Consider the following 56,039-nt stretch of genomic DNA (forward strand, 5'->3'; position numbering starts at 1 on the left):
TAGTGCACGCTGTTGAGTTCTCAAGAATCGGACACATCCCGCCTCCACACCACAAAAGGTGCTTCACAACGGAAGTGATCGAAGAAGTTATACCGAGAGCCGGCCTGAATCAGGCGGACCGTTCGATTTGTTCGTGTCGCCGAGACCGGGTAGGCTTATCAGAACCGAAGTCCCGATCGCCTCCGTGGCAACTCGACTAACTTAGCACATCCGCGGGCCGTGTCAAGTCGGCGTCTTCGTGGTGCTCGGCGTCGGATCCGGAGATCGTCTCGCCGTCATCGTGCGCAGCCGAGGCCGTGCACCGAAGCCGAGGACCTGGGTCCCTCGGAGGCTTTGCATCTTACGCTCGCGATCCGCCGCCATCAAGAGACGAATCTCTAACAGGCTTGAGAGCGAGGGGATGGTCATCGCTTGAGGGGGGCCGGCGGGTCACGATGCTCTGCATCCGACTCTCGCTGTCCGCTCCTTTGGGCTGACGAGGAGTTACATTACGTCGAGGTTTCGCGGCCCTGCAAATCGCTCGTCGCCCGGGCGTGTCGCGATCCGGGCTCCTCGCGGGGCGGATCGGGCTCCCGTCAGGAGACGAAGGCGCCGGCGAAGCTCTTCTTGCCGCGGCGCAGCACGGCGATCCCGTCGATCAGCGGGAGGTCGCCGAGCACGGCGGCGTCGTCCGACACTGCGGTGTTGTTCACCGAGAGACCGCCCTGGCCGATCGCCCGGCGGGCCTCGCCGAGACTCGCGACGAGTCCGGCCTCCACGAAGGCCTGCACCACCGGAGTCGACGCGGTCGCCTCGACCGTCGTCACCGCCTGAAGCGCTCCCCGCAGGATCCCCGCGTCGATGCCCTCCAGCGAACCGCGACCGAAGAGCGCCGAGGAGGCCGCGATCACCGAGGCCGTCACCGCCTCCCCGTGCACGAGAGTGGTGACCTCGCTCGCGAGCGCGCGCTGCGCCTCCCGCTTGAACGGTGCTTCCACACTCGCCTGCTCGAGCCGCTCGATCTCGGTGCGCGACAGGTAGGTGAAGGTCTTCAGCCGGGCCGCCACGTCGCGGTCGTCCGTGTTGAGCCAGAACTGGTAGAACGCGTACGGGCTGGTGAGCGACGGGTCGAGCCAGACGGCGTTGCCCTCGCTCTTGCCGAACTTCGTCCCGTCGGAGTTCATCACCAGCGGCGTCCCGATGGCGTGCACCGAGACCCCCTCCGTCCGGTGGATCAGATCGGTCCCGCTGGTGAGGTTGCCCCACTGGTCGCTGCCACCCGTCTGCAGGACGCAGCCGTACTGGCGGTAGAGCTCCAGGTAGTCCAGCCCCTGCAGGATCTGGTAGCTGAACTCGGTGTAGCTGATCCCCGCGTCGGAGTTCAGGCGCGCGCTGACCGCGTCCTTCTTGAGCATCGTGCCCACCCGGAAGTGCTTGCCGATCTCGCGGAGGAAGTCGATCGCCGACAGCGGCGCCGTCCAGTCGAGGTTGTTCACCAGCCGCAGCGGGTTCTCCCCCTCGGTCGAGAGGAATCGCCACACCTGCGCCTGCAGGCGGGACACCCACTCGACCACCGTCTCGCGGGAGTTGAGCGTCCGCTCGGCCGTCGGCCGGGGGTCCCCGATGAGTCCGGTGGATCCGCCGACGAGACCGAGGGGCCGGTGCCCCGCGAGCTGGAGCCGACGGAGCACGATCAACTGCACCAGGTTGCCCAAGTGCAGGCTCGGCGCGGTCGGGTCGAAGCCGCAGTAGTAGGTGATCGGGTCTCCGGCGAGGAGCTCGCGCAGCGCTGCCGCGTCGGTCGACACGTGGATCGCGCCACGCCAGACGAGCTCGTCCCAGACGTTCTCGAACGAGGGATCGAGCGACGGGGTGGTCGCGGATCCGCGGGAGTCCTGATCGGTCACCCGTCCAGGGTAGCGCGAGGCCGGCGGCACGTCCGGCGCGGGATCAAGTCCGGAAGCTTGATCTGGCGGCATCAAGCTCTGATACTTGATCGAGGAGGTCATCGTGTTCGTCATCACCGCCGATCAGCGCGACAGTCGTCACGACGACGACCGGGTCGAGCAGGCGATCGCCGCTCTGCTCGAATCGGAGGCGTCTTCCTTCGTGCTCCCTCCCGAGCGCACCGCGGGCGACGAGTTCCAGTTCGTGCTCGACCGCGCCGAGGCCGTCGTGTCCGTGGTCCTCGCGCTCCACCGCTCCGGGCACTGGAGCATCGGCCTCGGCATCGGCGCGATCGAGCGGCCGCTGCCCCGGACCACCCGTGCCGCCCGCGGCGCGGCGTACTTCGCGGCGCGTCGCGCGGTCGAGGCGGCGAAGGGACGGGCGACCCGCTTCTCCCTCGACCCCGACGCCCCCGGCGCGGGCCACGCCGGCGCGGACTCCCCCGAGGACGCCTTCCCCTCGGTCGGCGACGCCCAGGCTCTGTTCGATCCGCTGCTCCACCTCCGGGACTCGCGGACCCCGGCCGGCTGGGAGATCGTCGACCTCCTGGACGCGGGGCTCTCGCAGAAGGAGGCGGCCGAGCGTCTCGCCGTCTCCCCCCAGGCGGTCAGCCTCCGGGTGCGGACCGCGAGCGCGCGCGCCGACGGACCGGCACGGGACGCCCTCGCCCGGCTGCTGACGGTGGTCGACCGTACGCTCGACCCCGACGGGGCGGCGAGTGCCGACCCGTCGGCGCAGGGCTCCACTGAGACCAGCGCCCCTTCCGCTTCCGCTTCCGAGAGGACACCCCGATGACGGCACTCCGCACCGCACTGCCCGAGACCTTCGCCGTCGCCGCCCAGTCCGCCTCCTGGACCGGCGTGCTCCTGGTGCTCCTGGCCGGAGTCGCGGGCGCCGTCCTCGCGGTGCGCCTGCGCCGCCCTTCGCTCGGCTGGATCAGCATCGGCGCCGCGGCCGCCGCCTTCCTGCTGACCGGCGTGGCCGGTGCCTCCGCTCCCCCGGCGCTCGCTCTCGCCGTCGTGGTGCTCGCCTTCGCGCTCGCGGTCCTCGGCGGCGGGCCGGTCGTGCTGCTCACCCTGGACCTCGCGACCACCGACTCCCGCAGCGGCGCGCACGGCGGCATCATGATCGCCGCCGCTCAGCGTCCCGGGACCCCTGGGGTCGCTCCGTCCGCGATCGGCCAGCCGATCGAGGTGCTGCGCGGCGGCACCACCATCGGTGTGCTCGAGCGGATCGCCACAGCGGGCGCCCTGCTCAGCGGTCTGCCGGAGGGCGTCGCCGTGATCGTCGCCGTCAAGGGCGTCGGCCGCTTCAGCGAGCTGGCGTCCCCGGAGGCACGCGAGCGCTTCATCATCGGCACGCTCGCCAGCCTCGCCTGGTCCGCAGCGCTCGGGATCCTCGCGCGGCTCTACCTGGCGGGCTGACCGCCGCCCGACTCCGGTCGACGACGGACCACTGCACGCCGGTACGGCGAGACGGTCGGGTCGCCGGAGATCGAGAACCGCCAGGGGAACGCGTCGCCCCCGCCCTCGCCGGAGACCCCGGTGCGCACGGACGACTCGATCGGCACCGGCGCCTCGCGCGGCAGCAACTCGAACGCCGCCGACATCGGATCACCCGACTCCGCGAGGGTCACCCCGAGCGCCTTGGCGAGACGCGCCGGACCGCGGGCGAGGTCGCGGGAGCGCACCGGACCTCGGCGCCGCAGGGCCAGCTCCTCCCCCACGACCACCTCGCCGGCGCGCAGCAGCACCGCGGAGGCCGTGCCCGCCGGCGAGCAGACCAGGTTGACGCAGGTGTGCATCCCGTAGCTGAAGAATGCGTAGACCGTCCCCGGCTCCCCGAACATCGGCGCGTTCCGCGGCGACCGGCGCCGGTGCGCGTGCGAACCCGGGTCCTCGCCGAGTCCGAGGTACGCCTCGACCTCGGTGAGCCGGACGCCGACGACGCCCTCCTCGGTGCGGTGCAGCAGCACGGCTCCGAGGAGATCCGGCGCGACCTCGAGAGCCGAGCGCGAGAGGTCCACCGGGCCAGGCATCCCTAGAAGAAGCTCTGCCCCGACACGATCGTCACGATGATCACCGCGACGATCACGACGCCCGCGACGACGACCAGCGTCCGCTGCTGCCACGGCGGCAGCGGCGGACGACTGTCATCGCCGGGCGGACCCTGGAGCGTCACGACGCGTCCCCTCGGAGGGCGGACCGGACGACCCGCACGCGCTCGGTCAGCTGCGCGAGCTGCTCCGCCACGCGGTCGGGTGCGGTGCCACCGACGCCGTCGCGGCTGGCGACCGAGCCCGCGATGCTGAGCACCGAGCGGACGTCGGGCGTCAGCAGCGGCGATACCGAGCGCAGCGCCTCGTCGTCGAGGTCCTCGAGGCCGAGGCCGCGCGTCTCGGCGAGCTTGACCAGCTCTCCGGTGATCTCGTGCGCGTCGCGGAACGGCACGTGCTTCTTCACCAGCCACTCGGCGACGTCCGTCGCCAGCGAGAAGCCCTGCGGGGCGAGCTCCGCCATCCGCTCGGTGTGGAAGGTCAGCGTGGCGATCATCCCGCTGAATGCGGGGAGCAGCACCTCGAGCGTGGTCACCGAGTCGAAGACCGGCTCCTTGTCCTCCTGCAGGTCGCGGTTGTACGCGAGCGGGAGCGCCTTCAGCGTCGCGAGCAGGCCCGTCAGGTTGCCGAGCAGGCGACCCGCCTTGCCGCGCGCGAGCTCGGCGATGTCGGGGTTCTTCTTCTGCGGCATGATCGACGATCCGGTCGAGTAGCCGTCGTCGAGGGTGACGAAGGCGAACTCGCGCGTGTTCCAGAGGATGATCTCCTCCGCGATGCGCGAGACGTCGATGCCGATCATCGCGCTGACGAAGGCGAACTCGGCGACGAGGTCGCGGCTGGCGGTGCCGTCGATCGAGTTGGGCACGCTCGCGGCGAAGCCGAGCTCGCGGGCGACCGCCTCGGCGTCGAGCCCGAGGGTCGAGCCGGCGAGGGCGCCCGAGCCGTACGGCGAGACGTCGGCGCGGACCGCCCAGTCGCGCAGCCGCTCGAGATCGCGCAGCAGCGCCCAGGCGTGCGCGAGCAGGTGGTGCGCGAGCAGCACCGGCTGCGCGTGCTGCAGGTGGGTGCGGCCGGGCATGATCGCCGCCGGGTGCGCCGAGGCCTGCGCCGCGATCGCGTCGATCAGCTGCACCACCAGCTCGGCGATGACGGCGGCGTGGTCGCGGAGGTACATCCGCACGAAGGTCGCGATCTGGTCGTTGCGCGAGCGCCCGGCGCGCAGCTTGCCGCCGAGCTCCGGGCCCGCCTCGAGCATCAGGCCGCGCTCGAGAGCGCCGTGCACGTCCTCGTCGGCGTCGTCCGCGGTGAAGCGGCCCTCGACCACCGCCGAGCGCAGGCGCTCGAGCGCGTCGAGCATCGCGGTCAGCTCGGCGTCGTCGAGGTAGCCCGCGGTCGCGAGGGCACGGGCATGGGCGCGCGAGCCGGCGATGTCGTACTCGGCGAGCTGCCAGTCGAAGTGCGTCGACTTCGAGAGCGCCGCCAGCTCGGGCGACGGGCCGCCGGCGAACCGGCCTCCCCAGAGCGCGCCGGCCTCGCCCGCGCGGGCGGAGGGTCGTTCCGTCATGGTTCTCCTCGGGGTCGGCTGTCGAGTCTACTGAGCGGCGTCGGCGGTGCCGGCGCGCTCGAGGAGCCAGACCAGCAGGGCCTTCTGGGCGTGCAGGCGGTTCTCCGCCTCGTCCCAAATCACGCTCTGCGGACCGTCGATCACGTCGGCGGTCACCTCGTAGCCGCGGTCGGCGGGGAGGCAGTGCAGGAAGAGCGCGTCGGAGGCGGCGGCCGCCATCGTGTCGGAGTCGACCCGGTAGTCGCGGAAGGTGGCGACCCGCGCGGCCTTCTCCTCCTCCTTGCCCATCGACACCCAGGTGTCGGTGATCACGATGTCCGAGCCGGCGGCGCCCTCGGCCGGGTCGGTCGTGGTGGTGGCCGAGCCGCCCGTGGTCGCCGCGATCCGCTGGGCGTCCGCGAGCACGGCCGGAGCGGGGGCGTAGTCCGCGGGTGAGACGATCCGGACGTGCATCCCCGCGGTCGCGCCGGCCAGCAGGTACGAGTGCGCCATGTTGCTCGCGCCGTCGCCGAAGAAGGTCAGCGTGAGGCCGGCGAGGCGACCGCGGTGCTCCCGGATCGTCAGCAGGTCGGCGAGCAGCTGGCACGGGTGGAACTCGTCCGAGAGCGCGTTGACGACAGGGACGCGGGTGCCCGCCGCCATCTGCTCGAGCCCGGACTGCGCGTAGGTGCGCCAGACGATGGCCGCGACCTGGCGCTCGAGGACGCGCGCGGTGTCGGACGCGGTCTCCTTCCCGCCGAGCTGGCTGCTCGCGGTCGAGATGATCAGGGGGCTGCCGCCGAGGTCGGCGATGCCGACGGCGAAGGACACCCGGGTGCGGGTGGAGGACTTGTCGAAGATGACCGCGACGGTCTGCGGGCCGGCGAGCGGAGTGCGCGAGAAGCGGTCGCGCTTGAGCTCGAGGGCGAGGTCGAGGATCTCGGCCTGCTCGGCGGGGGTGATGTCGTCGTCGCGGAGGAAGTGGCGGGTCACGGCTGCGGTTCGCTTTCGATCGGAGGAGGAGGTCGGGTCGTTCAGGCGTCGAGCGCCTGCACCGCGCGGCCGAACCGGGCGACGAACTCGTCGACGTCGGCGGCGGTGATGATGAGGGGCGGCGCGATCCGGATGCTGGACTCGTTCGGCGCGTTGACGATGAGTCCCTCCGCCAGCGCGGCGGCGGCCAGCTCGGCGGCGACGGGCTCGCTCAGCGCGATGCCGAGCAGGAGACCCGCCCCGCGCACGCCGGCGATCAGCGGCGAGCCGAGTCCGAGCACTCCCTCGGTGATCTGCGAGCCGCGCTCCCGGGCGTTCCGGAGCAGGTCGGCGCGCTCGATCTCGCCGATCACCGCTCCGGCGACCGCGGTCGCGAGCGGGTTGCCGCCGAAGGTGCTGCCGTGGTGGCCCTTCTGCAGCAGCTGGGAGGCGGCGCCGAAGGTGACCAGGGCGCCGACGGGGAAGCCGCCGCCGAGACCCTTGGCCAGGGTGATCGCGTCGGGCAGGATCCCGGCGCGCTGGTAGGCGAACCAGCTGCCGGTGCGGCCGATGCCGGTCTGGATCTCGTCGACGATCAGCAGGGCACCGCGCTCGCGGGTGAGCTCGCGGGCCCGCTCGAGGAAGCCGTCCGGCAGCGGGATCACCCCCGCCTCACCCTGGATCGGCTCGACGATCAGCGCGGCGACCGAGGCGTCGAGCGCGGCCTCGAGGGCCTCGATCGTCGCCTCGATGTGCTCGACACCGCCGGGCATCGGCTCGAACGGCGCGCGCATCGCGGCCTTGCCGGTCATCGCGAGGGCGCCCATCGTGCGGCCGTGGAAGGCGTTCTGCAGCGCCAGGATCCGGTGCCGGCCGCCGGCCGCGTGCAGGCGGGCGAGCTTGAAGGCCGCCTCGTTCGCCTCGGTGCCGGAGTTCGCGAAGTAGACGCGGCCCGCCTCGCCCGCGCCGGTGAGCTCGCGGAGCTTCTCGGCCAGCCGGATCTGCGGTGCGGTGGCGAAGTAGTTGGAGACGTGCGCGAGCGCGCCGGCCTGGCGGCTCACGGCCTCGACGAAGACCGGGTGCGCGTGGCCGAGCGAGTTCACCGCGATCCCGCCGAGGAAGTCGAGGTACTCGCGGCCGTCGACGTCCCAGACCCGGCAGCCCTCGCCGCGCTCGAGGACGGCGAGCGGAGCGGCGAAGGTCTGCATCATCGCGGCGGCGTAGCGGTCGCGCGCCTCGGCGGTGCGGTCGGAGGCGGGCACATCGGGCGCGGGGGCGCCGGAAACGGTGTCGGTGGACATGTCGAGCCTTTCGAGCAGAAGCGGTCCGGCCGGGAGGGCCGTCGGTGCGCGCACCCCGTCGGGGCGGCGCTCGGAGCCGGGGCCGCTGGTGGTCAGCGGCCCGACGTTCGCTCCCGGTCGCGGGGGTCGGCCGAGGCGACGACCTCGGTGCCGACGCCCTCGGAGGTGAAGACCTCGAGCAGCATCGAGTGCGGGACGCGGCCGTCGATGATCGCGGCCTTCGGCACTCCCCCGCGGACGGCGTCGAGGCAGGCCGTCATCTTGGGGATCATCCCCGACTCGAGCGAGGGCAGCAGCGCCGCGAGCTCGTCGGAGGCGATGTGCGAGACGAGGGAGTCGCGGTCCGGCCAGTCGGCGTAGAGACCGGGGACGTCGGTCAGGATGACGAGCTTCTCGGCGCCGACGGCGACCGCGAGCGCGGCCGCGGCGGCATCGGCGTTGACGTTCAGCGACCGGGTCGGGTCGTCCGAGTCGGGCGCGATCGAGGAGACCACCGGGATCCGGCCGGCGTCGAGCTGAGCGAGAACGGCCGCGGGATCGACGGAGATGACGTCGCCGACCAGGCCGAGGTCGTGCTCGACCCCGTCGAGGACGACGCCGCGCCGACGTCCGACGAACAGGCCCGCGTCCTCACCGGAGATGCCGGCGGCGAGGGGCCCGTACTCGTTGATCCGCCGGACGATGTCGCGGCTGATGCTGCCGGTGAGCACCATCCGCACGACGTCCATCGCCTCGGGACTGGTCACCCGGTAGCCGCCGCGGAACTCGCTGGCGATGCCGAGCCGGTCGAGCATCGCCGAGATCTGCGGGCCGCCGCCGTGCACGACGACCGGGCGGATGCCCGCGTAGTGGAGGTAGACGATGTCCTGCGCGAAGGCGCGCTGCAGCTCCTCCGACACCATGGCGTTGCCGCCGAACTTGATCACCATCGTCCTGCCGTGGAACCGCTGCAGCCAGGGCAGCGACTCGATCAGGGTGCCTGCCTTGACGGCCACGGCGTCGCGCAGCGCGAGGGTCTCGGCCTCGGTGGGGGTCTCGGCGTCCGCAGCGTTCTCCGCGCCCATGATGGTCTCGGCGTCCATCAGCTGGAGTACGCCGAGTTCTCGTGGACGTAGTCGTGGGTGAGGTCGTTGGTCCAGATCGTCGCGGTGGCGTCGCCGGCGTGCAGGTCGATGTCCACGGAGACCGCACGCGGCGCGAGGTCGACCAGGTCGCGGCTCTCGTCGGGCTCACCGGCCCGGCAGACCTGCACCCCGTTCATCGCCACGTCGATGCCGTAGGGGTCGAACTGCGCATCGGTGGTCCCGACCGCGGCCAGCACCCGGCCCCAGTTCGGATCGTTGCCGAAGATCGCGGCCTTGAAGAGGTTGCTGCGCGAGACCGCCCGGGCGACGACGACGGCCTCGTCCTCGGTCGCCGCGTTCAGCACGCGGATCGCCACGTCGTGCGCAGCGCCCTCGGCGTCGGCCTGGAGCTGGAGGGTGAGGTCGCGGCAGACGTCGGTGAGCGCGGCGGTGAAGTCGGCGTGCTCGGGAGTCACTCCGCTCGCACCGCTGGCGAGCAGCGCGACGGTGTCGTTCGTCGACATGCAGCCGTCGGAGTCGAGGCGGTCGAACGTGACCCTGGTCGCCGCGCGCAGTGCGCTGTCGAGCTCGGCCGAGTCGAGGACCGCGTCGGTCGTGATCACCACGAGCATCGTCGCGAGCCCGGGCGCGAGCATCCCGGCGCCCTTGGCCATGCCGCCGACGGTCCAGCCCTGCTCGGAGCGGACGCTCGCCTGCTTCGGCACGGTGTCGGTCGTCATGATCGCGCGGGCGGCTGCCTCGCCGGCCTCGGGGCCGGTCGCGCCGGGGAGCGCCGCCGACGCCTCGGTGACCCCGGCCGTCAGCTTGCCGAGGTCGAGCTGGTCGCCGATGAGGCCGGTGGAGCAGACCAGCACGTCGCCGGCCGAGACACCGAGGCTCTCGCCGACGGCCTCGGCCGTGCCGTGCGTGACCTGGAAGCCCGCGGCGCCGGTGTAGCAGTTGGCCCCGCCGGAGTTGAGCACGATGGCCGAGACGACGCCGTCGCGCATCACCTGCTCGCTCCAGAGCACGGGGTTCGCTTTGCAGCGGTTGCTGGTGAAGACCGTGGCCGCGTTCTGCAGCGGGCCGAGGTTGTGCACGAGGGCGAGGTCGCGGGCGCCGGTCGACTTGAGGCCGGCGACGACACCGGCCGCGGCGAATCCTGCGGCGGCGGTGATGCTCACGGCGCGACTCCGTTCGTGCTCAGGCCGAGGGTCTCGGGGAGGCCCAGGGCGATGTTGGTCGACTGGATCGCGGCGCCGGCGGTGCCCTTGACCAGGTTGTCGAGGGCGGTGACCACCACGACACGGCCGGCGCGCTCGTCCACGGCGAGGCCGATCAGCGCGGTGTTGGCGCCGACGGTGTCGGCGGTCCGCGGGAAGGTCCCCTCGGGCAGCAGCTGGACGAAGGGCTCGTCGGCGTAGGCCGACTCCCAGGCCTCGCGCACGTCCCGTGCGGAGACGCCCGGCGCGAGGCGCGCGGTGGACGTCGCGAGGATGCCGCGCGACATCGGCACCAGGATCGGGGTGAAGGAGATCGAGACGGGACCGGCGCCGGCAAGCGCGAGGTTCTGCCGGATCTCCGGGTTGTGCCGGTGCCCGCCGCCGATGCCGTAGGCGTGCGCCGAGCCGAGCAGCTCGCTCGCCAGAAGATCGGTGCGCAGGCTCTTGCCGGCGCCGGACGGGCCGACCGCGAGCACCGAGACCAGGTCGGCGGCCTCGATCACTCCCGCGTGCAGACCCGGCGCGAGGCCGAGCGTGATGGCGGTGACGTTGCAGCCGGGCACGGCGATGCGGCGGACTCCCGCCAGCACGTCGCGCTGCCGGCCGGACCCGGGCAGCATCAGCTCGGGCAGGCCGTAGGGCCAGGCGCCGGCGAAGTCGCCGCCGTAGTAGTCGGCCCAGTCCTGCTCGTCGGTCAGCCGGTGGTCGGCGCCGCAGTCGACGACGAGGACGTCGTCGGGGAGCGTCGCGGTGATCTCGCCGGATTTGCCGTGCGGCAGGGCGAGGAAGACGACGTCGTGGCCGGCCAGATTCTCGGTCGTCGTGTCGACGAGCTCGAGGTGGCGCAGCGAGCGCAGGTGCGGCTGCACCGCGGCGAGAGGCTGGCCGGCGTTCGAGTGCGCCGTGACCGTGCGCACCTCGAACTCGGGGTGATCGGCGAGCAGACGCAGGAGCTCGCCGCCCGCGTACCCGCTCGCTCCGGCCACCGCCACGGAAAAAGTCATGCCCGAGAGCCTAGTCGCTGGCGGGACGCGCCCTCGCCCCGCCGAGGCGCACGGCCGCCGACCGGAGCCAGCGGCCGTCCGCTCACTCGCGCGGGGACGCGCCGAAGCGCTCGGCCGCGACCGCGGTGCCGCTCTCCTTCGCCGCGCTGGCCTCGGCGGCGGTCAGGGTGCGGTCAGCGGCGCGGAAGCGCAGCGCGAACGTCAGCGACTTGGATCCCTCGGGGACGCCCGCGCCGCGGTAGTCGTCGACCAGGCGGATCGCCTCGAGCAGCTCGCCGGCGCCCTCGGCGACGGCGGCCTGCAGGACGGCCGCCGGGACGGCCACGGGGACGACCAGCGAGAGGTCCTGGGTCGCCGCGGGGAGCGCTCCGACCGGGCGTGCGACCACCAGGCGACCGGCCCGCGCGATCAGCGGATCGAGGTCGAGCTCGACCACGGCCACGCGGTGCGGCAGGTCGAGGTCGTCGGCGAGCGACGGCAGCAGCTCGCCCGCGAAGCCGACCACGGCGCCGTCGAGCAGCACCTCGGCCGTGCGTCCAGGGTGCAGGGCGGCGTGCGAGCCCTGACGGATCTGCAGCTCCACGCCCGTGGCGGCCGCGACGTCGCGCACGACGTCGAGCGCGTCGCGCCAGTCGAAGTCGCGCGCGGCCACTCCCGGCTGACGCTCGAGCGCCGAGCCCGTCAGCAGCGCGGCCACGTGCAGCGGCTGCCGCGGGATCCCCGCGTTCAGCGCCGCCTCGATCTCCGCGGACGGACGCGCGCCGGCGAGGGGCAGCCCCTCGGAGCCGAACGGAGCGCCGCTCTGCGGCAGGAAGACCGAGCCCATCTCGTAGACGGCCAGGTCGACGAGACCGCGCGAGCGGTTGCGGGCCGTGACCTGCACGAGTCCGGGGAGGAGGGAGAGCCGCAGCTGTCCCGCCGTCGCGTCCAGGGGGTTGGCCAGCGAGACCTGCTGCACCGGCTCGCCGTCGACGGAGCCGAAGCGGTCGTTGATCGAGCGGGAGAGGAACGGGTAGGACAGCACCTCGGTGAGCCCGGCGGCCGCGAGCGACTGCGCGACCGTGCGGCGCAGGCGCTGCCCGGGCGTGAGGCCGCGGCCGGGAGGCGCCACGGGGAGGATCGACGGGATGCGGTCGTAGCCGGTGATCCGGGCGACCTCCTCCGCGAGGGTGGAGCGGTCGGTCAGGTCGGGCCGCCAGCTCGGCGGAGTGACGAGCAGGCCCGCTCCCCCGACCTCGACGCTCGCGCCGATCTCGACCAGGGCGCCGCGGATCTCCTCGGGCGTGTACTCGAGCCCGATCAGGCCGGAGATGTAGCCGTCGGGCAGCTCGATCGCGGTCGCCGCGCCGGAATCGGCGAGCACCGAGCCGAGCTCGTCGGCGGTGCCGCCCGCGAGCTCGACCAGCAGCTGCACCGCGCGCGCGGCGGCGACCGGCGCGACCAGCGGGTCCACGCCGCGCTCGAAGCGGCGCGACGCCTCGCTCGGCAGCTTGTGCCGGCGCGCCGTCCGCGCGATCGAGACCGGGTCGAAGTTCGCGGCCTCGATCAGGACGTCGGCGGTCGTGTCGGTGATCTCGGTGCGGGCGCCGCCCATCACGCCGGCGAGCCCGATCGGCCCGCCGTCGTCCGTGATGAGGAGGTCCTCGTGGTGCAGGCGGCGGGTCTGTCCGTCGAGCGTCTCGAGCGTCTCGCCGGCGCGGGCGCGGCGGACGACGATGCCGCCCTCCAGGCGCTCGAGGTCGTAGCCGTGCAGCGGCTGCCCGAGCTCGAACATGACGTAGTTGGTGATGTCGACGACCAGCGAGATCGAGCGCACGCCGGCCAGTCGCAGTCGCGCGATCATCCACGGCGGAGTCGGCAGCGACGGGTCGATGCCGCGGACCACCCGGGTGACGAACACGGACGAGCCGACGCGGCCGCGGATCGGCGCCTCGTCCTCGACCGCGACGGGGAAGACGGGGGCGGAGTCGAGCCGCTCGGGCGCGCTGATCGCCAGCGCGGGGTCGCGGAACGCGGCGCCGGTCGCGTGGGCGTACTCGCGGGCGATGCCGCGGATCGAGAAGGCGTAGCCGCGATCCGGGGTCACATTGACCTCGACCGCGGCGTCGTCGAGCCCGAGGAGCGCGATCGCGTCGGTGCCGACCTCGGGATCGATGCCGAGGCTCGCCAGCCGGAGGATGCCCTCGTGGTCGTCGCCGAGGCCGAGCTCGCGGGTGGACGCGATCATCCCGTCCGAGACGTGCCCGTAGGTCTTCCTCGCCGAGATCGGGAACGGCCCGGGCAGCACCGCGCCCGGGAGCGAGACCACGACCTTGTCGCCGGCGGCGAAGTTGTGCGCGCCGCAGACGATGCCGCGGACGTCGTCGCCGCCGTCCGCCGCGCGCTCCCCCTCGGGAGCGACGCGGACGGTGCACCAGTTGATGGTCTTGCCGTTCTTCTGCGGCTCGGGGACGAGGTCGAGGACCTCGCCCACGACGACGGGGCCGGACACCTCGAAGCGGTGGACGTCCTCCTCCTCCAGGCCGACCGAGACCAGGGCCGCGTGAACGGCCTCGGTCGTGACGCCCTGCTCGAGGTCGACGTACTCGCCCAGCCAGCTCAGCGGGATGCGCATCAGATCACCATCCCGTACTGCTTGCTGAAGCGGACGTCGCCCTCGACCATGTCGCGCATGTCCTTCACGTCGTTGCGGAACATCAGGGTCCGCTCGATCCCCATCCCGAAGGCGAAGCCGGAGTACTCGTCCGGGTCGATGCCGACCGAGCGCAGGACGTTCGGGTTCACCATCCCGCAGCCGCCCCACTCGATCCAGCGGGCACCGCCGACGAAGGTGGGGTGCCAGATGTCGAGCTCGGCGCTCGGCTCGGTGAAGGGGAAGTAGTTGGGGCGCAGGCGGATCTTCGCCTCGTCGCCGAACAGGAGGCGCGCGACGTGCTCGAGCGTGCCGCGCAGGTGCGCCATCGTCAGGCCGCGGTCGACGGCGAGGCCCTCGAACTGCGTGAAGACGGGGGTGTGCGTGGCGTCGAGCTCGTCGGTCCGGTAGACGCGGCCGGGCGCGATCACGTAGATCGGCGGGGTGCGCTCGAGCATCGAGCGGATCTGCACCGGTGACGTGTGGGTGCGCAGCACGAGGTGCGACTCGACCGGGTCGACGAAGAAGGTGTCCTGCATCGCGCGGGCCGGGTGGTCCTCGTCGAAGTTGAGGGCGTCGAAGTTGAACCACTCGTTCTCGAGCTCCGGCCCCTCCGCGATCTCCCAGCCCATGCCGACGAAGACGTCGGCGATCGACTCCTGCAGGAGCGAGAGGGGGTGGCGGGCGCCCTGGCGCACGAAGCTGGCGCCGGCGGTGACGTCGACGCGCTCGGCGTCGAGCGCCGCGGCCTGCTCGGCCTCGACCAGCTCCGCCTCCCGCTCGGCGTACGCGTCGCCGACCTGCTTGCGGGCGCCGCCCACGAGCTTGCCGGACGCCGCCTTGAACTCCGGGGGCACGGAGCGCATCAGCGCGTTCAGTCGGGCGAGGGCCGAGCCCTCGCCGAGGTGGGCGGTGCGAGCCGCCTTCAGAGCGGCGGAATCGGCGGCCGCGCGGATCGCGGTGAGCGCCTCCGCGGTCGCCGCCGAGACGGCCTCGTCGGTGATCGGGTTGCTGTCAGACACGATCCCCCAGTGTAGGGATGCCTCGCGCGGCCCGCTCGCCCGCGCGGTCGGAGGCGCTCGCCCGCCGGCGCGGCCGATCGCAGATCCGGCCGGCCCCATGCTGATCGAGTAGCCCGCGCAGCGGGCGTATCGAGATCCACCACCGTCGAAACGCGAGTCTGGAGACCCAGCCTGCTGAGGACGGTGGGTCTCTTAGGAGAGATCACCAAATGCGTATGGGTAAAGTCATGCTGATCGAGTAGCCCGTGCAGCGGGCGTATCGAGATCCACCAGCGTCAGAACAGAAGTCTGCAGAACCGCCCTGCTGATGACGGCGGGTCTCGATACGCCCCTGCGGGGCTACTCGACCAGCATGACGCGGCGCAGCCGCGTCCTTTCCCTGACCACCGAGACGCGAAGCGGCTTCGCCGCTCGATACGCCGCTGCGCGGCTACTCGACCAGCAAGGGTCGATGCCCACCGAATCGGACGACCGGCTTATGCATGCTGATCGAGTAGTCCGCGGAGCGGGCGTATCGAGATCCACCAGCGCCAGAATCGACGCCCGCCAGTCCGCCTGCGGAGCGGTGGGTCTCGATACGCCCCTCCGGGGCTACTCGACCAGCATGGAGAGGGACCGCGGAGTCCGGACAGGAAGCCTGCAGATCGACGCCCGCCCGCAAGGCGAACGTGTGAATCGCGTGCCAGCGATTCGCGCTAGCCGCTCGCGGGGCGCTCTGCGGAACGCGACCCGTTCGGAAGCCGACCGCGGTCGGGATCGCCGAAGGCGATCCCGACCAAACGGTTCAGTCCTGGGCGGCGATCAGTGCGGTGTCGGTGGTCGCGCGAGCCGCGGGGTGGCCGGTGCCCTTGCGGCCGCCGGTCTTGGTGCGGATCTCGACCCACTTGGCGATGCCGGAGAGGATCAGGCAGATGCCGATGTAGATGGCGCCGACCACGATGGCGGCGGGGATGATCGGGCTGTCCAGGCTCGGCTGGTTGCCGAGGTAGCGGGCGTAGTAGAGCAGCTCGTTGTAGGTGATGATCGAGCCGAGCGCCGTGTCCTTGAGGGCGACGACGAGCTGGGCGATGATCACGGGCAGCATCGAGCGGATCGCCTGCGGGAAGAGGATCAGGCGCATGACGCCCGCCTTGCGCAGGCCGATCGCGTAGCCCGCCTCCTTCTGGCCGCGCGGCAGCGACTCGATGCCGGCGCGGAAGATCTCCGAGAAGACGGAGCCGTTGTAGAGCGTCAGCGCGATGACCACGGCGAGGTACGGCGTGAGCTTGAGCCCGACGAACGGGAGCCCGTAGTACATCAGCATCATCAGGATGAGGACCGGGATCGCGCGGAACAGCTCGATGAAGAGCGTGACCGGGATGTTGATCCAGCGGCGGTCCGAGAGTCGGCCGATCGCCAGCAGCAGGCCGAGCACGATGCTCGCGACGCCGGCGGTGGCGAAGGCGGCGAGCGTCTGCCCGAGCGCGGCGCCGATGCTCTGCCAGACCAGCGGGTAGCCGAACGCCCGCCACTTGGCCGCGGAGAACTGCCCGGACTCGGCGAAGCGCCAGAGCACGAAAGCCAGCAGCGCCACGAGGACGAGGACGACGACGGCGCCGATGACGCGGTTGCGAGCGACAGCGCGGGGTCCGGGGTTGTCGAAGAGGACGGAGCTCATCGGGCGACCCTCCACTTCTTCTCGAGCTGACGTTGGAGGAGGGAGAGCGCCGTGACGAGGACCACGAAGACCAGGGCGACCCAGAGCACGACGATGAGGCTGTTCTCGCCGCGCTCGTTGAGCACGCGGACGATCGTGCCGGCCTCGGCGACCGAGAAGCCTGCGGCGACGGTGGTGTTCTTGAGGAGGGCGATCAGCACGCTCATCAGCGGCGGGATGACCGAGCGGAATGCCTGCGGCAGCACCACCTGGGTCATCGTGAGGCCGAAGTCGAGGCCGATCGCGCGAGCCGCCTCGGCCTGGCCGATCGGCACGGTGTTGATCCCGGAGCGGAGCACCTCGGCGACGTAGGTCGCGGTGTAGATGCTCAGGGCGGCGATCGCGAGGTTCGTGTACTCGACGTCCGGCAGGTCGAGCTTGGGGTAGCCGAAGGCGAAGAAGAACATCAGCAGCGTCAGCGGCGTGTTCCGGATGGTGTTGACGTAGACGGTGCCGACCGCTCGCGCGATCGGAACGGGCGAGACGCGCATCGCTCCGACCACGGTGCCGAGGAGGAGGGCGAAGACGAGCGACACGACGAACAGCAGCAGGGTGTTGCCGAACGCGGGGACGAACACGTCGAGGTTGTTCAAGAGAACATCCATGCTGCGTGCCCTTTCATCGGGGAGGTGGGAGCGGTCGCCGGTGCGGCGCGGGGCAGAGGAGGCCCCGGGGCGATGCGCGACGCGCCGCCCCGGGACTCCTCAGGGGTGTCGGCCTAGTAGGCGTCGACCGCGGGCTGCTCGACCGTGGTGCCGGACTGGCCGAGGGTCTCGTCGTAGATCGCGCTCCAGGTGTCACCGCCGTCGGTCAGCATCTCGTTGATGAAGCCGCGCAGCGCGGTGTCGTCCTTCGCGAGGCCGATGCCGTAGAGCTCGGTGCTGAAGGGCTCGCCGACGACCTTCAGGTCGTCCGGGCGCTGAGCGGCGTAGCCGATCAGGATCGCGCCGTCGGTGGTGACCGCGTCGACCTGGCCGTCGGCCAGGGCATCGACGCACTGCGAGTAGGTGTCGAACTCCTCGGTCGGGACCTCGGGGTAGTTGGTGCGGATGTTCTGGATCGGGGTGGAGCCGGTCGCGGAGCACACGGTCGTGTCGGCCGAGAGGTCGTCCGGACCCGTGATGGTGTCGTTGTCCGCGGCGACGAGCAGCTGCTGCCCGGTCTCGAAGTACGGTCCGGCGAAGCCGACCTGCTCCTTGCGCTTGTCGGTGATCGAGTAGGTGCCGACGTAGTAGTCGATGTCGCCGTTCACGATCGACGCCTCGCGGTTTGCCGAGGGGATCGGCTGGAACTCGATCTTGTCCTCGGCGAAGCCGAGCGACGCCGCGACCCACTTCGCGATCTCGATGTCGAAGCCGGAGCGCTCCCCGGTCGCGGCGTCGAGGTAGCCCAGACCGGGCTGGTCTTCCTTGACGCCGATGGTGACCGTGCCGGCCTCCGTCATGGCGTCGAATGTCGGGCTGCCCTCGAGGGTGACGTCGGTGGCGACCTCGTAGGCCGCTCCGCTGCCCTCGGAGCCGGATCCGGCGCCGGTCCCGGAGTCACCGGCGCAGCCGGCGAGGGTGAGGGCCGCTGCGGCGAGTCCCGCGGTCATGAACATGAGCTTGGTGCGCATGATCGTCCTTCCTGGGGTGTGGCCCGCTGGAGCGGGCGAGTGCGGTCGCTCCCGGGGTTCGGGCGTCGACCTGTCGAACGGCGGCCGAGGTGGGGTCCACCCGCGGCGCCGGAGAACTAGTGGGTGATCAGCTTCGAGAGGAAGTCCTTGGCGCGGTCCGTCCGCGGGGCGGTGAAGAACGACTCGGGGTCGGTGTCCTCGAGGATCTCGCCGTCGGACATGAAGACGACGCGATGCGCGGCCTTGCGGGCGAAGCCCATCTCATGGGTGACGACGATCATCGTCATCCCCTCCTCGGCGAGGCCGACCATCACGTCGAGGACCTCGTTGATCATCTCGGGGTCGAGCGCCGAGGTCGGCTCGTCGAAGAGCATCACCTTCGGCTTCATCGCGAGCGCGCGAGCGATCGCCACGCGCTGCTGCTGACCGCCGGAGAGCTGGGCGGGCGTCTTGCCGGCCTGGTGGCCGACGCCGACGCGGTCGAGCAGCGCCTGCGCCTCCGCCTCGGCGGCCTTGCGCGAGAGCTTGCGGACCTTGATCGGCCCGAGCGTGACGTTCTCGAGGATCGTCTTGTGCGCGAAGAGGTTGAAGGACTGGAAGACCATGCCGACGTCGGCGCGCAGGGCGGCGAGCCCCTTGCCCTCCTCGGGCAGCGTCTGGCCGTCGATCGAGATCGTGCCGCCGGAGATGGTCTCGAGGCGGTTGATCGTGCGGCACAGCGTCGACTTGCCCGACCCGGACGGACCGAGCACGACGACCACCTCGCCGCGGTTGATCGTGAGGTCGATGTCCTTCAGCGCCTGGAACTCGCCGTAGTGCTTCTGGACCCCGTCGAGGACGACGAGGGGCTCGCGGGCGGCAGCGGACGATCGCCCGGCCTGGGAGGGTGCTTCCATTCCGTCAGAGAATCACACGGGCATGGGCGGGTCAAATCATGAGCGGATTCTTAACCAGAGCGCAACAACCGAGGCTCGCTCCCAGCCTCATACCATGCCGAGGTGGTCTTCTCTCAGTCCTGGCGCGAAACGTCTCAGAACTGCTCGGGAAGCGGCATGTCAGGAGCGGAGGGCGAAGGCGCTCTCGTAGAGGCAGACCGAGGCGGCGGTCGCGAGGTTGAGCGACTCGGCGGCGCCGTAGATCGGCACCGCGACGACGCCGTCCATCAGCTCGAGCGACTCGTCCTCGAGGCCGCGCGCCTCGTTGCCGAACACCCAGACCGTCGGCTGCGCGAGGTCGCCGCGGGCGCGCACGTCGAGCAGGCCCTCGCCCTTGACGTCGGCCGCGACCGCGCGGAGCCCCGCGGCGCGCAGCCGCTGCAGCACGTCGGGCAGCTCGGCGCCGACCGCGACGGGGAGGTGGAACAGCGAGCCCGTCGTCGAGCGGACGACCTTCGGGTTGTAGAGGTCGACGGAGCGGCCGGTCAGCACGACGGCGTCGGCGCCCGCGGCGTCGGCCGCGCGGATGATCGTGCCGAGGTTGCCCGGGTCGCGGACCTCCTCCAGCACGGCGACGAGGCGCGGCTCGGACGCGACGATGTCCTTGAGCGAGGTGGGGAACTGCCGGCAGACCGCGACGAAGCCCTGGGGGGTGACGGTGTCGGCCATCGAGTCGAGGACGTCCTCGGTCACGTACTCGATCTCGACCTCGGCCTCCTCGGCCGCGGCGACGATCTCGGGGTGGCGCTCGAGCGCGGTCGGAGTGGCGAACGACTCCATCAGCAGCTCGGGCCGGTAGCGCAGCGCCTCGGACATCGCCTGCGGGCCCTCGAGGAGGAAGAGCCCCGACTCCTGCCGTGCCGGGCGCCGGGTGAGCTTGGCGACGGAGCGGACACGGGGAGAACGGGGATTGTCGAGCATGCGGCGAGCCTATCGGCGCGCCACCGCGGGGCCCGGTCGACACGTCGCCCGCCGGGAAGGCCGACCCGGGGGAACGAGGTCCTGCGAGAACCGGGTCCTGCGGAAACGACGAAGGGGGCCACGACTCTCGTCGTGACCCCCTCCGGAGACGTGCTGCGGACTACGCGGCCTTCGGGGCCGAGGTGTCAGCGGGCAGGGCGGCCTTCGCGCTCGCCACGAGGGCGGTGAAGGTCGCGGGCTCGGTGATCGCGAGGTCAGCGAGGATGCGGCGGTCGACCTGGATGCCGGCCAGGGCGAGGCCCTGGATGAAGCGGTTGTAGGTCAGACCGTTCGCACGGGACGCGGCGTTGATGCGCTGGATCCAGAGGCGGCGGAACTCGCCCTTCTTGGCGCGGCGGTCGCGGTACGAGTAGACGAGGGAGTGGGTGACCTGCTCCTTGGCCTTGCGGTACAGACGCGAGCGCTGGCCGCGGTAGCCCTTGGCGCGCTCGAGGATGACGCGACGCTTCTTGTGGGCGTTGACCGCCCTCTTGACTCTTGCCATTTCTCTTTCTTCCTTACGATCCGGGTCGGTTGTCGAGGACTACGACGGCAGCGGACTGCCGTGGTGGTCGACTACAGGCCGAGAAGCTTCTTGGCGACCTTGGCGTCCTGCGGGGCGAGGACCTGGTCCTGGTTCAGGCGACGGGTGCGGACGCTGGACTTCGACTCCAGGTTGTGACGCATACCGGCCTGCTGCTTCATGAGCTTGCCGGAGCCCGTGACCTTGAAACGCTTCTTGGCACCCGAGTGGGTCTTCATCTTGGGCATGTTCTCTCCTTGTCGACGTCGCACGCGCACTCGGCGGGCGAAACTGGTGCCCCGCGAGCGGGGCGTCCACCGGCCCCGAGGACGGGGCGGCGAAGTATCAGACGGATTCGGCCTCGGCCGATTCCTCTTCGGGGGTGTTGGCCTCGCGACGAGCGGCGCGGACGGCGTTCGCCTCGGCCTTCGCCTCGGACTTGTTCTTCAGCGGGCCGATGACCATCACCATGTTGCGACCGTCGATGGTCGGGGTGGACTCGACCTGGCCGAACTCGGACACGTCCTCCGCGAAGCGCTGCAGGAGCCGCACGCCCATCTCGGGGCGGGACTGCTCGCGACCGCGGAACAGGATCATGGCCTTGACCTTGTCGCCGGCCTTCAGGAAGCCCTCGGCGCGCTTGCGCTTGGTCTCGTAGTCGTGCTTGTCGATCTTCAGGCGGAAACGGACCTCCTTGAGGATCGTGTTCGCCTGGTTGCGACGGGCTTCCTTGAGCTTCTGGGCCTGCTCGTACTTGAACTTCCCGTAGTCCATGATCTTGGCGACGGGAGGCTTGGAGTTGGGAGCAACCTCGACCAGATCCAGGTCTGCGTCCTGCGCGAGTCGCAGGGCGACCTCGATTTTCACGACGCCGACCTGTTCTCCGGCGGGACCCACGAGGCGGACCTCGGGGACGCGGATTCGGTCGTTGGTACGGGGATCGCTGATTGCGTTTCTCCTCTGATCTCGGTGAGTTGCTGCTCTGCGGCCGGATTCTTCGTCCGGCGCATCCCGAGAGAGGTGATTTCCCTGTGCGAAGCGCGTCTACTGCGCTGCGCTGCACCCTACGACGCGCTCCCCGAGACGTGTCTCGAGGACCGCAGCCCTGCCCCCGTTGCCGGAGGCGGAGTGCTTCTGACCCGGTAACCTAGTGAAGCGGTCAAGCGCGGGTGGGAGAATCTCCACTTTCGAACCGAGGACATGCCTCGGAGCCCGCATCACCATAGCAGACTTCCGGCCGGAAGGGCAGAGGGCGGTGCCCGCCACTCCCCCTCCCCCGTGAGCGCCCACTCGAGCACCGCCTCGGGGCGCTCGCGAGCGCCGGACGCATCGAACGAGGGACCCATGGCTCAGCACGACGACGACTACGCCCGACGCTTCGGCGACGACTCCTCCGATGTGGAGGCGGCCCGCGACATCGCCGAGGTGCCGGCGGTCGAGATCATCACCACCGCGGCGGTGCACCTGATGAGCGCGGCCGCCGTGAAGTGCGGTCTCGCCGACGAGCCGGGCGCCCAGGTCGACCTCGACGAGGCGCGCAAGCTGATCAACGCCCTGGCCGGCCTGGTCACCGCCGGCGCCCCGGACATCAGCGACATGCACGCTCGCAGCCTGCGCGACGGGCTCCGGACGCTGCAGCTCGCCTTCCGCGAGGCCTCGCCGATCGCCGACCCGATCGGCAAGGGCCCGGGCGAGAAGTGGACCGGCCCGGTCACCTGAGCCGCGGCATCCGCGTCAGCTCGGAGGAGCGGACGCCAGCTGGAGGGTCATCGAGTCGACCCGGGCGGCCACGGTCTCGTCGGCGGCCCAGCGCTCGCCCAATCGCGAGACCAGCGCTCCGAGTGCCGCGCGGTCGAGCCCGGGCCGCAGCTCCAGCACGATGACGAGCTCCGGTCCGCTGAGCCGCTGATCGGGGTCACCCGGACGCACGCCCAGCGAAACGACGGCCTCCTCCGCGGCGGCGCTCGCGCGCAGGGCGTCGAGGACCTCCGGGTCGGCCGGGCTCGGCCGCCACGGCGACCCCTCGGCGATCGACCAGAGCGCGGGTCGGCGGACGGCGAACTCGTGCGGCGAGGCGGGGTCGAGGACCATCAGCTCGGTCTCCTCCGCCACCGCGGCCAGCGCCGCGCGCCGGCCGTCGACGGGGACGGGACGCGCGAGCCGGTCCCAGCGGCGCATCGCCTCGACGTCGCTGAAGACCGGGAGCACCGTCCGGCCGTCCGGCCCCGCGACCGTCACGATCGACAGCTCCTGCGACTTGTCGGCGCGGAGGCCGGCAACACCCTCGGCCTCCTCGCCGAGCTTCGCGACCAGGGGGATGAGCAGGCGCGAGTCGCGCAGCGCGTCGACCACCGCCTCCGGACCCGCCGCGCCGGCGCCGAACGCGCGCAGCGCTCGGACGAGGACCTCGGGCGCACTGCCGTCGTCATCGGTCGAGGCGCTCTGCTCGAAGTGCCGGCCGGCCCACGGGGTCCCGGCCGAGTCGGTCAGGTGCGCGGGGAGCGCGCGGCCCTCGCCCGAGGGCGTGCCGGTCACTCGGAGGCGACGTCGAGCGCCTCGGCGAGCGTGAAGGCCCCGGCGTACAGCGCTTTACCGACGATCGCGCCCTCGAGGCCCTGCGGGACGAGGCCGCGGAGCGCCGCGATGTCGTCGAGGTTCGAGATGCCGCCCGAGGCGATGACGGGGCGGTGCGTGCGGGCCATCACCTGCTCGAGCAGCTCGAGATTCGGGCCCTTGAGAGTGCCGTCCTTGGTGACGTCGGTGACGACGTAGCGGGTGCAGCCGGCCTCCTCGAGGCGCTCGAGGACCTGCCAGAGGTCGCCGCCCTCCTTCGTCCAGCCGCGGGCCGCGAGGGTGGTGCCGCGCACATCGAGCCCGACGGCGATCTGGTCGCCGTACTGCGCGATGACGCTGGCGGCCCACTCCGGGTTCTCCAGGGCGGCGGTCCCGAGGTTGATGCGCTTCGCGCCGGCGTTGAGCGCGGACTCGAGGCTGCGGTCGTCGCGGATGCCGCCGGAGAGCTCGACGTTGACGCCCTTCACCTGGCGGATGACCTTCTTCATGATGCCGTGGTTGTCGCCGCGGCCGAAGGCGGCGTCGAGGTCGACGAGGTGGATCCACTCCGCACCCTGGTCAGCCCAGTCGCCGGCCGCGTCGATCGGGTCGCCGTAGTTCGTCTCGGTGCCCGCCTCACCCTGCGTCAGGCGGACGGCCTTGCCGCCGGCCACGTCGATCGCGGGGAGAAGGACCAGGCCCGGGGCCTTGGTGAACTCGCTCATCGTCATCCTCAGTCTCGGAGCTGGTGCGGCCTCGGCGCCTAGGCGCCGCCGACCACCGGCCGATCCTAGTTCGTGCGGAGCCCGCCCAGCCAATTCGAGAGCAGGCGCAGACCCGCGGCGCCGGACTTCTCGGGGTGGAACTGGGTCGCCGAGAGCGGGCCGTTCTCCACCGCGGCGATGAAGGGGCCGCCGTGGTCGGCCCAGGTGACGGCGGGGCGCGGGAACGGCGGCATGACGTCCAGCGTCCACTCCCGGGCGCCGTACGAGTGCACGAAGTAGAAGCGCTCGTCCTCGATGCCGTCGAACAAGCGCGAGCCGGTGGGCACCTCGACGGTGTTCCAGCCCATGTGCGGCACCACCTCGGCGGGCAGCAGGTCGACCGTCCCCGGCCACTCCCCCAGGCCCTCGCTCTCGACGCCGCGCTCGACGCCGCGCTCGAAGAGCACCTGCATCCCCACGCAGATGCCGAGCACCGGGCGACCGCCGGCGAGGCGCTTCTCGATGATCTCGCCGCCGCGCGCCGCCGTCAGCGCCGACATCACCGCGCTGAACGCGCCGACACCCGGGACGAGCAGGCCGTCGGCCTCGAGGGCGCGGGTGCGGTCGGAGGTCAGCTCGACGTCGGCACCGGCGAGCTCGAGCGCCTTGACGGCCGAGTGGACGTTGCCAGACCCGTAGTCGTAGACGACGACGGACGGCCGGGCGCCGCTCACAGCGAGCCCTTCGTCGACGGCACGCCGGCGACGAGCGGGTCGAAGGCCTTGGCCTGGCGGAACGCGCGCGCGAACGCCTTGAACTCGGCCTCCGCGATGTGGTGCGGGTCGCGCCCGCCGAGCACGGTGATGTGCACGGTCAGGCCGGCGTTGAAGGCGATCGCCTCGAAGACGTGGCGGACCATCGATCCGGTGAAGTGGCCGCCGATCAGGTGCAGCGCGAAGCCCTCCGGCTCGCCGGTGTGCACGAGGTAGGGGCGGCCCGAGATGTCGACCACGGCCTGGACGAGCGCCTCGTCGAGCGGCACGAGGGCGTCGCCGAAGCGGGAGATGCCGGCCTTGTCGCCGAGCGCCTGCTTGATCGCGGTGCCGAGGACGATGCCGATGTCCTCGGCGGTGTGGTGGATGTCGATCTCGATGTCGCCGGTGGCGCGGACGGTCAGGTCGGTCAGCGAGTGCTTCGCGAACGCCGTCAGCAGGTGGTCGAAGAAGGGCACGCCGGTGGAGAGGTCCGCGACACCGGTGCCGTCGAGGTCGATCGACAGCTCGATGCTCGACTCGCTGGTGGCACGACGGAGGGTGGCGGTGCGCCCGGGATCGGCGCTCGAGGAGGTCATGCCTCCAGTCTATTCGGGGCGCCGCCGACCCTCCGGGCGGCTACTCGCGGGCGAGCGCGACCGCGGGATCCGCCGCCGGCGCCGGCAGCGCGGCGACCGCCTCGAGGAAGGCGGTGGTCTCGGCCTCGGTGCCCGCGCTCACCCGCAGGTGGTTCGGGATGCCGACGTCGCGGATCAGGATGCCGCGGGCCAGGAGTGCCTCGAACATCGCACCGGGGTCGGCGACACCGCCGAAGAGCACGAAGTTGCTGCCCGTCTCGTGCGGCGTGTAGCCGAGGGCGCGCAGGCCGTCGATCATCCGGTCGCGCTGGACGATGATCTCGCCGACCATCGCGAGCATCTCGTCGGCGTGGGCGAGCGCGGCCGTCGCGGCGGCCTGCGTCAGCGCGGAGAGGTGGTACGGGAGGCGGACCAGGCGGAGGGCGTCCACCACTGCGGGGTCGGCGGCGAGGTAGCCGAGCCGGACGCCCGCGAAGGCGAAGGCCTTGCTCATCGTCCGCGAGACCAGCAGGCGCGGGCGGCCCTCGAGCAGACTGAGAGCGGTGGGCGCGTCCCGGCCGGCGAACTCGGCGTAGGCCTCATCGACGACGACGATGCCGTCGGTCGCGTCGTAGACGGCGGCGATCGTCTCGAGGTCGAGCGGGGTGCCGGTGGGGTTGTTCGGGGCGCAGAGGAAGACGATGTCCGGGCGCTCCCGGCGCACCGCGTCGGCGGCGTACGAGCCGGAAACGCGGAAGTCGGCCTCGCGGTCGACGCCGATGTAGCGGGTGCCGCTGCCGGAGGCGAGGATCGAGTACATCGAGTACGTCGGCGAGAAGCCCAGCAGAGAGCGGCCGGGACCGCCGAAGGCCTGCAAGACGTGCTGGAGAACCTCGTTCGAGCCGTTCGCGGCCCAGATCGAGTCGGCGGTCAGGCCGTGGCCGAGGTAGCCGGCCAAGGAGTCGCGCAGCTCGCGGAACTCGCGGTCGGGGTAGCGGTTCACCGTCCGGAGGGCGACGGACACCCGCTCAACGATGTCGGCGATGACGTCGTCGGGCACGGGGTGGGTGTTCTCGTTGACGTTGAGAGCCACGGGGACGACGGCCTGCGGAGCGCCGTAGGGCTGCTGACCGCGCAGGTCGTCGCGGAGGGGGAGATCGTCGAGAGTCGTCACCCCGGAATGGTACCGGGGCCCCGACGGCTCCGATCAGCCCGCGATGTCGTACTGCGCGGGGATGGCGAGGCGCTGCCCGGGCTCGAGGCCGGCGTTCGCCAGCTGGTTGAGCGACTGGATGTCGTAGACGACGTCGCGCGGGTCGGAGTCCGGTGCGATCTCCTCCGCGAGGGACCAGAGGGACTCGCCCGCGCGGACGGTGACGTACTGGAACTCGACGTCGGCGCTCTCACCCGAGGCGACGGCTCCACCGCCGTTGAGGCCGAAGACGAAGGCTCCGGCGACGAGCGGCAGAGCGCCCAGGGTCGCGAGCACGGCGCGACCACGACGGGTCAGACGCAGGCGGGTGCGCGTAACGGACCCCTCTGCACCGGTTACGTGCTGTGCGGAGGTCTGGTGCTGCGCGAGGGTGGAGAACTGTGCGGTCATGGTGATCGCTCCTTTCAGCAGGGGTTCGGGCCGGGGCCTCGGCCGGGAGGACCCGGTCCGAACCTCTGTTCCGAATATATCTTCGAATACCGCGTCGGGCAAGACCCCGTCGCGTCGCATCCGTTGCTGGATCGCGCGACACACTCGAACGAATGTTTCGAACGCGGACCCCCGCCGGATACAGTTTCGAGAGTCCGCAGTCAGTACAGCAGCGACCACCGACATCGGTGCTCGGCTCGGGCGGAGAGGGCGCGCACGCGGCGTGCGCACCGAGAGAGGGACGATCGTGAGCGACGCGCAGACGGCCGGAGCGAAGCCGGCCAGGACGACGACTCCGGCGCCGAAGGCGAAGGCGGCGGCGAAGCCCGCGGCCGGCCGCCGCCGGAAGAACCTCAGCGCGAAGCAGCTCGCGATCCTCGACGCCATCCAGCGCTCGGTGTCCAGCCGCGGCTATCCGCCGAGCATGCGCGAGATCGGCGACGCCGTCGGCCTCGCCTCGCTCTCCAGCGTCACGCACCAGCTCAACCAGCTCGAGTTGAGCGGCTACCTGCGCCGCGACCCCAACCGCCCCCGCGCGCTCGAGATCCTCATCGACGTGCCGAGCTCCACCGAGGACGACGGCTCGTTCGAGTCGACGGCGACGGTCGCCGACGCGGCGATGGTGCCGCTCGTCGGGCGGATCGCGGCTGGAGTGCCGATCATGGCGGACCAGCAGATCGACGAGGTCTTCCCGCTCCCCCGCCAGCTGGTCGGCAAGGGCGAGCTGTTCATGCTCAAGGTGGTCGGCGAGTCGATGATCGACGCGGCCATCTGCGACGGCGACTGGGTCGTCGTCCGCTCGCAGCGCACCGCGGAGAACGGCGAGATCGTCGCAGCGATGCTCGACGGCGAGGCGACCGTCAAGGTCCTCCGCCAGCGCGACGGCCACACCTGGCTGCTCCCCCGCAACTCCAACTTCGAGCCGATCCTCGGCGATGAGGCCGAGGTGCTGGGCAAGATCGTCGCGGTGCTCCGCTCGGTCTGAGGCGGCGCGCACGCGCAGGAGGGGCGGACGGCATCGAGCCGTCCGCCCCTCCTGCGTTCCACGGATGCCGGCCACCAGCTCGCGCAGCGCCGACGACGAAGCGCCCGCGACCGCGGAGCTGATCCGTGGTCGCGGGCGCTTCGAGTGCGGTCGCCGGCTCCGCCGCTACGCCTCGACGGCGGCGACGGGGGCCGCGAACTCGCCCAGCGAGCCGGCGAGATCCTCGTGCACGAGCGCGTGGACGTGCGTGCCGCCCTCGACGTACTGCGTCGAGAGGATCCGGCCGTTGCGGTGCAGCGAGGAGACCACGTCGCCGCGGTCGTAGGGCACGAGCAGGTCGATCTCGATCTGCGGCTCCGGGAGGATCTCGGCGATCTTCGCCTGGAGCTCGTCCATCCCCTCGCCGGTGCGCGCCGACACGAAGACGGCGCCCGGAGCGAGACCGCGCAGCACGAGCCGCTGCCCCTCGTCGACGAGATCGGACTTGTTGAACGCGATGATCTCGGGGATCCCGCGGGCGCCCACCTCGCCGATGACGTCGCGAACGGTCGCGATCTGCCCCGCGGGGTCCGGGTGCGAGGCGTCGACGACGTGGACGATGATGTCCGAGTCGGCGACCTCCTCCAGCGTCGAGCGGAACGCCTCGACCAGCTGGTGCGGCAGGGCGCGCACGAAGCCGACGGTGTCGGCGAGCGTGTAGCCGCGCCCGTCCGGGGTCTCGGACTTGCGGATCGTCGCGTCGAGGGTCGCGAAGAGCGAGTTCTCGACGAGCACGCCCGCGTGCGTCATCCGGTTGAGCAGGCTGGACTTGCCGGCGTTGGTGTAGCCGGCGATGGCGACCGACGGCACGGCGTTGCGCTTGCGGTTGGCGCGCTTCGCCTCCCGAGCGGGCTTCATCGCGGTGATCTGCTTGCGCAGGCGCGCCATGCGGGTGTGGATGCGGCGGCGGTCGAGCTCGATCTTCGTCTCACCCGGACCACGCGAGCCCATGCCGGCGCCGGCGCCGACCTGGCCACCGGCCTGGCGGGACATCGACTCGCCCCAGCCGCGCAGGCGCGGCAGCAGGTACTCGAGCTGAGCGAGCTCGACCTGCGCCTTACCCTCGCGGCTCGTGGCGTGCTGGCTGAAGATGTCGAGGATGACGGCCGTGCGGTCGATGACCTTGACCTTCACCACGTCCTCCAGCGAGCGGCGCTGGCTCGGAGCGAGCTCGGTGTCGGCCACGACCGTGTCCGCGCCGAGCGCGGCGACCAGGCCGGCCAGCTCCTCGGCCTTGCCCTTGCCCAGGTAGGTGCTCGGGTCGGGGTTCGGGCGGCGCTGCAGCAGGCCGTCGAGCACGGTCGCTCCCGCCGTCTCGGCCAGGGCGGCGAGCTCGTGCAGGGAGTTCTCCGCGTCCTCGATCGAGCCCTGCGAGTACACGCCGATCAGCACCACGTTCTCCAGCCGCAGCTGGCGGTACTCGACCTCCGTGACGTCCTCGAGCTCGGTGGACAGACCGGCCACGCGCCGCAGCGCCTGCCGATCGGCCCGGTCGAACTGGTCGCCGTCGCTGCTCTGCTCGCCGTCGCGCTGGACGTCCTGCCCGTCGCTCTGCAGCGCCTGGGCTCCGCCCGCGACGAACCGCGAATATCCCGACGAGCGCGACTGCGCGTTCGCCAGGACCCGCGAGACGACGTCCACGGCCTCGGTCGTGTCGGTCTCGTTCAGGTCTTCCGTCATCCGGATAACACTAACTCCTCAGCTGTTGATAAGTTCACTTCTCATGGCCGCCGAGCACTACTTCACCAGCACTCCGGACGGCGACCTCCGACCCCGCAGGATCAGCGCGCGGATCGCCGGCCGCGACCTCGAGGTCACGACCGCCGGCGGGGTGTTCAGCCCCGGCCACGTCGATCTCGGCACCCGGGTCCTGCTGGACGCGGTCCCCGACGCCCCCGCGAGCGGGGACCTCCTGGATCTCGGCTGCGGCTGGGGTCCGATCTCGCTCGCCCTGGCGCTCGGCTCCCCCGACGCCCGGGTCTGGGCGGTCGACGTCAACCAGCGGGCGCTCGAGCTCGTCCGCCGCAACTGCGCAGAACTCGGTGTCTCCAATGTCAACGCGGTGCTGCCCGAGGATGTTCCCGACGACGTCCGCTTCGCGGCGGTCTGGTCGAACCCGCCGATCCGGGTCGGCAAGGCCGAGCTGCATGCGCTGCTCGAGCGCTGGCTCCCCCGGCTCGAGCCGGACGCGGAGGCGTGGCTCGTCGTGCAGCGCAACCTCGGTGCCGACTCGCTGCTGACCTGGCTGACCGAGACGTTCGAGGGCCGGCTCGAGGTCGACCGGATCTCCTCGGCCAAGGGCTTCCGGGTGATCCGCACCACGCGGACGGTCTGACCGCCGGAGCGCCGGCGAGCCCGGCCTAGTCGATCCGGATCGTGCCGGTGTAGACGAGGTCGGCCGGGCCGGAGAGGCCGACGTGCTCGCCCTCCTCGGTGGGGAACATTGTCACGCCGAGCGTGCCACCCGGGACCTCGACGCGCCAGGACTGCGGTGCGCGCGCACCCGCCCAGTAGCGGACCGCCAGTGCCGCCGCGGCCGCACCCGTGCCGCAGCTCAGCGTCTCGCCGCTGCCGCGCTCGTGCACGCGCATCCGGATCCGGCCGATGCCGTCGTGCACCAGCGGCTCGCCCGGCACGACGAACTCGACGTTCGCCCCGTCGGCCGGCTCGGGCTCGATCTGCGGGATGTAGCTGAGATCGGCGGCGTCGAGCTCCTCGTCGTTGCTCAGCGCCACCACGATGTGCGGGTTGCCGAGGTCGAGGCCGAGGCCGGGGCGCGGCACCTTGAGCTCCTTGGCACGCACGAGCGGCTCACCCCCCGCGAGCTCCCAGCGGCCGAGGTCGACCTGGAAGCCGGCACCGCTGCGGGTGACGTCGCGGACCCCGGCGCGCGTGCCGATGGGGAGGGTGTCGCCCTGCTCCAGGGTCGCCAGACCGCCGGCGAGCAGGAACGCCGCGTAGACGCGGATGCCGTTGCCGCACATCTCCGCGATCGAGCCGTCGGCGTTGCGGTAGTCCATGAACCACTCCGCCTCCGGCTCCTGCTCGAGGGCGGCCGCGCCGTCGGCGAGGGAGCGGGAGCGGACCGCGCGGATGATGCCGTCCGCGCCGACGCCGAAGTGGCGGTCGCAGATCGTCGCGATCTGCGCGGGCGAGAGGTCGACCTCACCGTCCGGGTCACTGAAGAGCACGAAGTCGTTGCCGGTGCCCTGGCCCTTGGTGAAGTGCAGCTCGATCGTCATGGCGGACAGCCTAGCGAGGCGCTGGAGCGCCGACCTGGGCGAGGCCGAGCGCCTGCTCGAGTAGGTCCGGAGCGTCGAAGGGCAGCCAGTGCGCCGCCTGATAGCGGCGGAACCAGCTGTTCTGCCGCCGTGCGTAGCGTCGGGTGAGCGCCTGGGTGGAGGCGATCGCCTCCTCCTGGGTCAGCTCGCCCGAGCGCTGCGCGAGCGCCTGGGCGTAGCCGATGGCCCGGCTCGCGGTGACGCCCTGCTCGATGCCGAGCGGCACGAGGCGCTCGACCTCGTCGAGCATGCCGCCCGCCCACATCCGCTCGACGCGGCGGTCGAGTCGCCCGACGAGGACGTCGCGCGGCGCGGACAGCGCCAGGACCGTGCTCGGCCGCCACGGGACGGGGGTGTCGGACATCAGCGCGCTGTTCGGCGACCCGGTGAGCTCGGTGATCTCGAGGGCGCGCACGATCCGGCGGACGTTGTGCGGGCCGATCCGCGCGGCCACCTCGGCGTCGACGGCCCGGAGTCGCTCGAAGAGCACCGCGGAGCCCTCGCGCTCGGCCGTCTCCTCCAGGGAGCGGCGGACGGCGGGGTCGGTACCGGCGAAGGAGAACTCGAAGATCACGCTCGAGACGTAGAGACCGGAGCCGCCGACGAGGATCGGGGTCGCACCGCGCGCCAGGACGTCGTCGACCACGGTGCGTGCCTCAACCTGGTACCGGGCGACGGAGGCGTCCTCGGTGACGTCGAGGACGTCGAGCAGGTGGTGGGGTACACCCCGGCGCTCCTCCGGCGGGAGCTTCGCGGTCCCGATGTCCATGCCGCGGTAGAGCTGCATGGCGTCGGCGTTGACGACCTCGGCCGCGCCGCCCGATGCGCGGATCGCGCCGGCGAGAGCGAGCGAGAAGTCCGACTTGCCGGTGCCCGTGGCGCCGACGACGGTGAGGAGGGCGGGCGCCGCCCGCTCAGCGCTCGCCATCGAGGGCGTCGTAGATCGGAGTGGTCAGCGTCGCGGGCGCCGCCGGCGTGAGCGGGCGGAGGCGGAGCGAGGGAAGGCCGAGCGAGACCTTCGGCGCGCCGGTGGCGCCCGGTGCGGCGGGGACACCGCAGGACTCCGTCTGCGCGCGGTCCCAGGCGTCGCCGGCCCGGGTGCGGCGGACCTGCAGCGGAGCACCGTCGATCGAGCCCGCGATCAGGTAGAACGGAGCGGCGCGGGTGACCTCGACGCTGACGACGTCGCCCGGGCGCGGCTGCTCGGAGCCGGCCGGGACGTCGAAGTGCACGAGCCGGCTGTCCTCGGCGCGGCCGCTGAGGCGGTGCGTCTCGCTGTCGCGGCGCCCCTCGCCGGTCGCGACGAGCACCTCGACCCGGCGGCCGACGACGGCGCGGTTCTCGCTCTCGCTGATCGAGTCCTGCAGAGCGGCCAGGCGCTCGAAGCGCTCCTGGACGACGGCCTTCGGGATCTGGTCGGGCAGCGTCGCCGCCGGCGTTCCCGGCCGGATGGAGTACTGGAAGGTGAAGGCGGAGGCGAAGCGGGCGGCCTCGACCACGCGCAGGGTCTCCTGGAAGTCGGCCTCGGTCTCGCCGGGGAAGCCGACGATGATGTCGGTGCTGATCGCGGCGTGCGGGATCCGGTCGCGCACGCGGTCGAGGATGCCGAGGAACCGCTCGGAGCGGTACGAGCGCCGCATCGCCTTGAGGATGCGATCCGAGCCGGACTGCAGCGGCATGTGCAGCTGCGGCATGACCGCCGGAGTCTCGGCCATCGCGTCGATGACGTCGTCGGTGAAGGCCGCCGGGTGCGGGCTGGTGAAGCGGATCCGCTCGAGGCCCTCGATCGTGCCGGCGGCGCGGAGGAGCTTCGAGAAGGCCTGCCGGTCGCCGAACTCGACGCCGTAGGAGTTCACGTTCTGGCCGAGGAGGGTGACCTCGATCGCGCCGTCGTCGACGAGCGTCTGGATCTCGGCGAGCACGTCGCCGGGACGGCGGTCCTTCTCCTTGCCGCGCAGGGCGGGGACGATGCAGAAGGTGCAGGTGTTGTTGCAGCCGACCGAGATCGACACCCAGCCGCTGTAGGTCGAGTCGCGCTTGGTCGGCAACGTGGAGGGGAAGACGTCGAGCGATTCGAGGATCTCGAGCTGCGCCTCGTCGTTGTGCCGGGCCCGCTCGAGCAGGCTCGGCAGCGCGCCCATGTTGTGCGTGCCGAAGACGACGTCGACCCACGGCGCCTTCTCGAGGATGACGTTCTTGTCCTTCTGCGCGAGGCAGCCGCCGACGGCGATCTGCATGCCCTCGTGCCGACGCTTGACCGAGGCGAGGTGGCCGAGATTGCCGTAGAGCTTGTTGTCCGCGTTCTCGCGGACGGCGCAGGTGTTGATGACGACGATGTCGGCCTCGGCACCGTCGGCCGAGACGTAGCCGGCCGCCTCGAGCGAGCCGCTGAGCCGCTCGGAGTCGTGGACGTTCATCTGGCAACCGAAGGTGCGGACCTCGTAGGTCCTCGGCCGCGCGTCGACGAGAGGGGAGGTGACCGGACCGAGCGTGCTCATGGTGTGCGATTCTACGCGCCGCTCCGGTCGCCTCTCGGCGACCGGGCAGCGGGTCGGCTCAGCGGAAGCGGACGCTCGAGCCGGGCTTGCGCACCGTCTCGCGGACGACCCGCTGGACGAGCGCGCCGGCGTAGCCGCGGCGTGCCAGGAAGCCGGTGAGGCGGCGCTCCGCCACCTCGTCGGACAGCGAGCGAAGGCTCGGCAGGCGCTTGCGCGCGAGCTCCATCGCCGTGCGGTACTCGTCGTCGCCGTCGAACTCATCGAGCGCGGTCGCGATCGCGTCGGGGTCGAGCTTGCGAGCGCGCAGCTCCTGCATGATCGACGAGCGCCCGAGCTTCTTGCGCTCGCGCAGCTGGAGGACCAGCGACTCCGCCATCTTGTAGTCGTCGAGATAGCCGAAGCGGGCGAAGCGCTCGAGGATGTCGATCGCGTCCTTCTCGGCGACGCCCTCGGTGTAGAGGCGCGCCTCGACCTCGGCGACCGAGAGGCTCTTGCGCGAGAGCCCGCGGACGATGCGGTCCGCGATCTGCTCCGGGTCGGGCTCCTCGGGCAGGTCCTCCGCGAAGGAGTCCTCCACGGCCGCGTCGTCCTCGACGGAATCGCGCACCGCCGCGGAGTCGACTGACCGCGCCGGAGCCGCCGAGGGCGCGGCGTCCCGGCGCGCGACATGCGCCGACAGCTCGGCGATCGCATCCACGGCTGGCTCGGCCGCCTCGGCGGTCGCCCCGTCGTCCTTCACCCAGGGAAGGAAGGCCACGGGCCGACCCTGTGCCCCCTCCGCAGCCTTCTCCCCCACGGGCTACGCGCCCTTGCGGACGGGCGGCTTGGTCTCGCGGACCGGCTGCTTCGTCTCGATCGCGACCGGAGCGGCCTCGACCACCGCGTTCGGGTCGGCCACGACGCCGAGCTTGATCAGGATGCGCTTCTCGATCTCGGCCGCGATGTCGGGGTTGTCGATGAGGAACTGGCGCGCCTTCTCCTTGCCCTGGCCGAGCTGGTCGCCGTCGTAGGTGTACCAGGCGCCCGACTTGCGGACGATCTCGTGCTCGACACCGAAGTCGATCAGGCTGCCCTCGCGGGAGATGCCGATGCCGTAGAGGATGTCGAACTCGGCCTGCTTGAACGGCGGCGCCATCTTGTTCTTGACGACCTTGACGCGGGTGCGGTTGCCGACCGCGTCGGTGCCGTCCTTCAGGGTCTCGATGCGGCGGATGTCGAGGCGGACCGAGGCGTAGAACTTCAGCGCCTTGCCGCCCGCGGTGGTCTCGGGGCTGCCGAAGAAGACGCCGATCTTCTCGCGGAGCTGGTTGATGAAGATCATCGTGGTGTTCGTGGTGTTGAGCCCACCGGTCAGCTTGCGCAGGGCCTGCGACATCAGGCGGGCCTGGAGGCCGACGTGCGAGTCGCCCATCTCGCCCTCGATCTCGGCGCGGGGCACGAGGGCCGCCACGGAGTCGATGACGATGAGGTCGATGGAGCCGGAGCGCACGAGCATGTCGGCGATCTCGAGCGCCTGCTCACCCGTGTCGGGCTGCGAGACGAGGAGCGAGTCGATGTCGACGCCGAGCTTCTTCGCGTACTCGGGGTCGAGCGCGTGCTCCGCGTCGATGAAGGCCGCGATGCCGCCGTTGCGCTGGGCATTGGCGATGGCGTGCAGGGTGAGCGTCGTCTTTCCCGAGGACTCGGGGCCGTAGATCTCGACGATGCGGCCGCGCGGGAGTCCGCCGATCCCGAGCGCGACGTCGAGCGCGATCGAACCGGTCTGGATCACCTCGACGGGGGCGCGGTCGTCGCTGCCGAGGCGCATGACGGCGCCCTTGCCGAACTGGCGGTCGATCTGGGCGAGTGCGGTCTCGAGGGACTTCTCGCGGTCTGAGGAACTGGGCATGGCCGTCTCGCTCTCGTGTCGTGGTGGTATCGCCTACAGGCTGTCGTGTCGTACCGGGACCGTTCGCGGGCGAGTGCCCTGAATGCGGTCCCGGCCGGTTGCGACAAGGCGGTGAAGCAGTCCGAATGACTGATGTCGACGGTAGGCCCGACCACCGACATCGGTGCCGAGCCGGACCGCTTCTGTGGAGACGGAGGCGATCCTGCTTCTGGTGAGGAGCTTAGACCCGTTCGAACAAGGATTCGAGGGTGGCGCGCCCGGCGTGTCGAACACGACTTCGGGAGCGCGGCGGGCGGACGACCCGCGCCGCGGTCAGCGCCGGCGCTTCGCCGGGTCGACCCCGTGCCAGCGGCCCTCGGGGACGTCGTTCGCGCGGCAGAGTGCGATCCAGACCTCGCGGGGCTCCGCCCCGTCGCGCAGCGCCTTCTGCGCCGTCCGCCCGCCGAGCTCCGTCAGGACGAGGTCGGAGACGAGCACGCGGGCGTAGGCGTCGCCGAACTCGTCGTCGACCAGCTGCTGGAACTCGCTCAGGCGCATACGTCCACGGTAACAACCCGCGCCGGGGTGGGAGCCGAGCGGGCGTGAGCGGGCCGGCGGCGGGAACGACGAAGGGCGCCGGAGCCGGAGCTCGGGCGCCCTTCGCGAGGTGCGGTGCGGTGGGTGGGAAGAGGGACGGGCCCGCTACTGCGAGACGAGGTCCGCGTCGAATCCGGCGACCATGTCGGCCGGGATGGTGTCGGGGATCGTGTCGATCCCCTCGATGACCGCGAGTCGGTCGCCGACCTCGCGCATGATCACCGAGATCGGGGTGTCGAGCGCATCGGCCACCGAGGCGAGGATCTCGGACGACGCCTCCTTCTGACCGCGCTCGACCTCGCTGAGGTAGCCGAGAGCGACACTCGCCTTGCTCGCCACCTGGCGCAGGGTGCGACCTTTCTGCAGGCGAAAGTCCCTGAGGACATCGCCGATCTCCTGACGAACTAGAACCACTGGACCCTCCTTCTCCACGTCAACCGCTTCTCGCGCACCGATTCGAGAGATGCCGGAGCATCGGGTTCGAAGGGGATGTGTACGAGAGAGCCGGATAGCTGTTCACTACCCGGCTCGTGTGAGTCGACTCTAATACCGGATGACTGGACTTTGCGTGTGAGCGACGTCAGATGTAACCCGGCCGAAACTCTGCGCATTCCACGATTCCGCACCGGTTCCTGGGCTTCCGCCGTCAACGGAGCGAGGCGACGAGCTCCTGCGCCAGAGCGAGTGCCGCCGCGACGGACGCGGCGCGGATCTCGGGCCGTCCGCCGTCGAAGCGGTGCTCGCGCACCAGCTCCACGTCGTCGAGGACGGCGGCGACGAAGACGGTGCCGACGGCGGCCCCGCCCTGCGGCTCCGGGCCGGCGACGCCCGTCGTCGCGATCCCGAGCGTCCGCGCACCGGCCTCCCCGAGCCGCTCGGCGACGCCCCGCGCCATCCGGACGGCCACGACGGGGTGCACGGGTCCCTCCCGGTCGAGCAGCTCCGCGTCGACGCCGAGCAGGCGGTGCTTGAGGTCGGTCGCGTAGGAGACCACTCCCCCGCGGTAGACGGCGGAGGCGCCGGGGACCTCGACCAGCGCGGAGCTCAGCGCCCCGCCGGTCAGCGACTCGGCGACCGCCAGCGCGAGCCCGCGCCGCCGGAGCTCCGACAGCAGCTCCTCGGCGCTCATCGGCGCCCGCGGGCCGCGCGACTCTGGCGCGCCGCGTCGGCGAGGTAGTCGATGCCGGTCACGACGGTGAGGACGACCGCGGCCGTCATCGTGATGCCGTTCAGCCAGTGCACCCACTCGCCGAGGAACGTCCAGAGCGGCAGGAGCGCGAGGGAGATCGCGACGGACTGCACGATCGTCTTCAGCTTGCCGCCGCGGGAGGCGGGGATCACGCGGTCGGAGAGGACGGCCATCCGGAAGACGGTGATGCCGATCTCGCGGACCAGGATGACGATCGTCACCCACCAGGGCAGCTCGGCGAGGATCGAGAGGCCGACCAGCGCGGCGCCGGTGAGGACCTTGTCCGCGATCGGGTCGAGCAGCTTGCCGAGGTCCGTGACCAGCCCGCGGCTGCGCGCGATGTGACCGTCGATCCCGTCGGTCGCGATCGCGACGATGAAGAGCAGCGCGGCTGCGATGCGCACGCCGCCGTCCTCGCCATTGTCGGCCAGGAGCAGCCAGAAGAACACCGGGGCGAGCAGGATGCGCACCACGGTGATCGCGTTGGGCAGGTTCCAGTTGCTCGGGGCGGCGTCGGCGTGCGCGGTGGGGCTGGTCATCGGAGTCCGCCGTTCCTCGTGGTCGGTCGATTCGGCGGGACGCGCGTGCTCGGCGAGATCATCGCTCAGTCGCGCCCGGTGAGCGCCCAGGCGTCGTCGCCGGAGCCCTCGTCGTCGTCGTGGTAGTCGGTCGCGACCGGGCCCGAGGGCTCGGCCAGCGGGTCCGCGTAGGCGTCGGGCGCGGCCGGCGACGGCGCCGCGGCGTGCTCGCCGGGCTCCTCGCCGCGCATCCGCGAGAGCACGCCCGGCAGCTGCTCGGCGGTCACCAGCACGTCGCGCGCCTTCGAGCCCTCGGAGGGGCCGACGACCTCGCGCGACTCGAGCAGGTCCATCAGGCGGCCGGCCTTTGCGAAGCCGACGCGGAGCTTGCGCTGCAGCATCGAGGTCGAGCCGAACTGCGTGCTGACCACGAGCTCCGCCGCGGCCATCAGCAGTTCGAGGTCGTCGCCGATGTCGGAGTCGATCTCCTTCCGCTGGGCCTGCACCGTGATGTCCTGGCGGTACTCGGGCTGCGCCTGGCGGGTGACGTGCTCGACGACCCGGGCGATCTCCTCCTCGCGCACCCACGCGCCCTGGACGCGCATCGGCTTGTTCGTGCCCATCGGCAGGAACAGGCCGTCGCCCTGGCCGATGAGCTTGTCGGCGCCCGGCTGGTCGAGGATGACCCGCGAGTCCGTGACGCTCGTCACGGCGAAGGCGAGGCGGCTCGGCACGTTGGCCTTGATCAGGCCGGTGACGACGTCGACGCTCGGCCGCTGGGTGGCGAGCACGAGGTGGATGCCGGAGGCGCGCGCCAGCTGGGTGATGCGGACGATCGAGTCCTCGACGTCGCGCGGGGCGACCATCATCAGGTCCGCGAGCTCGTCGACGACCACCAGGAGGTAGGGGTAGGGCCGGAGGACGCGGTTGCTGCCCGCGGGCAGCTTGATCTCGCCGCTGCGCACCGCCGCGTTGAAGTCGTCGATGTGCCGGTAGCCGAACGACGCGAGGTCGTCGTAGCGCATGTCCATCTCCTTCACGACCCACTGGAGCGCCTCGGCGGCCTTCTTGGGGTTCGTGATGATGGGGGTGATCAGGTGCGGCACGCCGCCGTAGATCGTCAGCTCGACGCGCTTGGGGTCGATCAGGACCATGCGGACGTCCTGCGGGCTGGCGCGCATCAGCAGGCTCGTGATCATCGAGTTCACGAAGCTGGACTTGCCGGAGCCGGTGGAGCCGGCGACGAGGAGGTGCGGCATCTTCGCGAGATTGGCCACCACGTAGCCGCCCTCGACGTCCTTGCCGACGCCGATCGTCATCGGGTGGGTCGACGTCGTCGAGGCGGCGGAGCGCAGGACGTCGCCGAGCGAGACGATCTCGCGGTCGGTGTTGGGGATCTCGACGCCGATCGCGCTCTTGCCCGGGATGGGCGAGAGGATCCGCACCTCGTTGCTGGCGACCGCGTAGGAGAGGTTCTTGCTCAGCGCCGTGACGCGCTCGACCTTGACGCCCGGGCCGAGCTCGATCTCGTAGCGCGTGACCGTCGGACCGCGGGAGAAGCCGGTGACCGTCGCATCGACGTTGAACTGCTGCAGCACCTCGGTCAGCGCGCGGACCATCTCGTCGTTCGCAGCCGAGCGGGCCTTCGACGGCGTGCCGGTGGAGAGCGCGGAGGCGGACGGCAGGCGGTAGGGGGTCTCCTCCTCGAAGGAGGAGTCGAAGCCGGCGGTGGAGTCGGCGACGACCGGGGCGATCGGGCCGGTCTCGATCACGGGCGGCAGCGGGACGGCGGGGGCGACGTCGAGGTCGTCGAGCGCGATGACGCCGGTGGCGTCGTCGTCGACCACGCCCAGCGGGATGCGCGTGGTCGCGGTCTGATCGTGGCGGGCGAGGGCGGCCTCGGCCGACTCGGCCTCGGAGATCACCTCGGTCGCGTAGGAGCGGGTCGGCGGGTCGGCCGGCTCGTCGCGGTCGGCGGACGCCGGCTCCTCGAGCGCGGTGTCGAAGCCCTTCGCACGGCCGCGGCCCTTGCGGCCCTTGGGCGCCTCGTCCTCGTCGCCGAGCGCGTCGATCGGCAGCTCGGCCTGGACGGTCGGCTCGTCCTCGCGGCCGGAGTCGGTGCGGCGCCACCAGGGCAGCTCGCCGCCCTCCTCCTGCTCGTCCTCGGCCTTCTCGCTCTCGGCCTTCGCGGCCGCCTTGCTCGCGGCCCTCTCGGCCTTGAGGCGCGCGCGCTCCTCGTCGTCGAGGACGGGGGCGCCGAAGAGGTAGCCGTAGAGCTCGCGCGAGCGGGCGGCGATCCGGTTCGGCGGGGTCTTGGTGATGATGAAGAGGGAGAGCAGGACGACGAGCGAGAGGAGCACCGTGGCGCCGGGCACGGTCGCGATCGCCACGAGGGGCGCGCCGACGAGCCAGCCGAGGACACCGCCGGCGGCGGCCATCTGCTCGATGCCCGAGCCCGGCTGCGGCGCGCCGAGGTGCGCGTGGCAGAGACCGGCGGAGGAGATCAGCAGGACGGCGAGGCCCACGCCGATCCGGCCGTTGTCGTCGACGGAGCGCGGGTGCCGGAACAGCCAGAGCGAGAAGAGCAGCAGCACCACGGGCAGGACGTAGGCGACGCGGCCGAACAGGCCGCCGAAGCTCCAGGCGTCGAGCACGAGCGCGACCGGATCGGTCGCGAGGAACCACTCCACCACCGCGCCCAGGACCGCGAGCAGCAGGAGCAGGAAGGGGACGCCGTCGCGGCGCTCCTCCTTGGCGAGGCGCTCGGGCCCGAGTGCGCGGGCGGCGCCGCCGGCCAGGTGGGCGAGCGCCATCCAGACCGTGACGAGGGGGTTGGTGCGCGGGGCCGAGCTGAACGCGACCGTGCTCTTCTCGGACGATCCCCGCCCGGAGCCGCGGCCGGAGCGCGGAGTGCTCGAGCGCGCGGGCGCACTCGCCTTCGCGCGGGGGGTCGTCTTCGGAGTCGTCGCCATAGGGCCACCGTACCCGCCGCCTCCGTCATCGCTGCGGACCCGCGCCGGGAGGGCTGCGCCCGCGGCCGCCTCACGCCCGGCCGGTGCCGGCTCCGCTCAGCGCAGGGTCGCGACCATCGTCTCCGCGTCGCCGCGATCGGCCACCGCGCTGAAGCCCTCGCTCCGGTAGAGCCGGCGAGCGAAGTTGTCCGTCGAGACGTTGAGCGAGATCCGGGCGTAGCCGGCGGCGCGCGCCTGGTCCAGGGCGGCGCGGAGCAGCCCGCGGCCGATCCCCTGCGCGCGCCAGACCGGGCGCACCCCGAGGGTCAACTCCGGGACTCCCGGGGCGACGAACCCGCGGCCCGGCGTCGTCGCGCTGAAGAGCCGGAACCAGCAGGCGCCGATCCGCTCGCCGTCGACGGTCTCGGCGACGGAGCCGAGGTCGCCGGGGCGGGGCCAGCCGGCGACGTAGCGCCGGGTCGGCTCCTCCTCGAGGACGTCGATGCGGGTGCGGGCGGTCGTCCAGTTCCAGTTCGCCGCGTCGACGAGCATGTCGGCGAGGAAGGGGGCGTCCTCGCGGCGGGCGGGGCGGATCGAGTGCTCCATGCGCGGTCTCCGTGGGGGATCGGGTCTGGCATGCGGTGCGGACGGGGGCGCCCGCGAGCGGGCGGTGGGGCGGGACCGGAGCGTCGGGGGCGCTCCGCCCGGCGGGTCACGCCTCGATGACGAGGGGCACGATCATCGGGCGCCGGCGGTAGGTGGTGTTGACCCAGCGGCCCACCACCCGGCGGATGCTCTGCGAGAGCGCGTGCTGATCGCTCACTCCGCTCTGCACCGCCTCCTCGAGGGCCTTCGCGATCCGAGGCTTCACGTCGTCGAAGACGCTGTCGTCCTCCGCGAAGCCCTTGGCGTGGATCTCGGGACCGACGACGATCCGGCCGGTGCCCGCCTCCACCACGACGATGATCGAGATGAAGCCCTCCTCGCTGAGGATGCGGCGGTCCTTGAGGTCGGCGTCGGTGATCTCGCCGACGGACGAGCCGTCGACGTAGACGAAGCCGAGGTCGAGCTGGCCGGCCACGGTCACCACGCCGTCGCGGAGGTCGAGGACCGTGCCGTCCTCGGCGATGATCGTGTTCTCCGGCTTGATGCCGGTCGCCTGAGCGAGCTTCGCGTTCGCGACCAGGTGGCGGTACTCGCCGTGCACCGGCAGGACGTTCAGCGGCTTGAGGATGTTGTAGCAGTAGATCAGCTCGCCGGCGGCGGCGTGACCCGAGACGTGCACCTTCGCATTGCCCTTGTGCACGACGGTGGCGCCGAGCTTGGTCAGGCCGTTGATCACGCGGTAGACGGCGTTCTCGTTGCCGGGGATGAGGCTCGACGCGAGGATGACCGTGTCGCCCTCGCCGGGCTGGATCTGGTGATCGAGGTTCGCCATCCGGCTGAGCACCGCCATCGGCTCGCCCTGGGAGCCGGTCGACATGTAGACGATCCTGTCCTCGGGGATGTCGCCGGCCTTCTTGACGTCGATCAGCACGCCCTCCGGCACCTTGAGGTACCCCAGGGTGGCGGCGATGCCCATGTTGCGGACCATCGAGCGGCCGAGCAGCGCCACGCGGCGTCCGTTCGCGTGCGCGGCGTCGAGCACCTGCTGCACGCGGTGCACGTGGCTGGAGAAGCTCGCCACGATGACCCGGCGGGTCGCCTTCGCGATCACGCTCTCGATCACCGGGCCGATGTCGCGCTCGTTCGGCGTGAAGCCGGGCACATCCGCGTTGGTCGAGTCGACCATGAAGAGGTCGATGCCCTCCTCGCCGAGGCGGGCGAAGGCGCGGAGGTCGGTGATGCGGCCGTCGAGCGGGAGCTGGTCCATCTTGAAGTCGCCGGTGTGCAGCACCGAGCCCGCATCCGTGATGATCGCGACGGCGAGGGCGTCCGGGATGGAGTGGTTGACGGCCACGAACTCGAGCTCGAACGGGCCGAGGTTCTCGACGTCGCCCTCCTTCACCGTCAGCGTGTACGGCTTGATCCGGTGCTCCTTCAGCTTCGCCTCGACCAGCGCGAGCGTCAGGGTCGAGCCGATCAGCGGGATGTCCCGCTTGAGCTTCAGGAGGTAGGGGACGGCGCCGATGTGGTCCTCGTGACCGTGGGTCAGCACGACGCCGACGATGTCGTCGAGGCGGTCCTTGATCGGGGTGAAGTCGGGGAGGATCAGGTCGACGCCCGGCTGGTTCTCCTCCGGGAAGAGCACGCCGCAGTCGACCACGAGGATCTTGCCGTCGATCTCGAAGATCGTCATGTTGCGGCCGATCTCGCCGAGGCCGCCGAGCGGGACGATCCTCAGCGTGCCGGCCTCGAGCGCGGCGGGAGTGATCACGGGACTGGGCATGCGCCCTCCTCTTCCTCGGTCGGGAGTCGTCCGTGCCGCTCGTGCGGCGTCAGCGTGTGGTGCCGGCGACCTTCGGCAGCGCGCCGCCCGCGGCCGCGTTGCGGTCGGGCCGGAAGTTGCGGAAGTCGACGCCGGGGATGTCGCGGACGAGGCCGAGCTCGTCCTCGATCAGCGCGGCCTCGGACTCCTCGGGGCCGACCAGCGGCAGGCGCACTCGGGGCGAGGAGATGCGGCCGAGGCCGTGCAGGATGTACTTCGCCGCGACGGTGCCGGGGACGTGGGTCATCACCGCGCGCACGAGCGGCTCGAGCTGCTGGTGCGCGAGGGTGGCGGCCCTGAGGTCGCCGGAGTTCACGGCGTCCACGATGGTGCGGTACGGCGAGGCGGCGATGTTGGCGGTGACGCCGATCAGGCCGGTGGCGCCGATGGCCAGCTCGGGCAGGACGTTGGCGTCGTCGCCGCAGAAGTACATCAGGTCGGTCTGGTTGAGGACGCGGCTGACCTCGGAGAGATCGCCCTTGGCGTCCTTCACGGCGAGGATGTTGGGGTGCTTGGCCGCGCGGAGGATCGTCTCATAGCGGATGGGCACGCCGGTGCGGCCGGGGATGTCGTAGAGGATGACCGGGAGATCGGTCACGTCGGCGATCATCCGGAAGTGCGTGAGGATGCCGGCCTGGGTGGGCTTGTTGTAGTACGGCGTGACGATCATGTTGCCGTCGGCGCCGGCCTTCTCGCTCTGGCGGGCGAGCTGCATCGCGTGCGCGGTCTCGTTCGAGCCGCCGCCGGTGATGATCTTGGCGCGACCCGCGGCGACGGACTTGCCGACCTCGACGAGCCGGATCTTCTCCGGGTCGGTGAGGGTGCTGGTCTCGCCGGTGGTGCCGGTGACGACGATGCCGTCCGCGCCCTTCGCGATGCAGTCGTCGATGTGCTTCTCGACGCCGGGCCAGTCGACCTCGCCGTCGGCGGTGAACGGGGTGACCAGGGCGACCAGGACCTGGCCGAAAGGATTCTCCGGAGTTGACACGAGCCCAGGGTATCGGGTCGGCGGTCGGCGGCTGGAGCGGGCGGCGCACTCCCCGGCTGATCGAGGAGCTCGGAGCCGTCCTGCTGACGACGGCGGGTCTCGATACGCCCCTCCGGGGCTACTCGACCAGCATGAGTCGCCGGCCCCCGGGGCTACTCGACCAGCATGGATCGCCGGCCCGTCGAGGTACTCGACCAGCAGGGAGGGGCGAGTTGAAACTCTCGTCGTTCTTGCTGATCGAGTAGGCCGCGCAGCGGGCGTATCGAGATCCACCTGCGTCCGGACGCGGGTCTGCAGACCCTCCGTGCTGACGACGGTGGGTCTCGATACGCCCCTCCGGGGCTACTCGACCAGCATGAGTCGCCGGCCCTTCGGGGCTAGCCGACCAGCAGGGATCGCCAGCCCCCCGGGGCTACGCGACCAGCGTGGATGCGGGGCTACGGGGCGACGCGGCCGTTCGCGGTGAAGGCGGCGGCGGTGAGGGGCATGAGCTGCTCGAAGTGCTGCTCCATCTGCTCGGCGGCCATCTCGATCTCGCGCTGCGGGAAGGAGGGGAACGTCGAATCCTCGCGCTTGGTGCGCAGGGAGAGGAAGTTCATCAGCGAGCGGGCGTTCAGCGTCACGTACATCGAGGAGTAGATGTTCAGCGGCAGGACGATGCGGGCGACCTCGCGGGCGACGCCCTCGCCGAGCATCCGCTGGTAGGCCTCGAAGGCCTGGGTGCTGGCGCGGCGGGTCTCGGCGACGACGAGCTCGGTCTGCTCGGGGGTGCCGGGCTCGAAGGAGTAGGCGCCGGGCTTGCCGACCTGGACGAGGTTGCGCTGCGGGCCGGGCACGTAGAAGACCGGGCGGAGCTCGCGGTAGCGGCCCGATTCCTCGTTGTAGGAGGCGATGCGGTGCCGCATGAACTCGCGGAAGACGAAGATCGGCGCCTGCACGTAGAAGGTCATCGAGTTGTGCTCGAAGGGCGAGCCGTGGCGGTCGCGCATCAGGTAGTTGATCAGGCCGCGGTCGCGCTTGCCCTGCAGCTCGCTGTCGGCCGACTCCTCGTCGAGGGCGCCGGCGAGGGTCTTCTCGCCCTGCGTCGAGACGCGGGCGGCGAAGAGCACGTCGGAGTCGTGGGCACTGGAGCGGACGAGCTCGACCACGACATCGGAGCGGAAAACGGGGCTGTCGGGTTCGCTCTGCTCGGTCACGGCTTCGACGATAGACCCTGACGCAGTTCGCAATGAACGGGCCGCGACGGCACTCGGCGCCTACCGTGATCGCGTGAACCCTCTCCAGATCGCGGCCGCCCTGCTGGGACTCGTCGCGCTCGGGACCGCTCTCGGGCTGCTGCGCCGGCGCGCTGCCGGGCGTGTCCGCGCGCGGCCCGCCGCCTCCGCCGAGCGGATCGACCCGGCCGCGCTGATCGACGGCGCGGTCCTCGGCCGGCGAGCGACGATCGTCCAGTTCTCCACCGACTACTGCGCGCGCTGCCCGGCGGTGCACCGGATGCTCGCCGACGTCTCCGGCGGTCGCGACGGCGTCGTGCACCTCGACGTCGACCTGACCCGCCGCGCCGACCTGGCCGACCGCTTCCGCATCCTGCAGACCCCGACCCTGCTGGTGCTCGACGCCGACGGCGTGGCTCGCAGCCGCATCGCCGGCGCTCCGGCCCGCGCCGTCGTCCTCGCCGAGCTCGACCGACTGGAGACAGCATGACCACCACCCCGCCCGCCGGCTCCGTCGATCCGCGCGGACCGCGCTTCGCCGCCTCCGTCACCGCCGTGCTGCTGCTCGCGACCGTGGGGCTCGGCCTCGCGGCGCCGGTGCCGGCGGACTCCGCCGCCCGACTCGTCCAGCCCGGATTCCTGCTGCTCGCGCTCCTCACGGCGCTGTTCGCCTGGTCGGCCGCCCGCGGTGTCGGCTCGGGGCCCTGGGCGGTCGTCTTCCGCCGCCTCATCCGGCCCCGCCTCGCGCCGCCGTCGGAGTGGGAGGACGCCCGCCCGCCCCGCTTCGCCCAGCTGATCGGACTGCTCGTCACCGCCGCGGGCGTCGTCCTGCACCTCGCCGGAGTGCCCGGCGCGGTCCCCCTCGCCGCGGCGATCGCCTTCCTCGCCGCCTTCCTCAACGCGGCCTTCGGCCTCTGCCTGGGCTGCGAGCTCTACCTCCTCCTGGTGCGCGCCGGGGTCCTCGGCCGCACGGCCGGCTCCCGGGCCTGAGGCCCTAGGCTGAATCCCGCTTCGCGGGCGGCCCGCGACGGGCCTCGGGAGGCACCATGAGCGATTCGACCGCACGGCACTCGGACCAGGACGGGACCGGCACCGCCGGCGACTCCCCCCGGCGCTCCACCCGCACCGCCGCACCGCGGCCGGCCGTGCTGCCCGACGACGCGTCGAGCCCGGAGACCGCCCCGCGTGAACAGCAGGAGAGCACCCCCGCCGGTCCCCTGCGGGTGCTGATCTCGGGCGCGAGCGGGATGATCGGCTCGGAGCTCGTGCGCCAGCTGCGCGGGGACGGGCACCAGATCTTCCGCCTGGTCCGGCACGCCCCGACCAGCCCGGACGAGTTCCACTGGGCGCCCGCCTCGCACATGCTCGACTTCAGCGTGCTCGACCGCGTCGACGCCGTGATCAACCTCTCGGGCGCCTCGATCAGCCGCCTGCCGTGGACCTCCTCCTACAAGCGGGAGATCCTCGACTCGCGGGTGCAGGCCACCCAGACCATCACCGACGCGATGCGGATGGCCTCCACTCCCCCGTCGATCCTGCTGAACGCCTCGGCGGTCGGCTTCTACGGCGACCGGCCGGGCGAGGAGCTGACCGAGGAGTCCGCGCGCGGCGAGGGGTTCCTCGCCGACGTCGTCGAGCGCTGGGAGCAGGCCGCCCTGCTCGCTCCCGAGACCGCGCGCGTCGTGACGGTGCGCACCGGGCTCGTGCTCGGGAACGGCGGTGCGCTGAAGCCGCTGCTGCCGCTGACGAAGCTGGGACTGAGCGGCCCGCTGGGCGGCGGACAGCAGTACTGGCCGTGGATCAGCCACTACGACGAGGCCGCCGCCATCCGGCACCTGCTGACCTCGTCGCTGTCCGGCCCGGTCAACCTCGCCGGGCCCGAGGCCGCGACGGCGAACGAGGTCATGAGCACCCTGGCCGAGCTGCTGCACCGGCCGTTCAAGCTGCCGGTGCCGGAGAAGATCATCGAGCTCGCACTGCGCGACGCGGGGCACGAGCTGCTGCTCTCGAGCCAGCGGCTGGTGCCGCAGCGGCTGCTCGACGACGGCTTCGTCTTCCGGCACCGCACGGTGGCCGAGGCGCTGCAGGCGGTGCTGGCGGACTGAGCGCCGCCGATCAGGCGGGCTGCTCGTGCTCCAGCGCGATCGAGCGCCGGATCGCCCCGCGGGCGCGCTTGCGGTCGCCGCTGGCGTCGTAGGCGAGGCCGAGCCGGTACCAGGCGCGCCAGCTCTCGGGGTGCTCGTCGACCTCGGCCGCGTAGCGCGGGAAGAGCGCGTCGGCCTCCTCGCGGTCGAGTCGGCCGGTCGCGCTCGACTCGAGGACCTCGGACGGCAGGGCGTCCTCCGACTCGAGGCGGCGGGCCAGCTTCTCGGCGCGCACGCCGAAGGAGACCTCGCGGACGAGTCCCCAGACGCCGACTCCGCCCAGGACGAGCAGACCGACGCCCATGACGATGCCGGGGGCGGTGCCCGCGGCGAAGGCGACGAACGAGTACTGCAGGCAGACGAAGAGGTAGAGGGCGAGGAGGACCGCCATCAGGCCGACGCCGATGCGGGTCCTCACGGGGTGCTCGTCGCGGCCGCGGCCTGGCCCGAGGGGGCGTCGTCGCTGATCGCCGGCTCGTCGCGGACCTGCTCGGCCAGGGGTGCGGCGTCGAAGGCCGCGCGGAGGTCGATCAGCGCGTCGAGGCCGACGACGACTCCGGTGGTGCTGCGGACGGCGTCGAGGGCGCGGAGGATGCCCGCCTCGTAGGAGGCGGACGACGTCGTGTCGTGGCGGATCGTGACCGTCTCGCCCGTGCCGCCGAAGACGACCTCCTGGCGCGCCTCCACGCCGGGCAGCCGCAGGCTGTGCACCGGGATGCTCGCCACCTGCTGACCGCGGGCGCGCTGGTCGGTGTGCGGGGCCTGGACGGGGCCGAGCTCGGCGCGCGCGCGGAGCAGCAGCTCGGCGGTGCGCACGGCGGTGCCGGAGGGCGAGTCGACCTTGCGGGCGCCGTGGGTCTCGACGATCTCGACCGCGTCGAAGAAGCGCGCCGCGACGGTGGACAGCGCGGTGGCGAGGACGGAGCCGAGCGAGAAGTTCGGGATGATCACGACGCCCGCGCCGGGCTGGGCGTCGACGCTGCGGCGGAGCGCCGCGATGCGGTCGCCGGTCCAGCCCGAGGTGCCGACGAGTACCTTCCTGCCGTTGGCGACGGCGAGGTCGACGATCTGCTGGCTGACCGCGGGGAGCGTCATGTCGACGACGACGTCCGCCGCGAGCATCTCGCGCGGGTCGCTGCGCGAGCCGAGCCGGGCGACGAGGTCGAACTCCTCCGAGGCCTCGAGGAGCGAGCAGGTGAGGGAGCCGAGTTTGCCGGTTGCACCGACGACGGCGACGGAGGTGGTCACCGTGCCAGCCTAACGATCGCGGGCGGGGCGGATCTCGATACGCCCGCTGCGCGGGCTACTCGATCAGCATGCAGCGCGGCCCCTGCTGGTCAGGCAGTCCCGGAGGGGCCTCTTTCCCTGCTGGTCGAGCAGCCCCGGAGGGGCGTATCGAGACCCACCGTCGCCGGCACGGCGGGTCTGCAGACTTCTGTTCTGACGCTGGCGGATCTCGATACGCCCGCTGCGCGGGCTACTCGATCAGCATGCAGCGTGACCAATGCAGGTCGGGCAGTCCCGGAGGGGTTTCTTTCCCTGCTGGTCGAGTAGCCCCGGAGGGGCGTATCGAGACCGACCGTCGCCGGCACGGCGGGTCTGCAGACCTCTGTTCCGACGCTGGTGGATCTCGATACGCCCGCTGCGCGGGCTACTCGATCAACATATGGCGCGCAGCTTCCCTGCCGGACGGCGGGGTCAGTAGGACTGGGCCTCGGGGAGGCCGGTGCGCAGCTCGACGGGGAGGTGGGCCAGGTCGTTGTGGACGACGAGGACCGGCGGCTTGCGCGAGCGGACGCGGATGATCGTGAGGCCGCAGTTGGCCTGGTTGACGCCCAGCCAGCGCCAGTCCGGCGCGTCGAAGACGTGGCGGACGAACCAGCCGATGACGAAGTTGTGGGTGATCAGAAGGTCGTGGCGGTCCTCGCGCGAGGGGGCGAGGAACTCGGCCACGGCGTCCTGCATCTGCGCGTGCCCGGCGTCGATCTCGGCCGGGGTGACGCTGCCGAAGAACGGCTCGAAGGCGCGCGGCATGTCGGGCGTCGGCCCGGAGGGGATGCAGTCGAAGAGCAGCGAGGACGGCTCGATCGACAGCCCGGGCAGCACCGCCCGGAACCGCGCGGCGGTCTCCTCCGCTCGGCGCAGCGGCGAGTGCCAGGCCCCGGTGAAGGGGACGCCGCCGAGCCGCTCGGCGATGAGCCGGGCCTGGCGCTCGCCCCGGGCCGAGAGCGGGCCGTCGGGCATGCCGTGCTCGGCATCCTGCTGCTCGCCGTGGCGGACGAGGTAGATGTAGTGGGACACGGAGGTCCTCCCTGGTGCGGCGCGACGGTGCGCGGTCAGCGGGCGTTCGTGGAGCGGATCAGGCCGCGGGAGTGGTCTCGATCTCGGCGATGCCGGCGAAGGTCGACTCCTCGACCGCCCCGACGGCCGAGATCGACGACGGCCCCCTGGCCAAGTCTGCCGCGAGTGCCTGGACGTCCTCCGCGCCGACGAGCGCGAGTCGGCGCAGGCTCTCGTCGAGGTCGACGAACTCGCCGAAGGTCAGCTCGGAGCGGCCGAGGCGGGACATCCGGGTGTCCGAGTCCTCGAGGGCGAGCGCCGCCGCGCCGGAGAGCTGGCCGCGGGCGCGGGCGAGCTCATCGGCGGTGACGCCGTGCTCGGCGAGCCGGGTGAACTCGGTCAGCAGCAGCTCGGCGACGGTGCCTGCCTTCGACGGCGTGCAGGCCGCGTAGAGGCCGAAGAGGCCCGCGTCGGAGTAGGACGGGGCGAAGGAGTAGACGGAGTACGCGAGGCCGCGCTTCTCGCGCACCTCCTGGAAGAGGCGCGAGGACATGCCGCCGCCGAGGATCGAGTTCAGCACGCCCATCGTCATGCGCCGGTCGTCCGCGGCGGCGAGGCCCGGGAAGCCGATCAGCAGGTTGGCCTGCTCGGTCGGGCGGTGCACGATCGAGAGCGGCGTGCCGCGGGTGAACGCGGCCGAACCGCCGACACGGCGCTCGACCGGAGCGGACGGCGTGCTGAGGTCCCAGCCGTCGGCGGCGAGGACGCGCTCGAGCTGGGCGACGAGCACCTCGTGGTCGACCGCTCCCGCGACCGTGACGACGAGGTCGCGCGGGCGGTAGGCGGCGCGGTAGTGCGCCCAGACGGCGTCGCGCGTGGCCTCGCCAATGATCGCGGGGGTGCCGCCGATCGGGCGACCGAGCGGGTGGTCGCCGAAGACGGCCTCGAAGAGCCGCTCGGAGGCGACGTCGGCCGGGTCGTCGTCGGCCATCGCGAGCTCCTCGAGGATGACCCCGCGCTCGGTCTCGAACTCGCCCGGGTCGAGCAGGCTCGAGGTGACCATGTCGCCGATGACCTCGACCGCCATCGGCAGGTCGCGGTCCTGCACCTTGGCGTAGTAGCAGGTGTACTCCTTGGCGGTCAGCGCGTTGTGCTCGCCGCCGACGGAGTCGAACGCGACGGCGATGTCGAGCGCCGACCGGGTGCCCGTGCCCTTGAAGAGCAGGTGCTCGAGGAAGTGCGTGGAGCCGAAGTTCGACGGCACGGCGGGCCGGCCGTCGACCGCGGGCAGGGCCGGCGCCTCGTCGCGCGAGCCGGCCGCGACCCAGAAGCCGATCGTCGCGCTGCGCGCCCCGGGCATCGACTCGCTGAGGATGCGGACACCGCTGGAGAGGACGGTCCGGCGGACCAGCGAGCCGCCGGCGGCTCCGATGGTCGTCTCCGGCTGTTCGAGAGGGAGTGCGACGCCGTGGTTCATCCGGCACAGCCTAGGCCACCCGCACCGGGTGATCCCTGCGCGACCCGTCAGCGGCGGGCCCGCTCCAGGGCGGCCAGGTGGCCGGCGTCGAGCTCGAGCGAGACGGCCCGCACCAGGGCGTCGACCTCGGCCGGCGAGCGCGGGGCGACGGCGGCCGCGGTCACTCCCGGCCGGGAGAGCAGCCAGGCCAGCGCGACGGCGGCCGGGGCGGCCGAGAGCTCGGCGCCGATGGCGTCCAGGGCGACCAGCACGCGTCGTCCGCGCCGCCCCACGTGCGCGGTGGCGAGGGCGCCGTCGGGGAGCCGGCCGAGCTGCCGGCGACCGCGGGCGACGCCGTCGAGGAAGCCGTGCGCGAGCGGTGCCGTGCAGAGCAGCGAGAGGCCCTGGCCGGCCGCGACCAGGCCGAGGTCCCCCTCCGCCCGGGCGTCGTCGAGGAGGCTGTAGGGCAGCTCGACGCCGGCGAACCGCGGGTGGCCGTGACCGGCGAGCACACGCGCCTCGAAGAGCTCCTCGGCGGCGAAGCCCGAGGCGACGGCGGTGCGGACGAGACCGCGCGCGATCAGCACCTCGACCGTGCTGAGCAGCTCGTCGAGGCGGCCGGCGCCGTCGGGGCGGACCGCGAGGACGTCGAGGCGCTCGGCGCCGAGGCGCCGCAGCGACTCCTCGACCCGGGTCATCAGGGCGCGCGGGGTGGCGGCCTCGAAGGGGGAGGCGCCGAAGCGGCCGAGCAGCCGGAACCGGTCGCGGTCGCGGTGGCCGGCCAGCCAGCCGCCGATCCGGTCCTCCGCGGCGGTGGGGACGGCGGTGTCGGCGACGACGACGCCGTCGCCGCCCCAGGCGGCGAAGCGCTCGAGCACCTCCGGCCCGCCGAGGTCGTGGCGCGCGAGCGCGGCGGCGTCGAGGACGAGCGGGAACAGGGTCGCGGTGGTGTCGCCGAGAGTGCGCTGGAGCGACGCGGGAGCGACGACGGGACGGGTGTCCGCCAGCGGCGGATGGAGGGCGGTGCCGCGCGCACTCCGCGCGGCCGACACGGCCTTCACCCTCACCACTCGCCCACTCCCCCGCGGCGGTCCGGGTCCGCCAGCACCGAGAGTATCCGAGCCCGGTCGGCGCCCCGCGGGGCGCTCAGGAACGCTTCACCAGATCGTTACACGGAGTTCCCCGGCGGCCTCGCGCGGGTCGTCCGCGCCGGTGCGGCGACTCCTCGGGCGTCGGTGGTGGCGGCTAGATTCGGGCCATGGAGCCCCTCACCCCGACCCCCGCGACCCCCTGGTGGACGAGCGCGGTCGTCTACCAGATCTACCCCCGCTCGTTCGCCGACTCGAACGGCGACGGGTTCGGCGATCTCGGCGGCATCCGCGCGCACCTCGACCACCTCGCCGACCTCGGCGTGGACGTCGTCTGGCTGTCGCCGGTGTACCCGTCGCCCCAGCACGACAACGGCTACGACATCTCGGACTACCAGGACATCGATCCGCTGTTCGGCTCGCTCGAGGAGTTCGATCTGCTGCTCGCCGAGGCGCACGAGCGCGGGATCAAGCTGGTGATGGACCTCGTGGTGAACCACACCAGCGACGAGCACGCCTGGTTCGTGCAGTCGCGCTCCTCGCAGGAGGACGCGAAGCGGGACTGGTACTGGTGGCGCCGCGGGCGCGAGGGAGCCGGGCAGGAGTCCGCGGCTCTCGCGCCAGGCGCCGAGCTCGAGGCGACCACGGAGGCGGGCCTCGACGTCGCCGAGCCCAACGGCTGGCGCTCCTACTTCTCCGGGCCGGCCTGGACGCTCGACCCGGCGACGGACGAGTACTTCCTGCACCTCTTCGCGGTGCAGCAGCCCGACCTCAACTGGGAGAACCCGGAGGTCCGGCAGGCCGTGCACGCGATGATGAACTGGTGGCTCGACCGCGGCGTCGACGGCTTCCGGATGGACGTCATCAACCTCGTCTCGAAGAACGTCGACGAGATCGACGGGCCGGGCGGCGGCTCCGGGATCGTCGGCGGGGTCGGTCCCCGGCTGCACGAGTACCTCCGCGAGATGAACGAGGCGGTGTTCGCCGGGCGCGACGCCGCGCTGATGACGGTCGGCGAGATGCCGGGCGTCACACTCGAGGAGGCGGTGCTCGTCACCGATCCGGAGCGGCGCGAGCTCGACATGGTCTTCCAGTTCGAGCACGTCGGGATCGACCACGGCGTCGACAAGTTCCACCCGGTCCCGCTCGACCTCGTCGCCCTGAAGGCCAACCTCGCCCGCTGGCAGGACGGGCTCGCCGAGCGCGGCTGGAACAGCCTCTACCTCGGCAACCACGACCAGCCCCGGCTGGTGTCCCGCTTCGGCGACGACGGCGCCCGGCGCTACGAGTCGGCGACGCTCTGGGCGACGCTCCTGCACCTGCAGCGGGGCACGCCGTACATCTACCAGGGCGACGAGATCGGCATGACCAACGTGCCGTTCGCCGGCATCGAGGACTTCCGCGACGTCGAGTCGCTGAACTACTACGCCGAGGCGGTCGAGGAGCGCGGCGAGGACCCGGAGCAGGTGCTCGCGGGGCTGCGCGCGCAGAGCCGCGACAACGCGCGGACGCCGGTGCAGTGGGACGGCGGGCCGCAGGCCGGCTTCACGACCGGCGAGCCGTGGATCCCGGTCAATCCGAATCACGTCGAGGTCAACGTCGCGGCCGACCGGGCCTCGGAGCGCTCGGTGTTCGAGTACTACCGCGCGCTGATCGCACTGCGCCACGAGGACGAGACGGTGCAGCTGGGCCGCTTCGCCCTGCTCGAGGCCGAGCATCCGACGCTCTTCGCGTTCACCCGTACCGGGGCGAGCGAGCTGCTCGTGGTCGGCAACGTCTCGGGCGAGCCACTCGAGGTCGCGCTGCTCGAGGAGTGGGTCGGCGCCGAGACGGTGCTCGGCAACGTCGCGGGAGCGTCGGGGTCGACGCTCGGGCCGTGGGAGGCGCGGATCCTGCGGCGCTGACACCGGGCCGCGCCCCTGCTCGAGCGGGGGCGCGGTCCAGAGGCGAGTGCGGCGAGGCGCCGCTCAGGCGGACGCGCGGTCGAGCTGGGCGATCTCGCTGCGGGTGATCGGCAGCGTCGCCGCGCCGAAGATCGATGCCAGCTCTTCGGCGCCGCGGGCGCGCACGATCACGGCCGAGACCTCTTGGTGCGCGAGCACCCAGGCGAGCGCGGCGGTGCCGGGGTTGCTGCCGTGCGCCTCCGCGACCTCCTCGAGCGCCGCGAGCACCTTGTTGCCGTGCCGGCCGACGTAGTCGAGCGCGGCCTCGAACATGACCGACTCGGGCTCGTCGGAGCGGTGCCGCAGCCGGCCGGTGAGATAGCCGCTCGCGAGCGGCAGGCGGGCGAGGGTGCCGAGGCCCTGGCGGAGCACCTCGGGGGCGACGTCCGCCTCGTAGTGCTTGCGCTCCATCAGGTTGTACTCGGCGATCACCGCGGTGAAGGCGGGCAGGCCGAGCTCGCGGGCCGCCTCCTCCGCCTCGGCCAGGGCGGCGCCGCTGAAGTGGGCGGCGCCGAGGGCGCCGACCGAGCCGTTCTCGATGAACGGGGCGACGGCGGCGAGGCTCTCGGCGATCGGGACCTCGGGGTCCTCGCTGTCGAAGGAGAGCAGGTCGATCCGGGTGCCGAGCCGCTCGAGGCAGCCCTCGATCGCGATCCGGACGTCCTCGGCCGCGAGGCCCGGGGCGTCGGGGTGACGGCCGACCTTGGTGGCGACGAGGAGCTCGTCGCGCCGGGTGCTCTGCTCGAGCCAGCGGCCGATCATGTACTCGCTGCGCCCGGTGGCGTAGTGGTCGGCGGTCGAGATCAGCGTGCCGCCGAGCTGCGCGAACGCGTCGAGCACCTCGGTGGTCTCGTCGATGCTCGCGGCCCAGCCGAAGACGGAGCCGTCGAGGGCGACCGGGTGCACGGGCAGACCGGTGGCTCCGAGGAGGCGGGGCGGAAGGGGCGTCTCCGGCGCGAGGGCCGGGGGCGTCGAGTCGGTCACGGGGTCCTCCGGTCGGGGCGGTGCGACGGCACGGTCCCGCCACCGTACCCCAGGAACGACGGACGGCCCGACGCCGATCAGACCGCCATCACCCCCGGGGAACGACGGACGCCCGCCCCACCGGAGTGGGACGGGCGTCGGTCGTGCGGGAGGGATCAGCTCTCGGCGGGGACCTCGACGGGCGCCTCGGCGTCCTCGGCCACGACGGGCGCGAGGGACAGCTTGCCGCGGTCGTCGATCTTGGTGATCGAGACGAGCAGCTTCTGGCCGACTCCGAGGACGTCCTCGACGTTCTCGACGCGCTTGCCACCGGCGAGCTTGCGGACCTCGCTGATGTGCAGCAGTCCGTCCTTGCCGGGGAGGAGCGAGACGAACGCGCCGAAGGTCGCGATCTTGACGACGGTTCCGAGGAACTGCTCGCCGACCTCGGGGTTGGTCGGGTTCGCGATGGCGTTGACCTGGGCGCGAGCGGCCTCGGCCGACGGTCCGTCGACGGCGCCGATGTAGACGGTGCCGTCCTCCTCGATGGAGATGTCGGCGCCGGTCTCGTCCTGGATCGCGTTGATCGTCTTGCCCTTGGGGCCGATCAGCTCGCCGATCTTGTCGACGGGGATCTGGACCGAGATCACGCGGGGCGCGGTCGGGGCCATCTCGTCGGGCTGGTCGATGGCCGCCGTGAGCACCGCGAGGATCGTGGTGCGGGCGTCCTTGGCCTGCTTGAGCGCGGCGTCGAGGACCGACGACGGGATGCCGTCGAGCTTCGTGTCGAGCTGGATGGCCGTGACGTACTCGGAGGTGCCGGCGACCTTGAAGTCCATGTCGCCGAGCGCGTCCTCGGCGCCCAGGATGTCGGTCAGCGCCGCGTAGCGGGTGTGACCGTCGACCACG

General features: G+C 71.9%; 56 protein-coding genes (1 of these 56 running past the window's edge). 9 read left to right on the plus strand and 47 right to left on the minus strand.

Going from position 1 to position 56,039, the window contains the following annotated elements; all coding sequences use genetic code 11:
• Positions 1–575: 575 nt before the first annotated feature.
• Positions 576–1,886, minus strand: a complete 1,311-nt coding sequence (gene tyrS / locus HQQ86_RS07510; RefSeq protein ID WP_367948585.1) for a tyrosine--tRNA ligase — start codon at positions 1,884–1,886, stop codon at positions 576–578.
• Positions 1,887–1,989: 103 nt separating this feature from the next.
• Here tyrS and HQQ86_RS07515 point away from each other — a divergent pair, with 103 nt between their 5' ends.
• Together HQQ86_RS07515 and HQQ86_RS07520 are read left to right on the plus strand one after the other, a co-directional pair.
• A complete protein-coding gene (locus HQQ86_RS07515; protein ID WP_216845263.1) occupies positions 1,990–2,721 on the plus strand; it encodes a DNA-binding protein in 732 nt (243 codons plus the stop codon).
• Positions 2,718–3,350 carry a hypothetical protein gene (locus HQQ86_RS07520; protein WP_123444506.1) on the plus strand — a complete coding sequence of 211 codons (633 nt, stop codon included), beginning with the start codon at positions 2,718–2,720 and terminating at the stop codon, positions 3,348–3,350. Before HQQ86_RS07515 ends, HQQ86_RS07520 begins: the two co-directional genes overlap by 4 nt.
• Here the strand turns inward: HQQ86_RS07520 and HQQ86_RS07525 are convergent.
• From HQQ86_RS07525 to infC, 18 genes are all read right to left on the minus strand, one after another.
• The gene (locus HQQ86_RS07525) at positions 3,335–3,964 is read right to left on the minus strand and encodes a DNA-3-methyladenine glycosylase (RefSeq protein ID WP_173287565.1); all 630 of its coding nucleotides are present in this window, start codon (positions 3,962–3,964) and stop codon (positions 3,335–3,337) included. The genes HQQ86_RS07520 and HQQ86_RS07525 overlap by 16 nt on opposite strands.
• Positions 3,965–3,966: 2 nt before the next feature.
• Complete coding sequence (locus HQQ86_RS07530; protein WP_173287566.1) at positions 3,967–4,107, minus strand: hypothetical protein; 141 nt, start codon at positions 4,105–4,107, stop codon at positions 3,967–3,969.
• Positions 4,104–5,546, minus strand: a complete 1,443-nt coding sequence (gene argH / locus HQQ86_RS07535) for an argininosuccinate lyase (protein ID WP_173287567.1) — start codon at positions 5,544–5,546, stop codon at positions 4,104–4,106. The genes HQQ86_RS07530 and argH overlap by 4 nt, the downstream gene beginning before the upstream one ends.
• A 27-nt stretch (positions 5,547–5,573) precedes the next feature.
• Positions 5,574–6,518, minus strand: coding sequence for an ornithine carbamoyltransferase (gene argF, locus HQQ86_RS07540; RefSeq protein WP_173287568.1), 945 nt, complete (start codon positions 6,516–6,518; stop codon positions 5,574–5,576).
• A 41-nt stretch (positions 6,519–6,559) separates the two neighbouring features.
• Positions 6,560–7,798 carry an acetylornithine transaminase gene (locus HQQ86_RS07545; RefSeq protein WP_173287569.1) on the minus strand — a complete coding sequence of 413 codons (1,239 nt, stop codon included), beginning with the start codon at positions 7,796–7,798 and terminating at the stop codon, positions 6,560–6,562.
• A 92-nt stretch (positions 7,799–7,890) separates the two neighbouring features.
• Complete coding sequence (gene argB / locus HQQ86_RS07550) at positions 7,891–8,862, minus strand: acetylglutamate kinase (protein ID WP_173288713.1); 972 nt, start codon at positions 8,860–8,862, stop codon at positions 7,891–7,893.
• Positions 8,863–8,879: 17 nt separating this feature from the next.
• Positions 8,880–10,046 carry a bifunctional glutamate N-acetyltransferase/amino-acid acetyltransferase ArgJ gene (argJ, locus tag HQQ86_RS07555; RefSeq protein ID WP_173287570.1) on the minus strand — a complete coding sequence of 389 codons (1,167 nt, stop codon included), beginning with the start codon at positions 10,044–10,046 and terminating at the stop codon, positions 8,880–8,882.
• Positions 10,043–11,089 (minus strand): N-acetyl-gamma-glutamyl-phosphate reductase, encoded by a 1,047-nt coding sequence (gene argC / locus HQQ86_RS07560; protein WP_173287571.1) that lies wholly within the window; start codon positions 11,087–11,089, stop codon positions 10,043–10,045. Before argC ends, argJ begins: the two co-directional genes overlap by 4 nt.
• 82 nt (positions 11,090–11,171) lie before the next feature.
• On the minus strand, positions 11,172–13,703 hold the full coding sequence (gene pheT, locus HQQ86_RS07565; protein WP_173287572.1) for a phenylalanine--tRNA ligase subunit beta: 2,532 nt from the start codon (positions 13,701–13,703) through the stop codon (positions 11,172–11,174).
• Entirely contained in the window at positions 13,703–14,743 is a 1,041-nt protein-coding gene (gene pheS, locus HQQ86_RS07570; RefSeq protein ID WP_123444514.1) for a phenylalanine--tRNA ligase subunit alpha, read from the minus strand. Before pheS ends, pheT begins: the two co-directional genes overlap by 1 nt.
• Before the next feature lie 784 nt (positions 14,744–15,527).
• Positions 15,528–16,400, minus strand: a complete 873-nt coding sequence (locus tag HQQ86_RS07575; protein ID WP_173287573.1) for an amino acid ABC transporter permease — start codon at positions 16,398–16,400, stop codon at positions 15,528–15,530.
• Positions 16,397–17,044, minus strand: coding sequence for an amino acid ABC transporter permease (locus HQQ86_RS07580; RefSeq protein ID WP_123444515.1), 648 nt, complete (start codon positions 17,042–17,044; stop codon positions 16,397–16,399). Before HQQ86_RS07580 ends, HQQ86_RS07575 begins: the two co-directional genes overlap by 4 nt.
• A 113-nt stretch (positions 17,045–17,157) precedes the next feature.
• Positions 17,158–18,054, minus strand: a complete 897-nt coding sequence (locus tag HQQ86_RS07585) for a glutamate ABC transporter substrate-binding protein (RefSeq protein ID WP_173287574.1) — start codon at positions 18,052–18,054, stop codon at positions 17,158–17,160.
• Between the two features lie 116 nt (positions 18,055–18,170).
• Entirely contained in the window at positions 18,171–18,950 is a 780-nt protein-coding gene (locus HQQ86_RS07590) for an amino acid ABC transporter ATP-binding protein (protein ID WP_123444517.1), read from the minus strand.
• A 159-nt stretch (positions 18,951–19,109) separates the two neighbouring features.
• Positions 19,110–19,910 carry an RNA methyltransferase gene (locus HQQ86_RS07595; protein ID WP_173287575.1) on the minus strand — a complete coding sequence of 267 codons (801 nt, stop codon included), beginning with the start codon at positions 19,908–19,910 and terminating at the stop codon, positions 19,110–19,112.
• A 160-nt stretch (positions 19,911–20,070) separates the two neighbouring features.
• Positions 20,071–20,454, minus strand: a complete 384-nt coding sequence (gene rplT / locus HQQ86_RS07600) for a 50S ribosomal protein L20 (protein WP_123444519.1) — start codon at positions 20,452–20,454, stop codon at positions 20,071–20,073.
• Positions 20,455–20,525: 71 nt separating this feature from the next.
• Complete coding sequence (gene rpmI, locus HQQ86_RS07605; RefSeq protein ID WP_056042364.1) at positions 20,526–20,720, minus strand: 50S ribosomal protein L35; 195 nt, start codon at positions 20,718–20,720, stop codon at positions 20,526–20,528.
• A 97-nt stretch (positions 20,721–20,817) separates the two neighbouring features.
• Positions 20,818–21,420 (minus strand): translation initiation factor IF-3, encoded by a 603-nt coding sequence (gene infC / locus HQQ86_RS07610; RefSeq protein ID WP_159986700.1) that lies wholly within the window; start codon positions 21,418–21,420, stop codon positions 20,818–20,820.
• Positions 21,421–21,816: 396 nt separating this feature from the next.
• Between infC and HQQ86_RS07615 the strand changes: the two genes are divergently transcribed.
• Positions 21,817–22,191, plus strand: coding sequence for a DUF1844 domain-containing protein (locus HQQ86_RS07615; protein WP_133963637.1), 375 nt, complete (start codon positions 21,817–21,819; stop codon positions 22,189–22,191).
• A 15-nt stretch (positions 22,192–22,206) separates the two neighbouring features.
• On the opposite strand, the gene HQQ86_RS07620 is transcribed toward HQQ86_RS07615, so the two are convergent.
• From HQQ86_RS07620 to HQQ86_RS07645, 6 genes are all read right to left on the minus strand, one after another.
• Positions 22,207–23,007 carry an SseB family protein gene (locus HQQ86_RS07620; RefSeq protein WP_367948586.1) on the minus strand — a complete coding sequence of 267 codons (801 nt, stop codon included), beginning with the start codon at positions 23,005–23,007 and terminating at the stop codon, positions 22,207–22,209.
• Entirely contained in the window at positions 23,004–23,750 is a 747-nt protein-coding gene (gene priA, locus HQQ86_RS07625) for a bifunctional 1-(5-phosphoribosyl)-5-((5-phosphoribosylamino)methylideneamino)imidazole-4-carboxamide isomerase/phosphoribosylanthranilate isomerase PriA (protein ID WP_173287576.1), read from the minus strand. The genes HQQ86_RS07620 and priA overlap by 4 nt, the downstream gene beginning before the upstream one ends.
• Before the next feature lie 65 nt (positions 23,751–23,815).
• Positions 23,816–24,463: an imidazole glycerol phosphate synthase subunit HisH gene (gene hisH / locus HQQ86_RS07630; RefSeq protein WP_173287577.1), complete on the minus strand. Its 648-nt coding sequence runs from the start codon at positions 24,461–24,463 to the stop codon at positions 23,816–23,818.
• Positions 24,460–25,080, minus strand: coding sequence for an imidazoleglycerol-phosphate dehydratase HisB (gene hisB / locus HQQ86_RS07635; RefSeq protein ID WP_173287578.1), 621 nt, complete (start codon positions 25,078–25,080; stop codon positions 24,460–24,462). Before hisB ends, hisH begins: the two co-directional genes overlap by 4 nt.
• Positions 25,081–25,120: 40 nt before the next feature.
• Positions 25,121–26,233, minus strand: a complete 1,113-nt coding sequence (locus HQQ86_RS07640) for a histidinol-phosphate transaminase (protein ID WP_173287579.1) — start codon at positions 26,231–26,233, stop codon at positions 25,121–25,123.
• A 33-nt stretch (positions 26,234–26,266) separates the two neighbouring features.
• The gene (locus tag HQQ86_RS07645; RefSeq protein WP_173287580.1) at positions 26,267–26,662 is read right to left on the minus strand and encodes a LysM peptidoglycan-binding domain-containing protein; all 396 of its coding nucleotides are present in this window, start codon (positions 26,660–26,662) and stop codon (positions 26,267–26,269) included.
• Positions 26,663–26,948: 286 nt separating this feature from the next.
• Here HQQ86_RS07645 and lexA point away from each other — a divergent pair, with 286 nt between their 5' ends.
• Complete coding sequence (gene lexA, locus HQQ86_RS07650; RefSeq protein ID WP_160090245.1) at positions 26,949–27,686, plus strand: transcriptional repressor LexA; 738 nt, start codon at positions 26,949–26,951, stop codon at positions 27,684–27,686.
• 165 nt (positions 27,687–27,851) lie between these two features.
• Here lexA and hflX read toward each other — a convergent pair whose 3' ends face one another.
• On the minus strand, positions 27,852–29,405 hold the full coding sequence (gene hflX / locus HQQ86_RS07655; RefSeq protein WP_173287581.1) for a GTPase HflX: 1,554 nt from the start codon (positions 29,403–29,405) through the stop codon (positions 27,852–27,854).
• 43 nt (positions 29,406–29,448) lie between these two features.
• Between hflX and HQQ86_RS07660 the strand changes: the two genes are divergently transcribed.
• The gene (locus HQQ86_RS07660; RefSeq protein ID WP_173287582.1) at positions 29,449–30,060 is read left to right on the plus strand and encodes a class I SAM-dependent methyltransferase; all 612 of its coding nucleotides are present in this window, start codon (positions 29,449–29,451) and stop codon (positions 30,058–30,060) included.
• A gap of 25 nt (positions 30,061–30,085) precedes the next feature.
• Here HQQ86_RS07660 and dapF read toward each other — a convergent pair whose 3' ends face one another.
• From dapF to thyX, 14 genes are all read right to left on the minus strand, one after another.
• Positions 30,086–30,967, minus strand: a complete 882-nt coding sequence (gene dapF, locus HQQ86_RS07665) for a diaminopimelate epimerase (protein WP_173287583.1) — start codon at positions 30,965–30,967, stop codon at positions 30,086–30,088.
• 10 nt (positions 30,968–30,977) lie between these two features.
• A complete protein-coding gene (gene miaA, locus HQQ86_RS07670; RefSeq protein WP_173287584.1) occupies positions 30,978–31,934 on the minus strand; it encodes a tRNA (adenosine(37)-N6)-dimethylallyltransferase MiaA in 957 nt (318 codons plus the stop codon).
• Positions 31,921–33,504: a tRNA (N6-isopentenyl adenosine(37)-C2)-methylthiotransferase MiaB gene (gene miaB, locus HQQ86_RS07675; RefSeq protein ID WP_173287585.1), complete on the minus strand. Its 1,584-nt coding sequence runs from the start codon at positions 33,502–33,504 to the stop codon at positions 31,921–31,923. The genes miaA and miaB overlap by 14 nt, the downstream gene beginning before the upstream one ends.
• A 58-nt stretch (positions 33,505–33,562) precedes the next feature.
• On the minus strand, positions 33,563–34,261 hold the full coding sequence (locus tag HQQ86_RS07680) for a regulatory protein RecX (RefSeq protein ID WP_173287586.1): 699 nt from the start codon (positions 34,259–34,261) through the stop codon (positions 33,563–33,565).
• Positions 34,262–34,303: 42 nt separating this feature from the next.
• Positions 34,304–35,392: a recombinase RecA gene (gene recA, locus HQQ86_RS07685; RefSeq protein WP_173287587.1), complete on the minus strand. Its 1,089-nt coding sequence runs from the start codon at positions 35,390–35,392 to the stop codon at positions 34,304–34,306.
• Positions 35,393–35,704: 312 nt separating this feature from the next.
• Positions 35,705–35,929, minus strand: a complete 225-nt coding sequence (locus HQQ86_RS07690; protein WP_173287588.1) for a DUF3046 domain-containing protein — start codon at positions 35,927–35,929, stop codon at positions 35,705–35,707.
• A gap of 144 nt (positions 35,930–36,073) precedes the next feature.
• Positions 36,074–36,382: a helix-turn-helix domain-containing protein gene (locus HQQ86_RS07695; RefSeq protein ID WP_123704950.1), complete on the minus strand. Its 309-nt coding sequence runs from the start codon at positions 36,380–36,382 to the stop codon at positions 36,074–36,076.
• 232 nt (positions 36,383–36,614) lie between these two features.
• The gene (locus HQQ86_RS07700; protein WP_173287589.1) at positions 36,615–37,097 is read right to left on the minus strand and encodes a CinA family protein; all 483 of its coding nucleotides are present in this window, start codon (positions 37,095–37,097) and stop codon (positions 36,615–36,617) included.
• Positions 37,094–37,696, minus strand: a complete 603-nt coding sequence (gene pgsA / locus HQQ86_RS07705; protein ID WP_123737189.1) for a CDP-diacylglycerol--glycerol-3-phosphate 3-phosphatidyltransferase — start codon at positions 37,694–37,696, stop codon at positions 37,094–37,096. Before pgsA ends, HQQ86_RS07700 begins: the two co-directional genes overlap by 4 nt.
• Positions 37,697–37,761: 65 nt before the next feature.
• The gene (locus tag HQQ86_RS07710) at positions 37,762–40,647 is read right to left on the minus strand and encodes a DNA translocase FtsK (protein ID WP_173287590.1); all 2,886 of its coding nucleotides are present in this window, start codon (positions 40,645–40,647) and stop codon (positions 37,762–37,764) included.
• A gap of 96 nt (positions 40,648–40,743) precedes the next feature.
• Positions 40,744–41,232 carry a GNAT family N-acetyltransferase gene (locus tag HQQ86_RS07715; RefSeq protein ID WP_173287591.1) on the minus strand — a complete coding sequence of 163 codons (489 nt, stop codon included), beginning with the start codon at positions 41,230–41,232 and terminating at the stop codon, positions 40,744–40,746.
• A gap of 106 nt (positions 41,233–41,338) precedes the next feature.
• Positions 41,339–43,015 (minus strand): ribonuclease J, encoded by a 1,677-nt coding sequence (locus tag HQQ86_RS07720; protein WP_173287592.1) that lies wholly within the window; start codon positions 43,013–43,015, stop codon positions 41,339–41,341.
• A gap of 49 nt (positions 43,016–43,064) precedes the next feature.
• Positions 43,065–44,042 (minus strand): 4-hydroxy-tetrahydrodipicolinate synthase, encoded by a 978-nt coding sequence (dapA, locus tag HQQ86_RS07725; RefSeq protein WP_173287593.1) that lies wholly within the window; start codon positions 44,040–44,042, stop codon positions 43,065–43,067.
• Between the two features lie 437 nt (positions 44,043–44,479).
• A complete protein-coding gene (gene thyX / locus HQQ86_RS07730; protein ID WP_123733946.1) occupies positions 44,480–45,238 on the minus strand; it encodes an FAD-dependent thymidylate synthase in 759 nt (252 codons plus the stop codon).
• Positions 45,239–45,311: 73 nt separating this feature from the next.
• Between thyX and HQQ86_RS07735 the strand changes: the two genes are divergently transcribed.
• The 3 genes from HQQ86_RS07735 to HQQ86_RS07745 are packed head-to-tail and all read left to right on the plus strand — an operon-like array spanning position 45,312 to position 47,361.
• Complete coding sequence (locus HQQ86_RS07735; RefSeq protein WP_173287594.1) at positions 45,312–45,746, plus strand: thioredoxin family protein; 435 nt, start codon at positions 45,312–45,314, stop codon at positions 45,744–45,746.
• Positions 45,743–46,246 carry a DUF4395 domain-containing protein gene (locus HQQ86_RS07740; RefSeq protein ID WP_173287595.1) on the plus strand — a complete coding sequence of 168 codons (504 nt, stop codon included), beginning with the start codon at positions 45,743–45,745 and terminating at the stop codon, positions 46,244–46,246. The genes HQQ86_RS07735 and HQQ86_RS07740 overlap by 4 nt, the downstream gene beginning before the upstream one ends.
• A 56-nt stretch (positions 46,247–46,302) precedes the next feature.
• Entirely contained in the window at positions 46,303–47,361 is a 1,059-nt protein-coding gene (locus tag HQQ86_RS07745; RefSeq protein ID WP_173287596.1) for a TIGR01777 family oxidoreductase, read from the plus strand.
• A gap of 10 nt (positions 47,362–47,371) precedes the next feature.
• On the opposite strand, the gene HQQ86_RS07750 is transcribed toward HQQ86_RS07745, so the two are convergent.
• The 5 genes from HQQ86_RS07750 to HQQ86_RS07770 all read right to left on the minus strand — a co-directional run bounded on the left by HQQ86_RS07750 (position 47,372) and on the right by HQQ86_RS07770 (position 52,188).
• The gene (locus HQQ86_RS07750; RefSeq protein WP_173287597.1) at positions 47,372–47,818 is read right to left on the minus strand and encodes a hypothetical protein; all 447 of its coding nucleotides are present in this window, start codon (positions 47,816–47,818) and stop codon (positions 47,372–47,374) included.
• Positions 47,815–48,648, minus strand: a complete 834-nt coding sequence (gene dapB, locus HQQ86_RS07755; RefSeq protein ID WP_173287598.1) for a 4-hydroxy-tetrahydrodipicolinate reductase — start codon at positions 48,646–48,648, stop codon at positions 47,815–47,817. The genes HQQ86_RS07750 and dapB overlap by 4 nt, the downstream gene beginning before the upstream one ends.
• 450 nt (positions 48,649–49,098) lie before the next feature.
• A complete protein-coding gene (locus tag HQQ86_RS07760) occupies positions 49,099–49,701 on the minus strand; it encodes a histidine phosphatase family protein (RefSeq protein ID WP_160090274.1) in 603 nt (200 codons plus the stop codon).
• A gap of 58 nt (positions 49,702–49,759) precedes the next feature.
• Complete coding sequence (locus HQQ86_RS07765) at positions 49,760–51,157, minus strand: pitrilysin family protein (protein WP_173287599.1); 1,398 nt, start codon at positions 51,155–51,157, stop codon at positions 49,760–49,762.
• Between the two features lie 47 nt (positions 51,158–51,204).
• On the minus strand, positions 51,205–52,188 hold the full coding sequence (locus HQQ86_RS07770; RefSeq protein WP_173287600.1) for an aldo/keto reductase: 984 nt from the start codon (positions 52,186–52,188) through the stop codon (positions 51,205–51,207).
• Positions 52,189–52,394: 206 nt separating this feature from the next.
• On the opposite strand from HQQ86_RS07770, the gene HQQ86_RS07775 reads away from it, so the two are divergent.
• Positions 52,395–54,128 (plus strand): alpha-glucosidase, encoded by a 1,734-nt coding sequence (locus HQQ86_RS07775; protein WP_173287601.1) that lies wholly within the window; start codon positions 52,395–52,397, stop codon positions 54,126–54,128.
• A 63-nt stretch (positions 54,129–54,191) separates the two neighbouring features.
• Here HQQ86_RS07775 and HQQ86_RS07780 read toward each other — a convergent pair whose 3' ends face one another.
• Entirely contained in the window at positions 54,192–55,151 is a 960-nt protein-coding gene (locus HQQ86_RS07780) for an aldo/keto reductase (protein ID WP_173287602.1), read from the minus strand.
• Positions 55,152–55,306: 155 nt separating this feature from the next.
• Positions 55,307–56,039 carry the 3' end of a polyribonucleotide nucleotidyltransferase gene (locus tag HQQ86_RS07785; RefSeq protein ID WP_159984320.1) on the minus strand. Its footprint extends 1,532 nt past the window's final position, so only the last 733 of its 2,265 coding nucleotides appear in the window; its start codon lies off the right edge, out of view; the stop codon is at positions 55,307–55,309.

The organism is Rathayibacter sp. VKM Ac-2857, from assembly GCF_013205025.1.
In the GTDB taxonomy this organism is placed as follows: domain Bacteria; phylum Actinomycetota; class Actinomycetes; order Actinomycetales; family Microbacteriaceae; genus Rathayibacter.

Excerpts from the sequence above, each read along its gene's own strand:
- HQQ86_RS07525 (WP_173287565.1), bottom strand. The coding sequence starts at position 3,964 with ATGCCTGGCCCGGTGGACCTCTCGCGCTCGGCTCTCGAGGTCGCGCCG.
- argH (WP_173287567.1), bottom strand. The coding sequence starts at position 5,546 with ATGACGGAACGACCCTCCGCCCGCGCGGGCGAGGCCGGCGCGCTCTGG.
- HQQ86_RS07690 (WP_173287588.1), bottom strand. The coding sequence starts at position 35,929 with ATGCGCCTGAGCGAGTTCCAGCAGCTGGTCGACGACGAGTTCGGCGAC.
- HQQ86_RS07645 (WP_173287580.1), bottom strand. The coding sequence starts at position 26,662 with ATGACCGCACAGTTCTCCACCCTCGCGCAGCACCAGACCTCCGCACAG.
- HQQ86_RS07595 (WP_173287575.1), bottom strand. The coding sequence starts at position 19,910 with ATGCTCGACAATCCCCGTTCTCCCCGTGTCCGCTCCGTCGCCAAGCTC.
- pgsA (WP_123737189.1), bottom strand. The coding sequence starts at position 37,696 with ATGACCAGCCCCACCGCGCACGCCGACGCCGCCCCGAGCAACTGGAAC.
- recA (WP_173287587.1), bottom strand. The coding sequence starts at position 35,392 with ATGCCCAGTTCCTCAGACCGCGAGAAGTCCCTCGAGACCGCACTCGCC.
- HQQ86_RS07765 (WP_173287599.1), bottom strand. The coding sequence starts at position 51,157 with ATGAACCACGGCGTCGCACTCCCTCTCGAACAGCCGGAGACGACCATC.
- HQQ86_RS07710 (WP_173287590.1), bottom strand. The coding sequence starts at position 40,647 with ATGGCGACGACTCCGAAGACGACCCCCCGCGCGAAGGCGAGTGCGCCC.
- HQQ86_RS07590 (WP_123444517.1), bottom strand. The coding sequence starts at position 18,950 with ATGGAAGCACCCTCCCAGGCCGGGCGATCGTCCGCTGCCGCCCGCGAG.
- hflX (WP_173287581.1), bottom strand. The coding sequence starts at position 29,405 with ATGACGGAAGACCTGAACGAGACCGACACGACCGAGGCCGTGGACGTC.
- dapF (WP_173287583.1), bottom strand. The coding sequence starts at position 30,967 with ATGACGATCGAGCTGCACTTCACCAAGGGCCAGGGCACCGGCAACGAC.
- HQQ86_RS07615 (WP_133963637.1), top strand. The coding sequence starts at position 21,817 with ATGGCTCAGCACGACGACGACTACGCCCGACGCTTCGGCGACGACTCC.
- HQQ86_RS07520 (WP_123444506.1), top strand. The coding sequence starts at position 2,718 with ATGACGGCACTCCGCACCGCACTGCCCGAGACCTTCGCCGTCGCCGCC.
- argB (WP_173288713.1), bottom strand. The coding sequence starts at position 8,862 with ATGGGCGCGGAGAACGCTGCGGACGCCGAGACCCCCACCGAGGCCGAG.
- argC (WP_173287571.1), bottom strand. The coding sequence starts at position 11,089 with ATGACTTTTTCCGTGGCGGTGGCCGGAGCGAGCGGGTACGCGGGCGGC.
- pheT (WP_173287572.1), bottom strand. The coding sequence starts at position 13,703 with ATGCGCATCCCGCTGAGCTGGCTGGGCGAGTACGTCGACCTCGAGCAG.
- HQQ86_RS07545 (WP_173287569.1), bottom strand. The coding sequence starts at position 7,798 with ATGTCCACCGACACCGTTTCCGGCGCCCCCGCGCCCGATGTGCCCGCC.
- HQQ86_RS07660 (WP_173287582.1), top strand. The coding sequence starts at position 29,449 with ATGGCCGCCGAGCACTACTTCACCAGCACTCCGGACGGCGACCTCCGA.
- HQQ86_RS07585 (WP_173287574.1), bottom strand. The coding sequence starts at position 18,054 with ATGCGCACCAAGCTCATGTTCATGACCGCGGGACTCGCCGCAGCGGCC.
- HQQ86_RS07715 (WP_173287591.1), bottom strand. The coding sequence starts at position 41,232 with ATGGAGCACTCGATCCGCCCCGCCCGCCGCGAGGACGCCCCCTTCCTC.
- HQQ86_RS07775 (WP_173287601.1), top strand. The coding sequence starts at position 52,395 with ATGGAGCCCCTCACCCCGACCCCCGCGACCCCCTGGTGGACGAGCGCG.
- HQQ86_RS07580 (WP_123444515.1), bottom strand. The coding sequence starts at position 17,044 with ATGGATGTTCTCTTGAACAACCTCGACGTGTTCGTCCCCGCGTTCGGC.
- hisB (WP_173287578.1), bottom strand. The coding sequence starts at position 25,080 with ATGACCTCCTCGAGCGCCGATCCCGGGCGCACCGCCACCCTCCGTCGT.
- HQQ86_RS07740 (WP_173287595.1), top strand. The coding sequence starts at position 45,743 with ATGACCACCACCCCGCCCGCCGGCTCCGTCGATCCGCGCGGACCGCGC.
- HQQ86_RS07720 (WP_173287592.1), bottom strand. The coding sequence starts at position 43,015 with ATGCCCAGTCCCGTGATCACTCCCGCCGCGCTCGAGGCCGGCACGCTG.
- HQQ86_RS07700 (WP_173287589.1), bottom strand. The coding sequence starts at position 37,097 with ATGAGCGCCGAGGAGCTGCTGTCGGAGCTCCGGCGGCGCGGGCTCGCG.
- rpmI (WP_056042364.1), bottom strand. The coding sequence starts at position 20,720 with ATGCCCAAGATGAAGACCCACTCGGGTGCCAAGAAGCGTTTCAAGGTC.
- HQQ86_RS07745 (WP_173287596.1), top strand. The coding sequence starts at position 46,303 with ATGAGCGATTCGACCGCACGGCACTCGGACCAGGACGGGACCGGCACC.
- miaA (WP_173287584.1), bottom strand. The coding sequence starts at position 31,934 with ATGGCGAGCGCTGAGCGGGCGGCGCCCGCCCTCCTCACCGTCGTCGGC.
- miaB (WP_173287585.1), bottom strand. The coding sequence starts at position 33,504 with ATGAGCACGCTCGGTCCGGTCACCTCCCCTCTCGTCGACGCGCGGCCG.
- rplT (WP_123444519.1), bottom strand. The coding sequence starts at position 20,454 with ATGGCAAGAGTCAAGAGGGCGGTCAACGCCCACAAGAAGCGTCGCGTC.
- HQQ86_RS07575 (WP_173287573.1), bottom strand. The coding sequence starts at position 16,400 with ATGAGCTCCGTCCTCTTCGACAACCCCGGACCCCGCGCTGTCGCTCGC.
- priA (WP_173287576.1), bottom strand. The coding sequence starts at position 23,750 with ATGAGCGAGTTCACCAAGGCCCCGGGCCTGGTCCTTCTCCCCGCGATC.